Annotated in this window: 36 protein-coding genes and 2 pseudogenes; 21 read left to right on the top strand and 17 right to left on the bottom strand. The window is 64.4% G+C overall.

What is annotated here, in order from left to right:
- Nucleotides 1-86: 86 nt before the first annotated feature.
- Nucleotides 87-1,754 carry an energy-dependent translational throttle protein EttA gene (ettA, locus tag CF68_RS13935; RefSeq protein WP_035819701.1) on the bottom strand — a complete coding sequence of 556 codons (1,668 nt, stop codon included), beginning with the start codon at nt 1,752-1,754 and terminating at the stop codon, nt 87-89.
- A gap of 138 nt (nt 1,755-1,892) precedes the next feature.
- Here ettA and CF68_RS13930 point away from each other — a divergent pair, with 138 nt between their 5' ends.
- Together CF68_RS13930 and CF68_RS13925 are read left to right on the top strand one after the other, a co-directional pair.
- The gene (locus CF68_RS13930) at nt 1,893-2,117 is read left to right on the top strand and encodes a hypothetical protein (protein ID WP_010812270.1); all 225 of its coding nucleotides are present in this window, start codon (nt 1,893-1,895) and stop codon (nt 2,115-2,117) included.
- Nucleotides 2,118-2,166: 49 nt separating this feature from the next.
- A complete protein-coding gene (locus tag CF68_RS13925) occupies nt 2,167-2,691 on the top strand; it encodes a M48 family metallopeptidase (protein WP_035819699.1) in 525 nt (174 codons plus the stop codon).
- Here CF68_RS13925 and CF68_RS13920 read toward each other — a convergent pair.
- Nucleotides 2,673-3,572: an endo alpha-1,4 polygalactosaminidase gene (locus CF68_RS13920; protein ID WP_035819697.1), complete on the bottom strand. Its 900-nt coding sequence runs from the start codon at nt 3,570-3,572 to the stop codon at nt 2,673-2,675. The two genes, CF68_RS13925 and CF68_RS13920, sit on opposite strands and share 19 nt — an antisense overlap.
- A gap of 416 nt (nt 3,573-3,988) precedes the next feature.
- Between CF68_RS13920 and CF68_RS13915 the strand changes: the two genes are divergently transcribed.
- The 4 genes from CF68_RS13915 to CF68_RS13900 all read left to right on the top strand — a co-directional run bounded on the left by CF68_RS13915 (nt 3,989) and on the right by CF68_RS13900 (nt 9,023).
- Complete coding sequence (locus tag CF68_RS13915; protein ID WP_035819695.1) at nt 3,989-4,891, top strand: amidohydrolase family protein; 903 nt, start codon at nt 3,989-3,991, stop codon at nt 4,889-4,891.
- A 47-nt stretch (nt 4,892-4,938) separates the two neighbouring features.
- Entirely contained in the window at nt 4,939-5,853 is a 915-nt protein-coding gene (locus CF68_RS13910; RefSeq protein WP_010812274.1) for an amidohydrolase family protein, read from the top strand.
- Between the two features lie 109 nt (nt 5,854-5,962).
- Entirely contained in the window at nt 5,963-7,405 is a 1,443-nt protein-coding gene (locus CF68_RS13905; protein ID WP_035819693.1) for a UbiD family decarboxylase, read from the top strand.
- A 226-nt stretch (nt 7,406-7,631) separates the two neighbouring features.
- Entirely contained in the window at nt 7,632-9,023 is a 1,392-nt protein-coding gene (locus CF68_RS13900) for a nucleobase:cation symporter-2 family protein (RefSeq protein ID WP_035819691.1), read from the top strand.
- A 5-nt stretch (nt 9,024-9,028) separates the two neighbouring features.
- On the opposite strand, the gene CF68_RS13895 is transcribed toward CF68_RS13900, so the two are convergent.
- Nucleotides 9,029-9,934, bottom strand: a complete 906-nt coding sequence (locus tag CF68_RS13895) for a LysR family transcriptional regulator (protein ID WP_035819792.1) — start codon at nt 9,932-9,934, stop codon at nt 9,029-9,031.
- A gap of 210 nt (nt 9,935-10,144) precedes the next feature.
- Between CF68_RS13895 and CF68_RS13890 the strand changes: the two genes are divergently transcribed.
- From CF68_RS13890 to CF68_RS13870, 5 genes are all read left to right on the top strand, one after another.
- Nucleotides 10,145-11,017, top strand: coding sequence for a xanthine dehydrogenase family protein subunit M (locus CF68_RS13890; protein ID WP_035819689.1), 873 nt, complete (start codon nt 10,145-10,147; stop codon nt 11,015-11,017).
- Nucleotides 11,005-11,511, top strand: coding sequence for a (2Fe-2S)-binding protein (locus tag CF68_RS13885; protein WP_035819687.1), 507 nt, complete (start codon nt 11,005-11,007; stop codon nt 11,509-11,511). The genes CF68_RS13890 and CF68_RS13885 overlap by 13 nt, the downstream gene beginning before the upstream one ends.
- Complete coding sequence (locus tag CF68_RS13880) at nt 11,511-13,799, top strand: xanthine dehydrogenase family protein molybdopterin-binding subunit (RefSeq protein ID WP_084187229.1); 2,289 nt, start codon at nt 11,511-11,513, stop codon at nt 13,797-13,799. The genes CF68_RS13885 and CF68_RS13880 overlap by 1 nt, the downstream gene beginning before the upstream one ends.
- Nucleotides 13,796-14,392 (top strand): UbiX family flavin prenyltransferase, encoded by a 597-nt coding sequence (locus CF68_RS13875; protein WP_035819683.1) that lies wholly within the window; start codon nt 13,796-13,798, stop codon nt 14,390-14,392. The genes CF68_RS13880 and CF68_RS13875 overlap by 4 nt, the downstream gene beginning before the upstream one ends.
- A gap of 62 nt (nt 14,393-14,454) precedes the next feature.
- Entirely contained in the window at nt 14,455-15,543 is a 1,089-nt protein-coding gene (locus tag CF68_RS13870; RefSeq protein WP_035819682.1) for a GTP-binding protein, read from the top strand.
- 33 nt (nt 15,544-15,576) lie between these two features.
- Here CF68_RS13870 and CF68_RS13865 read toward each other — a convergent pair whose 3' ends face one another.
- Entirely contained in the window at nt 15,577-16,059 is a 483-nt protein-coding gene (locus CF68_RS13865; RefSeq protein ID WP_035819681.1) for a MaoC family dehydratase, read from the bottom strand.
- A gap of 54 nt (nt 16,060-16,113) precedes the next feature.
- Complete coding sequence (locus tag CF68_RS13860) at nt 16,114-17,097, bottom strand: tripartite tricarboxylate transporter substrate binding protein (RefSeq protein ID WP_051591530.1); 984 nt, start codon at nt 17,095-17,097, stop codon at nt 16,114-16,116.
- Nucleotides 17,098-17,254: 157 nt separating this feature from the next.
- Between CF68_RS13860 and CF68_RS13855 the strand changes: the two genes are divergently transcribed.
- Both CF68_RS13855 and CF68_RS13850 read left to right on the top strand, forming a co-directional pair.
- Nucleotides 17,255-18,157, top strand: coding sequence for a LysR family transcriptional regulator (locus tag CF68_RS13855; protein ID WP_035819680.1), 903 nt, complete (start codon nt 17,255-17,257; stop codon nt 18,155-18,157).
- 130 nt (nt 18,158-18,287) lie between these two features.
- Nucleotides 18,288-19,478 carry a CaiB/BaiF CoA-transferase family protein gene (locus CF68_RS13850; RefSeq protein ID WP_051591529.1) on the top strand — a complete coding sequence of 397 codons (1,191 nt, stop codon included), beginning with the start codon at nt 18,288-18,290 and terminating at the stop codon, nt 19,476-19,478.
- Between the two features lie 38 nt (nt 19,479-19,516).
- Here CF68_RS13850 and CF68_RS13845 read toward each other — a convergent pair whose 3' ends face one another.
- Nucleotides 19,517-20,524 carry an AraC family transcriptional regulator gene (locus CF68_RS13845; RefSeq protein WP_035819679.1) on the bottom strand — a complete coding sequence of 336 codons (1,008 nt, stop codon included), beginning with the start codon at nt 20,522-20,524 and terminating at the stop codon, nt 19,517-19,519.
- A gap of 345 nt (nt 20,525-20,869) precedes the next feature.
- On the opposite strand from CF68_RS13845, the gene CF68_RS13840 reads away from it, so the two are divergent.
- The 4 genes from CF68_RS13840 (at nt 20,870) to CF68_RS13825 (ending at nt 24,804) form a co-directional block, all read left to right on the top strand.
- Nucleotides 20,870-22,219, top strand: coding sequence for a nucleobase:cation symporter-2 family protein (locus tag CF68_RS13840; protein ID WP_035819677.1), 1,350 nt, complete (start codon nt 20,870-20,872; stop codon nt 22,217-22,219).
- A gap of 3 nt (nt 22,220-22,222) precedes the next feature.
- Nucleotides 22,223-23,638, top strand: coding sequence for an amidohydrolase family protein (locus tag CF68_RS13835; RefSeq protein WP_035819675.1), 1,416 nt, complete (start codon nt 22,223-22,225; stop codon nt 23,636-23,638).
- 353 nt (nt 23,639-23,991) lie between these two features.
- The gene (locus CF68_RS13830) at nt 23,992-24,180 is read left to right on the top strand and encodes a DUF1484 family protein (RefSeq protein WP_035819673.1); all 189 of its coding nucleotides are present in this window, start codon (nt 23,992-23,994) and stop codon (nt 24,178-24,180) included.
- 153 nt (nt 24,181-24,333) lie between these two features.
- Nucleotides 24,334-24,804: a hypothetical protein gene (locus CF68_RS13825; RefSeq protein ID WP_035819670.1), complete on the top strand. Its 471-nt coding sequence runs from the start codon at nt 24,334-24,336 to the stop codon at nt 24,802-24,804.
- 113 nt (nt 24,805-24,917) lie between these two features.
- Here CF68_RS13825 and CF68_RS13820 read toward each other — a convergent pair whose 3' ends face one another.
- From CF68_RS13820 to CF68_RS13800, 5 genes are all read right to left on the bottom strand, one after another.
- Nucleotides 24,918-25,376 carry a DUF2846 domain-containing protein gene (locus tag CF68_RS13820; RefSeq protein WP_035819668.1) on the bottom strand — a complete coding sequence of 153 codons (459 nt, stop codon included), beginning with the start codon at nt 25,374-25,376 and terminating at the stop codon, nt 24,918-24,920.
- On the bottom strand, nt 25,373-25,780 hold the full coding sequence (locus tag CF68_RS13815; RefSeq protein ID WP_035819666.1) for a serine protease: 408 nt from the start codon (nt 25,778-25,780) through the stop codon (nt 25,373-25,375). Before CF68_RS13815 ends, CF68_RS13820 begins: the two co-directional genes overlap by 4 nt.
- Nucleotides 25,781-26,043: 263 nt before the next feature.
- Complete coding sequence (locus CF68_RS13810) at nt 26,044-27,048, bottom strand: Bug family tripartite tricarboxylate transporter substrate binding protein (RefSeq protein WP_035819664.1); 1,005 nt, start codon at nt 27,046-27,048, stop codon at nt 26,044-26,046.
- A 15-nt stretch (nt 27,049-27,063) separates the two neighbouring features.
- The gene (locus tag CF68_RS13805; protein WP_035819661.1) at nt 27,064-28,485 is read right to left on the bottom strand and encodes an amidase family protein; all 1,422 of its coding nucleotides are present in this window, start codon (nt 28,483-28,485) and stop codon (nt 27,064-27,066) included.
- Nucleotides 28,486-28,591: 106 nt separating this feature from the next.
- Nucleotides 28,592-29,326 (bottom strand): FadR/GntR family transcriptional regulator, encoded by a 735-nt coding sequence (locus CF68_RS13800; RefSeq protein WP_235205767.1) that lies wholly within the window; start codon nt 29,324-29,326, stop codon nt 28,592-28,594.
- Nucleotides 29,327-29,629: 303 nt separating this feature from the next.
- Between CF68_RS13800 and CF68_RS13795 the strand changes: the two genes are divergently transcribed.
- Entirely contained in the window at nt 29,630-29,953 is a 324-nt protein-coding gene (locus tag CF68_RS13795) for a 2TM domain-containing protein (RefSeq protein WP_010812298.1), read from the top strand.
- A gap of 38 nt (nt 29,954-29,991) precedes the next feature.
- Here the strand turns inward: CF68_RS13795 and CF68_RS13790 are convergent, their stop codons facing one another.
- The 4 genes and pseudogenes from CF68_RS13790 to CF68_RS13775 form a co-directional block, all read right to left on the bottom strand.
- Nucleotides 29,992-30,753 (bottom strand): LytTR family DNA-binding domain-containing protein, encoded by a 762-nt coding sequence (locus CF68_RS13790; protein ID WP_035819657.1) that lies wholly within the window; start codon nt 30,751-30,753, stop codon nt 29,992-29,994.
- A 14-nt stretch (nt 30,754-30,767) separates the two neighbouring features.
- A complete protein-coding gene (locus CF68_RS13785; RefSeq protein ID WP_152548494.1) occupies nt 30,768-31,682 on the bottom strand; it encodes a sensor histidine kinase in 915 nt (304 codons plus the stop codon).
- Between the two features lie 138 nt (nt 31,683-31,820).
- A pseudogene (locus CF68_RS13780) lies at nt 31,821-33,684 on the bottom strand (TRAP transporter large permease subunit).
- A 40-nt stretch (nt 33,685-33,724) separates the two neighbouring features.
- Complete coding sequence (locus tag CF68_RS13775) at nt 33,725-34,675, bottom strand: TRAP transporter substrate-binding protein (protein ID WP_369798872.1); 951 nt, start codon at nt 34,673-34,675, stop codon at nt 33,725-33,727.
- 664 nt (nt 34,676-35,339) lie between these two features.
- Between CF68_RS13775 and CF68_RS38315 the strand changes: the two are divergent.
- The 3 genes and pseudogenes from CF68_RS38315 to CF68_RS36210 all read left to right on the top strand — a co-directional run.
- Nucleotides 35,340-36,182: pseudogene (locus CF68_RS38315) on the top strand (NERD domain-containing protein); the annotation flags it as partial.
- A gap of 2 nt (nt 36,183-36,184) precedes the next feature.
- Nucleotides 36,185-37,170 (top strand): IS66 family insertion sequence element accessory protein TnpB (tnpB, locus tag CF68_RS38310; RefSeq protein ID WP_235205766.1); only part of this gene is annotated, 986 nt, incomplete at its 5' end.
- Between the two features lie 70 nt (nt 37,171-37,240).
- Nucleotides 37,241-37,918 carry a hypothetical protein gene (locus CF68_RS36210; protein WP_161786865.1) on the top strand — a complete coding sequence of 226 codons (678 nt, stop codon included), beginning with the start codon at nt 37,241-37,243 and terminating at the stop codon, nt 37,916-37,918.
- Nucleotides 37,919-38,337: 419 nt separating this feature from the next.
- On the opposite strand, the gene CF68_RS13760 is transcribed toward CF68_RS36210, so the two are convergent.
- Complete coding sequence (locus tag CF68_RS13760; protein ID WP_035819649.1) at nt 38,338-38,925, bottom strand: sialidase family protein; 588 nt, start codon at nt 38,923-38,925, stop codon at nt 38,338-38,340.
- Between the two features lie 25 nt (nt 38,926-38,950).
- The gene (locus CF68_RS13755; RefSeq protein WP_035819648.1) at nt 38,951-40,129 is read right to left on the bottom strand and encodes an acyltransferase; all 1,179 of its coding nucleotides are present in this window, start codon (nt 40,127-40,129) and stop codon (nt 38,951-38,953) included.
- Nucleotides 40,130-40,818: the final 689 nt, after the last annotated feature.

Raw genomic sequence — 40,818 nt, 5'->3', positions numbered from 1 at the left:
GGGAGAGGGGAGCAAACCCGCTGCGTGTGAAGGTTGTCAGCAACGTGCAGGCGCGCAGGCCGGCACTCTATCGCAAACAGAGCCCATCACCGCACAATCGGCTTATACCGAATCCGCTTGGGCTTAGCCCCTTCCTCACCCAGCCGCCGCTTCTTGTCCGCCTCATATTCCTGGTAGTTCCCCGGGAAGAACTCCACATGCGAGTCCCCCTCAAACGCCAGGATGTGCGTAGCAATCCGGTCCAGGAACCAGCGATCGTGCGAGATCACCATCACGCAGCCCGCGAATTCCAGCAACGCATCTTCCAGCGCCCGCAGCGTTTCCACGTCAAGATCGTTTGACGGCTCGTCCAGCAGCAGCACATTGCCGCCGGCGATCAGGGTCTTGGCCATGTGCAGGCGGCCGCGCTCGCCGCCCGACAGCGTGCCGACCTGCTTCTGCTGGTCGCCGCCCTTGAAGTTGAAGCGGCCGATATAGGCGCGCGACGGCGTTTCGTACCTGCCCACCGTCAGGATGTCGGAGCCGCCCGAGATCTCTTCGAACACGGTCTTGGTGCCATCGAGCGCGTCGCGGCTCTGGTCGACAAAGGCCATCTTCACGGTCGGCCCGATCTTGATCTCGCCGCTGTCGGGCTGTTCCTTGCCGGTCAGCATGCGGAAGAAGGTCGACTTGCCGGCGCCGTTCGGGCCGATGATGCCGACGATGGCGCCCGGCGGCACCTTGAAGCTGAGGTTGTCGATCAGCAGGCGGTCGCCGTAGCCCTTGCTCACGCCGTCGAACTCGATCACCTCGTTGCCCAGGCGCTCACCCACCGGGATGAAGATTTCCTGGGTTTCGTTGCGCTTCTGGTAGTCCTGGCTGTTGAGTTCGTCAAAGCGCGCCAGACGCGCCTTGGACTTGGCCTGGCGGCCCTTGGGGTTCTGGCGCACCCACTCCAGTTCCTTGTGCAGCGCCTTCTGGCGGGCCGATTCGCTGGCCTCTTCCTGCTTCAGGCGCGCTTCCTTCTGGTCCAGCCACGAGCTGTAGTTGCCCTTCCAGGGAATGCCCTGGCCGCGGTCCAGTTCCAGGATCCATTCGGCGGCGTTGTCGAGGAAGTAGCGGTCGTGGGTCACGGCCACCACGGTGCCCGGGAAGCGCGTCAGGAATTGTTCCAGCCATTCCACCGATTCCGCATCCAGGTGGTTGGTCGGCTCGTCCAGCAGCAGCATGTCGGGACGCGACAGCAGCAGGCGGCACAGCGCCACGCGGCGCTTTTCACCGCCGGAGAGATGCTCGATCTTCGCGTCCCACGGCGGCAGGCGCAGCGCGTCGGCGGCGATTTCCAGCTGCAGTTCGACGTTGTTGCCGTCGCTGGCGGCCAGGATGGCTTCGTACTTGGCCTGGTCGGCGGCCAGCGCGTCGAAGTCGGCGTCCGGCTCGGCATAGGCCGCGTAGATCTCGTCGAGCTTCTTGCGCGCCTCGAACACGCCGCCCAGCGCCTCTTCCACCGACTCGCGCACGGTCTGCTCGGGATTGAGCTGCGGTTCCTGCGGCAGGTAGCCGATGTTCAGGTTGGGCATCGGCGTGGCTTCGCCCTCGATTTCCTTGTCGAGGCCGGCCATGATCTTGAGTACCGTGGACTTGCCCGAGCCGTTCAGGCCCAGCACGCCGATCTTGGCGCCGGGGAAGAACGACAGCGAGATGTCCTTCAGGATGTGACGCTTGGGCGGGACGATCTTGCCCACGCGATTCATGGTGAAAACGTACTGTGCCATGGGTGCGTGTTGGAGGGTTGTTCGGGAATGGCGGGAGTGTATCAGGCAGGCGCGGCGCGCTGAGGCACCGCTGCTCGATTCCGCCCTGGCCGGTACAATGACAGGTTCGATTTTTCGCCGATTTCCCGAGCCATCGCCATGAGCAAACCCGCCCTGACCCTGAAGTTCAAGTGCAAGAAGTGCACCAAACCCGTCACGCTGTACCTGCAGAAGACGTCGGCCTGCTCGCACATCACCCCGTACCAGGGCTTCTGCAAGTGCGGCGAGATGATGCGCCACGCCACCGGCGACAAGGACGCGGTCGAGTCCTTCGTCAACTCGCTGGACAACAGCTGGATGCACCACCATCACCACCACCACTGAGCAGGCCACTACCGTGAGTGAAACCTGGCGCCCCGCCGGCAAGGACCCGATGCGCTTCCTGGGCGGCTACCCGCCCGGCGTGCTGGACCAGGTGCGCGAGCTGATCGCCGCCGGCCGGCTCGGTGACCATATTGCCCGCCGCTACCCCGGGCGCCATACCGTGCAGACCGACCGCGCGCTGTACGAATACACCACGGACATCAAGCAGGAATACCTGCGCAGCGCGCCGCCGCTGCACAAGGTCGGCTTCGATGCGCGCCTCGATTCGGCCCAGCGTGCGCTGGGCCTGCACACCGCGATCTCGCGCGTGCAGGGCGGCAAGCTCAAGGCCAAGAAAGAAATCCGCGTGGCGTCGCTGTTCAAGGAGGCGCCGCCGGAATTCCTGCGCATGATCGTCGTGCACGAGCTCGCCCACCTGAAGCAGAGCGATCACGACAAGGCCTTCTACCGGCTCTGCGAATACATGGAGCCGCGCTACCACCAGCTGGAATTCGATACCCGGCTCTACCTGGCCTGGCGGGAGCTGGAACGCGCCGCCCCCGCCAGCGCAGGCACTCAGGCGTCGCAGGCGTAGCGGAACGAGCCGTTCAGTGTCTTGGGCAACACCAGCGTGCGCAGGTTGGCGGCCTGCGCCTTGGCGCATAGCCCGGCGCGCGTGGCGGCGTCCTTGTACTTGGTGGCGTACTCGATCTGGAATACCGGCTTGCCCTGCCCCGTGAACGCCGTATAGGCGCCGCACTCCCGGTACTGGAAGCACTGCTCGTTGATAGCGAAGTCGAAGCTCGCCGCCAGGTCGGCTACCTGCTCCACATCGTTCTTCAGCCCCACCGCCAGCCCGCGCGCATGCGCCTCGGCCGCCAGGAAGCGGTTGTAGTCGAGCTGGGTCTCGGCCGTCAGCGGCAGGCCGGTGCTGTTGGTATAGCCATCGACGTTGTCCGGATCGACCGCGTCGCAGCCCTTGCTGACCGCCAGGTCCATGCGCGCCTGCATGATGCGGCGCACGTTGGCCGAGCGCGTGTCCAGCCAGCGCTCGCCCGCCCAGCCTGACAGCGGCGCGCCCATGTCGGCGGCGGCAAACTGGTTGTAGTCGGGGCGCCAGTCCTCGGAGCTGCCCGCGGAGAAATAGCAGATCACGCGCCGGCCCTGGGCCTTGAGCGCGGCGATGGTGGCCTGCGGCGTATCGAACAGGTCGAAGTCATAGGCGGTCACCGCGTAACTGGTGTTGAGCTTGCCGGTCAGCTGGATCTGCCAGGTGTCGGTAAGCGCCGGTGCCCAGCGGGTGGTGGCGCTGGTGGTGGTTGCCGTGACCCCGTATTTTGTTGTCGTGTCCGCCGTGGTTGTCGCAGTCGGCGACACCATTTCCGTCTGGCCCCCATCCCCGCCGCAGCCGCCCAGCGCCATTGACAGCGCAACAGACAGCATGGCCCCCGCCATCACCGCAAAGTTGCCGTGCATGTTTTCACCCCTTCCCCGTGATAAACCCCGTTCAAAGCAATCGGCCCGAGTTCTCCCTGCCCCGCGCCGGCGGGCCTGCCACCACGGTTCTTGCAATGTAGCGGATTCGTACCATGGTTGGAATGCACGTGCACCCGCTGTTCGTGCGGCGCAACACATGATGCGCTTGACGCAACGCTCGGGCGCTATGTATAAAGAGCGCGTGGGTAGAAGCGGTCGATTGGACAGCAGCGGTGCAATGCCGCGAGGTTCAACTGGAGATTGCTCACTGACGGAGTGTTTCGTCGGTGGCGCAGTGGTCCAACAGCTCCCCTGACAAAGACTCCCGATAGCAGCATGCAAGGCCGGCCCCGCGGCGTTGTCCGCGCACGCCCGCAGCATGCGTGTCCAACCTAGTCATTGTTAGGGGATCTCCCATGATCATCGACACCAGCTGTTATCCGACCAACCTGGTGGACCTGGCCTGGCGCCACGACGGCGACCCGTTCACCGGCGAGCGCCTGATCAAGATGATGGACGGCCCGTTCACCATCAACGGCAAGCCGCGCCGCATCGACAAAGCCTTTATCCAGCCCCCGCAGGGCAACACCATCTACACCTACACCGACGGCGTGAAGTCAGGCAGCGAGTCCATCGACGCGTACATGGCCTACACCGCGGAGATGGTGAAGAAGTACCCGGAACGCTTTATCGGCTGCTTCGTCTACAACCCGCGCTGCGGCGTCGAGAACGGCGTCAACGCCATGGAGCACTACGTCAGGAAGCTGGGCTTCAAGATGGTCCAGTTCCAGGCCAACATGCATGCCTACCGCCCGGACCGCGCCCTCGACTGGCTGCGCCCGGCGCTGCAGAAGTGCGCCGAGCTGGGCGTGCTGGTCAAGCTGCATACCGGCGACGGCCCCTACAGCATCCCGACCGAATGGGTGCCGATGATGAAGGAGTTCCCGACGGTGAACTTCATCATGGCCCACTTCGGCGTGCAGACCGGCGGCGTGTATTGCTTCGAGCCGTTCCAGATGGCCATGGACATGCCCAACGTGTACTGCGAATCGGGCTGGTGCCTGCAGTCGCGCATCGTCGAGTTCGCCAAGGTGCTGCCCAGGCACAAGATCCTGTTCGGGTCCGACACCCCGCCCAACGAGCCCGGCATGTGGCTGCGCCTGCTGGAAGTGCTGTGCTTCGAGCCGCCCCAGGGCCTGAACCTGGATGAAGACACGCTGGAGGACTACCTCGGCAACAACGTCGCCCGGATGATCGGCCTGGAGCCGACGCCGGTCCCGCGCACGCTCGAAGAAGCGAAAGCGCGCCTGGCCGCGTAAGCGCACGCAAGCCCGCGCCACCGACAACGGACTCCGGAGCACACAACATGATTATCGATACCCATCTGCACCCGACCAATCTCGTCGACGAAGCCTGGCGCCACACCGGCGAGCCCTTCAACGGCGAGCGCATGCTCAAGATGATGGACGGCCCCTACATGATCAACGGCAAGCCGCGCCGCATCGACATGGGCTTTATCCAGCCGCCGCCGGGCAACACCGGCTACCGCGACGGCAACCGCCGCGGACGCGAAGGCATCCGCGACTACATGGCCTACATCGCGGAGCTCTGCCAGAAGTACCCCGACCGCTTCATTGGCAACTTCACCTTCAACCCGCGCTGGGGCCCGGAAGAAGGCGCGCAGGAGCTGGAATTCCACGTCAAGGAATACGGCTTCAAGATGCTCAAGCTGCATGCCAACATGCATGGCTACCGCCCCGATCGCGCGCTGGACTGGCTGCGCCCGGCGATGAAGGTCTGCGCCAAGTACAACGTGGTGGTGCTGATCCACACCGGCGACGGGCCGTACACGATCCCGACGATGTTCTACCCGATCATCCGCGAGTTCCCGATGGTCAATTTCATTATCGGCCACTTCGGCATCCAGACCGGCGGCAACTACTCGTTCGAGGCCTTCTGGATGGCGATGGACACGCCCAACGTGTATTGCGAATCGGGCTGGTGCTTCCAGTCGCGCATCGTCGAGTTCGCGCGCCAGCTGCCGCGCGACAAGATCGTGTTCGGCACCGACACCCCGCCCAACGAGCCCGGCATGTGGCTGCGCGAACTGGAGATGCTGTGCGGCCCCGCGCCGCAGGGCATGGACCTGGACGAGGACGGGCTGGAGGACTACATGGGCAACAACATCGCCCGGCTGGTCGGCATCGAGACCACGGCGCCGCCCAGGACGCAGCAAGAGGCACTGGCGCGGCTGAAGGATACGTACGCCAGTACCCGATAGTCGCTAGCCGCTAGCTGTTCGGCAGGCAGGCACGGCACGGCGGCCGGGAGCATTCCCGGCCGCCGGGGCAGCCTTCGCCCTGGCCAACCCTGACCACAGGAGCCGATCCATGAACTCACCCTCAGCGCCCTTCGCCTCAGCAGCATCGGCGCGCAAGCCCTTCCACGACACCTCGCAGGACTTCCACCAGTTCCTGGCCGCCTACCGCGAGGCCTTTCCCGAAGACGTGCTGCATATCCGCGAGCCGGTCGGCGCCGACCAGGACCCGACCGCGCTGGTGTGGGCGCTGGCCGCGCAGGGCCGCCATCCGGCCTTGCTGTTCGACCATGTCGAAGGGCTGGGCACGTCGCTGGCGACCAACCTCTTTGCCTCGCGCGAGCGCGTGGGGCGCATGCTGGGCGGGGTGGCGCCCGCCGGCATCCATGCCGAATACCAGGCCCGCAGCCGCCGCATGGTAGCGCCGCGCGTGCTGGACAGCGGCGCCGTCACCGGCCATGTCGAGACTAAACACATCGACCTGCGCACGATCCCGGCGATCAAGCACTTCGCCACCGACCGCGGCCCCTACATCACCAACGCGATCCTGATCGCGGAAGACCCCGACACCGGCATCGGCAACGCCAGCTACCACCGCTCGATGCTGCACTCGCCGACCGAGATCGCCACCAGCCTGCATTCGCGCGGGCACCTGTGGCGCATGCAGCAGCGCGCCACCGAACTGGGCCGGCCGCTGCCAGTGGCCATGGTGATCGGCGCGCATCCGCTGTTCATGCTGGCCGGCGCCGCGCGGCTACCCTACGGCGTGGACGAGCGCCACGTTGCCGGCGGCCTGTTCGGCGCGCCGCTGGAAGTGGTACGCACGCCGCGCCACGGCATCCTGGTGCCGGCGCATGCCGAGATCGTGCTTGAAGGCGTGATCGATCCCGACGCGCGCGTCGACGAAGGCCCCTTCGGTGAATTCACCGGCTACTCGTCGGACCGCTCGACCAACAACCTGCTGCGCGTGGAAAGCGTGATGCGCCGCGCGGATGCATGGCTGGTCGACGTGGTCGGCGGCAACTCGGCCGAACACCTGAACCTGGGCCGCATCCCGCGCGAATCGGAGATGGTCGAGAAGCTCAGGGAGCGCTTCCCCGGCGTCACCGCCGTGCACTACCCCAGTTCCGGTACGCACTTCCACGCCTACGTGGCGCTGCGCCAGAGCCGCCCAGGCGAGGCGCGCCAGGTGATGCTGGGCCTGCTCGGCTGGGATCCGTACCTGAAGACGGTGGTCGCGGTGGATGAGGAAGTCGACATCACCCGCGATGAAGAAGTGCTGTGGGCGATGGCCACGCACCTGCAACCGCATCTGGACGTGGTGGTGGTCGACGGCCTGCCTGGCAGCGCACTCGACCCCTCGGCATCGGGTGTGGGCACCACGTCACGCATGGGGCTGGACGCCACGCGCGGACCTGCCTTCGACGGTATCCGCGCGCGCATCGACCCTGCCGCGATGGAGCGTGCGGCAGCACTGCTGAAGCGGCTGGAACGCGCGGGCTCCCACATGCCGTAAGGGATAACCCGCTGAAACTGGCGGATTCATCGTTTCACCCGATCGATAAATCCGCCCCGAACGTTGTACCTTCCCGCCGCCGCTGTCATGCTGGACTTATAAGACAGGACAGGCGCGGGCTTCGCACGAGAGGATGGCACGACCATCCCACAGAGGAAACGCCGGCGACCTTGGCGACACGTTAGCGCAATGCGCAACCGGCGTGATACCGACCAAAGGAGACAGCATGAACCCCACCCTGCCTACGCAAGGGAATGCCCCCGTGCATCCCGTCGACGAGGTCCTGCCCCCGCCCCGCCTGCTGGCTCTTGGCCTGCAGCACGTGCTGGTGATGTATGCCGGCGCCATTGCCGTGCCGATGATCATCGGCGGCGCCCTCAAGCTGCCCAAGGACCAGGTGGCCTTCCTGATCGCCGCGGACCTGTTCTGCTGCGGCCTGGTGACCATGATCCAGAGCATCGGCATCTGGAAGGTCGGCATCCGCCTGCCGGTGATGATGGGCGTCACCTTCACCGCCATCGCGCCGATCATCGCCACCGGCTCCAATCCGTCGCTGGGCCTGCCGGCCGTGTTCGGCGCGGTGATGGTGGCGGGCATCTTCACCTACATTGCCGCGCCCTATGTCGGCAAGATGGTGCGCTGGTTCCCGCCGGTAGTGACCGGCACGGTGGTGCTGGTGATCGGCGTCTCGCTGATGCGCGTTGGCATCAACTGGGCGGCGGGCGGCAACCCGACCATCAACACAGCGGCCGGTCCCGTGCCCAACCCCAACTTCGGCCTGCCGGTGAACATCGCCATCGCCACCGCGGTGCTGTGCACGGTGCTGGCGCTGGTGGCCTTTGCCAGGGGTTTCCTGTGCAACGTGGCGGTGCTGATCGGCATTGCGGTGGGCTTCGGGATCGCGCTGTCGCTGGGCAAGGTCAACTTCGAAGGCCTGCACAACGCGCACTGGGTGGAGTTCATCACGCCCTTCCACTTCGGCTGGCCCACCTTCGATGCCATGACCGCGGTCACGCTGTGCGTGGTGATGATCGTGATCATGATCGAGGGCGTGGGCCAGTTCCTGGCGCTGGGCGAGATCGTGGGCCGCCCGGTGGGCTCCGACGACCTCGCGCGCGGCCTGCGTGCCGACGGCGTGGGAGCGCTGGTGGGAGCGGTGTTCAACACCTTCACCTACACCTCGTACGCGCAGAACGTGGGGCTGGTGCAGGTCACCGGCGTGCGCAGCCGCTGGGTCTGCGCCACCGCCGGCGGCATCCTGATCGTGCTGGGCTGCCTGCCCAAGCTGGCCTTCTTTGCCGCCTCGATCCCGCAATACGTGCTGGGCGGCGCCGCGCTGGTGATGTTCGGCATGGTGGCCGCCACCGGCGTGCGCATCCTCGGCCATGTGGACTTTGTCGAGAACAAGAAGAACGCCTATATCGTCGCCGTCAGCGTGGCGCTGGGCATGATCCCGCTGGTGTCGGACAAGTTCTTCGCGCAGATGCCAGAGCTGCTGGCCAAGTTCTGCCAGAACGGCATCCTGCTCGGCACGCTGACCGCGGTGCTGCTGAACCTGCTATTCAACGCCCGCTCGCCGGTCCCTCAGGCCCACGGGCTGGCGAAGGAACCGGCATGACGTAGTCAGGCTGCGTCGGCCAGCTTGGCGCGATAGCGCATCAGCAGATCGCGGAAAGCCTGGGCCGGCGGTGACAGCGACCGGTCCGCGTGCACCAGCAGCGAGATCTCGCGGTGGATCACCGGATCGGTCGGCATCACCGTGGCCAGCCCCAGCGCAGAAGTCAGCCGCGTGACCGCCGCGCTCATCACCGCGATGCCCAGCCCGGCATCCACCATGCCCACCATGGTCAGCGGCAGGAACACCTCGTGCACCCGCTGCAGCGAAATGCCGCGCGCGGCCAGCGCGGTATCCAGGCAATCGCGGATCGGGTTGCCCTTGTGCGGCCCGATCACGGGCAGGCCCGCCATGTCTTCCCAGCGCAGCGTCTTGCGCCGCCGCAGCGGATGATGCGCCGGCATCACGATCACGAAGGGATCGGACATCAGCCGGTGCGCGCTCAGGTCGGGCTGGCCCTCGGGGATGGTGCCGATGCCGAAATCCACCTCGCCCGAGCTGACCATCTTGGTCACCTCATGCTCGGACACGTCGTGCAGTTCCACCTTCACGCCGGGATGGCTCACGCAGAACTCGCGGATCACGCGCGGCAGCATCAGCGCCGCCTGGATCGACGACGCCGAGATCGACACGCGCCCGCGCCCCAGCGTGCGCAGCTCGCTGGAGTTCTCGATCACGCTGTCGATATCGGCCACCGCCTTCTTCACCAGCGGCAGCAGCTCGGCGCCCGCCTGCGTGATGTGCAGCTGGCGCGTGTGGCGGTCGAACAGCTTCAGGCCTAGGTTGCCTTCCAGCTCGTGGATCAGCGCGCTGACCGACGACTGCGACAAGTCCAGCTTCTCGGCCGCGCGGGTGAAGTGGCGCTCCTGCGCCACGGCGATGAACGCGCGCAGCTGGCGCAGCGACACGTTCATGTTGCTGATGTTGGGCACGTTGTCTACCTCCGGGATGTCGGGGTGCGCGCTTGTCTTGCCAGGTTGGCCGGCGCGTCTGATTCAGAGGGTAACACGATCAATTAATCCGTTTCCGGGTCTTTACCGATGAAGCTCATCCGCCCATGATGACTTCAACGGTGCGCGCCCCACACGACAGGCAGACGCCGATGGCACAGACCAGGAGGAGCAATGAGAGCGTTTGAATATTTCGAACCGGCAACGCTGGCGGAAGCCTCGGCCATGCTGCACCGGTGCGCCGGCAAGGCCAGCGTGCTGGCCGGCGGCACGGACCTGCTGGTCCAGATCAAGGAGTCCGTGCGCAAGCCCGAGCATGTGATCAACATCAAGAAGATCCCGGGCATGGACGTGCTGACGTTCGACCCCGTCAACGGCCTGCGCATCGGCGCGCTGGTGACCACGCGTGCGGTGGAGACCTCGGGCTTCGTGCAGCGCCACTACGCCAGCCTGGCAAAAGCCGTGACGGACTTCGCCTCGATCCAGGTGCGCCATCGCGCCACGGTGGTGGGCAACGTCTGCCGCGCGTCGCCGTCGGCCGATTCGTTCGCGCCGCTGGTGGCGGACGGTGCTTCGGTGCACCTGTATGGCCTGTCCGGCTCGCGCGAGCTGCGCGTGGAGGACTTCGTTACCGGCGTCGGCAAGACCGCCATCGCGCCGGACGAGATCGTCACCCGCATCACCGTGCCGGCGCCGCGCCCCCACACCGGCAAGGTCTACCTCAAGCATGGCCGCCGCGTGCAGATGGAACTGGCAACTGTCGGCGTGGCGGTATCGCTGACGGTCGAGAACGGCTACTGCGCCGACGTCGGCATCGTGCTCGCAGCGGTCGGCCCCACCCCGGTACGCGCCATGCGTGCCGAGCAGGTGCTGCGCGGCCAGCGCGTGACGGACGCCCTGATCCTGCAGGCCGCGCACGCCGCCATGGGCGAAGCGCGCCCCATCAGCGACGTGCGCGCCAGCGAAGCCTACCGGCGGCAGATGGTCAGCGTGCTGACCCGCCGCGCCCTGGAACAAGCCCTGGAGGCCGCAACATGCGAAAAATGATCGAACTCGTCATCAACGGCGAGCCGCGCGAACTGGCGGTGGAACCGCACGGCACGCTGCTCGACGCCCTGCGCAACGACGCCTGCCTGACCGGCACCAAGAAGGGCTGCGACGTGGGCGAATGCGGTTCGTGCACCGTCATCATCGACGGCCAGCCGATGAATTCCTGCCTGGTGCTGGCGCCCGAAGCGCACGGCTGCCACATCACCACCATCGAAGGCGTGCAGCCCGCGCCCGACACCGTGCACCCGATCCAGGAGCAGTTCATGCAGTGCGGCGCCGCGCAGTGCGGCTTCTGCACGCCGGGCTTCGTGGTGATGGCCAAGGCGCTGCTGGATGAGAACCCGCATCCCACGCGCGACGAAATCCGCTTTGCCATTGCCGGCAATATCTGCCGCTGCACCGGCTACACCAAGATCATCGAGGCCATCGAGAGGTCCGCCGAGGCCATGGACTTCGCGGGCTGCAAGGCCCGCGCCAGCGAGGAGGCATGATGACCCACGCCGTGATCGGACACAGCGTCAAGCGCACCGACCTGCTCGACAAGGTCACCGGCAACGCCAGATACGTTGCCGACATGCCCTTCCCCGGCCTGCTGTTCGGCAAGATGAAGCGCTGCAACCTCGCGCACGCGAAAATCCGCCGCATCGACACCTCGCGTGCGCTGGCATTGCCGGGCGTCAAGGCCGTGCTGACCCATGAGAACGTGCCGCGCGTGCTGCACGCCGGCTCGCCCCACCCGCGCTCCGCCTCGGTGACCTGCGACCAGTACATGCTGGACGACAAGGTGCGCTACTGGGGCGAAGGCGTCGCCGCGGTGGCCGCCATCAGCGAAGAGATCGCCGAGCGCGCGATCGAGCTGATCGAAGTCGAATACGAAACGCTGCCCGCCGTCTTCACCACCGAGGACGCCGAGCGCTCCGATGCCCCGCGCATCCACGACCGCGAACCCGGCGGCAACCTGGTGCTGCCGCCCGTGATCATCAAGCGCGGCGACGTGGAAGCGGGCTTTGCCGACGCGGACTTCATCCTGGAAGGGATCTACGAAGGCGGCCGCCCTACGCCGGCTTACATGGAGCCCAACGTCCTCACGTGCAGCTGGGACGGCAACGGCAACCTGACGGTGTGGATCTCCACCCAGACCGCCTTCATGGTGCGCGGCATCATGGCCGAGGTGCTGGGCCTGCCGTTGCACAAGGTGCGCGTGCTGGTCGACCACATGGGCGGCGGCTTCGGCGCCAAGCAGGACCTGTTCCAGCAGGAGTTCCTGTGCGCGCTGCTGGCGCGCGAGACGCGCCGCCCGGTGCGCATGGAATACACGCGCGAGGAAACCTTCCTCGGCGGGCGCACGCGCCATCCGGCCAGGATCTGGCTCAAGCAAGGCTTCCGCAACGACGGCACCATCACCGCGCGCCAGGCCAAGGTGGTGTTCAATTCCGGCGCCTATGGCTCGCATGGCCCGGGCGTGACCAATGTCGGCACCGCCGCCATGGTCTCGCTGTACCGCTGCGACAACGTGCTGCTGGAAGGCCGCTGCGTCTACACCAACAGCCCCATCGCCGGTGCCTTCCGCGGCTATGGCGTGGTGCAGACCTATTACGCGCTCGACGTGCAGATGGACGAGGCCGCCGAGCACCTGGGCCTGGACCCCGCCGGGCTGAAGCTGAAGAACGCCGTGCGCGAAGGCGACATTGCACCGTCCAACCATCCGCTGATCGGGCACGGCCTGGAGGCCTGCATCGAGAAGGGCATGGAACTGGTCGACTGGCCTGCGCTGCGCCGCCGCCCGCGCGACACCAGCGGCCCGATCCGCACCGGCTGGGGCCTGGGCTGCGAAATGCACGGCAGCAGCGCCTATCCCGGCATCAAGGAGCAGGGCAACGCCATCATCAAGATGAATGAGGATGGCACCGTGGTGCTGCTGACCGGCGCGGCCGGGCTGGGTACCGGTGCGCATACCGCGCTCGCGCAGATCGTTGCAGAAGAACTGACGCTGCCGTTCGAAGCGGTGGCGGTCGTGCACGGCGATACCGACGTGGTGCCCTGGGACATCGGCGCCTTTGCCAGCCACACCACCTATATGGTCGGCAAGGCCGCGCAGATGGCGGCGGGCGAGATCAAGCGCCAGCTGTTCGATCGCGCGGCCAAGCTGATGGAATGCGAGCCTGAGGCCCTGACGCTCACCGCCGGCGTGATCGCCGTGCGCGACCGCGACGGCCCGACCCTGACCGTGCGCGAGGCCGTGATGCCGCGCAAGGGCATCCCCGCCGCGCAGCTGGTGGGCACCGCCACCTATCACCCGACCAAGTCGTATTCATTCGCCGCGCATTTTGTCGAGGTGGCGGTCGATACCGAAACCGGCTTCATCACCGTGCAGCAGGTGGTGCCGGTGCATGACGTCGGCAAGGTGATCCACCCGGTCGCGGCCGCGGGTCAGATCGAGGGCGGCATCCAGCAAGGCATCGGCCATACGCTGTATGAGGACTACCAGATCGACATGCGTACCGGGCGCTCGCTCAACGCCAACTTCGTCGACTACAAGATGCCGCTGGCGATGGACATGCCGCCCATCCATACGGTGATCCTGGAAGCGGCCCCCGACCCCGGCGGCCCGTTCGGCGCCAAGGGCGTGGGCGAGGATCCGATCGTCGCGATCGGGCCGGCGATTGCCAATGCGGTGTTCGATGCCATCGGCGTGCGCTTCCGGCACTACCCGATCAAACCAGAGCAAGTGCTGCAGGCACTGGCGGAGAAGGCAGCGAAGGAAGGCGCCACCCCATGACCCGCAAGCAACGCCTGGTGGTCGCCATCACCGGCGCCAGCGGCGCGGTGTACGGCGTGCGCTTGCTGCAGGCACTGTCGGCGCTGGACGGCTGGGAGACCCACCTGGTCTGCTCCCCGTCCGGCCTGCTGACCGCGCACCATGAGCTGGGCCTGCAGCGCCCGCAGATCGAAGCCATGGCCGACGTGGTGCACAACGTGCGCGATATCGGCGCCACCATCGCCAGCGGCTCGTTCCGCTGCGACGGCATGGTGGTGGCGCCGTGCTCCATGCGCACGCTGGCCGCCATCGCCACCGGGCTTGCCGACAACCTCGTCACCCGCGCCGCCGACGTGATGCTCAAGGAGCGCCGCCGGCTGGTGCTGCTGGCGCGCGAGACGCCCTTCCACCTGGTGCACCTGCGCAACATGACCACGGTGACCGAGATGGGCGCCATCGTGCTGCCGCCGGTGCCGGCCTTCTACACCCATCCGCAGTCAGTGGACGACATCGTCAACCACACCGTGGGGCGCGTGCTGGACCTGTTCGACGTGCCGCACGACGGGCTGGTGGAACGCTGGGAAGGCTTGCGCCCCAACGTCGCCACCGCTTGAAGAGAACAAGAGAACTTTCGCCCCGCGATAGCGGGGAACGCAGTACCCAATCAGGAGACAACATGAATGCACCTGCCGTCGCACAACAGCCGCCCGTCCCGGTCACCATCCTTACCGGCTTCCTCGGCTCGGGCAAGACGACGCTGCTCAACCACATCCTGACGCAGAAGCACGGCCACCGCATCGCCGTGATCGAGAACGAGTTCGGCGAGGTCGATGTCGATTCCGACCTGGTGATGACCTCCGACGAAGAGATCTACCAGATGACCAACGGCTGCATCTGCTGCGTGGTCGATGTGCGCACTGACCTCGTGCGCATCCTGCAGAAGCTGCTGGAGCAGCCCGAGCGTTTCGACCATATCCTGGTCGAGACCAGCGGCCTGGCCGATCCCACGCCGGTCGCCGCCACCTTCTTCATGGACAACGAAGTCGCCAAGCAGGTCACGCTCGACGGCATCCTGACGCTGGTGGACGCGGTACATATCGAAGGCCACCTCGATGATCCCCAACTGACCGGCTTCGACAATCAGGCCGTCGACCAGATCGTGGCGGCCGACCGCGTGATCCTCAACAAGACCGACCTGGTGAACGCCGCGCAGCTCGACAGGCTGGAGGCACGCATCCACCGCCTGAACGAAGGCGCGCAGATCCTGCGCTCAAACTTTGCGCAGGTGGACCTGGGCAAGATCCTTGGCATTGGCGGCTTTACCACGGGCACGATCCAGGCGGACGCGCACGATGACCACCACGATCACGCGCACAACCATGACCATCACGACCACGTGTGCGACGAGCATTGCGACCACGTGCACGATGACGATGCGCATGGCCACCGCCACGATCCGTCGGTCACGTCCGTATCGCTGGTGTTCGACCAGCCGTTCGACCGCCAGCGCCTGGAGCACGGCCTGAAGGCCCTGCTCGCGGCGCAAGGCGACGATGTGTTCCGGATGAAGGGGATCGTGGCTGTGGAGGGCGATGACCGCCGCTACGTGCTGCAGGCGGTGCACCGGCTGATGGATTTCCATCCCGCCGATGCCTGGGGACCGGAAGCCGCGCAAAGCAAATTCGTGTTTATCGGCCGCCACCTCGACAAGCTGCGCTTGCAGACGCTGCTGAAGGTCTGCCTGCCCGTGGCCCAGGCAGCCTGACTGTCCTGACCAGCAGCGGAGGCTGACTTCCCGTCAGCCTCCGCTGCCGACCTGAGCTGGCACGCGCTTGCGCAGCAAGTACCTTTGCGTCCCCTCCATGACGCAGACGTCGTTCTGGTTGCGCACCTCCGATCGCATCGCCAGCACGCCGGTCGTACGACCGGGAACCAGCTCGGTGACGGTGAGGCGGCAGTACAACGTATCGCCGACATAGACAGGCGCGAGGAAGCGGCTGCTCTGCTCGATAAAGCCCTTCAGGGACTCCTCGACCATATGGGGGAACAGGCCCGCTCCCGCGGCAGTCTGTATCACGACCTGGAAGCCGTGTGCCAGCATGTGCGGCATGCCGTGAGCACGGCAGTACTCAACATCGTAGTGAACCGGATGATTGTCTCCGCTTGCCAGCTGGAACGCCGCGAACAGCGCGTCGGTCATGGTGCGGGACGGCAGATTGAAGTGCTCTCCGAGTTCGAAGTCCTCAAAGTAGCGTTGCGGGCAAAGTTGATAGGCATTCATGGCTTCTCCGTATTCCTGATGGTTGGTTCCGGCGCTGGCCTGCGCGGGTTTCGCTCAGTCGGCTTTCATATTCGTGGCGACGGCCACCCGCTTCCACTTCTCCAGTTCCGCGCGCAGGAACTTGTCGAGCCCCGCTGGTGTAGGCTGGGTCTCCAGCTGCAATCCGAGTTCGAAGGCTTTGCCTTGCAGGGCGGGATCGCTGAGTGCATCGCCAAGTGTCGAGACCAGCTTCTGGACAACTGCCGACGGTGTTCGGGCTGGCACGAATACCGCATTCCAGGTGTACGCCTCATAGCCTGACACGGCTTCCGCAATCGCCGGCGTCTCCCTGGTCTGCGGGAGGCGTTTTCCCATCGACGTTGCCAGCAATCGCACCGTTCCCGCCCGCACCTGCGCCAGCCCTGTCGGTGCGCTGTCGATCATGAACTCGACATGGCCACCGATCAGATCGGCCATGGCAGGTGCGCTCCCCCGATATGGGACATGGACCGCTTTCGTTCCTGCCGTGTAGTTCAGCAGTTCCCCGGCGAGATGCGGGGCACTGCCAACCCCCGCTGAACCATAGTTGACCTGACCGGGACGCGACTTCAGGTAAGCAATGAATTCCGGCAGTGTTTTCGCCGGAACGCCCTTGTTCACGACCAGTACCAGGGGCGCACGAGCCGCCAGCCCGACTGGCGCAAAGTCATCGATCGTGCGATATGGCAGGCTGGCGTGAATGCTTGGGTTCACGGCATGCGCTACAGTGGTCAGCAGCAGCGTATAACCATCCGGTGCGGCCTTCGCGGCGACCTCGGTGCCGACTATCGTGCCGGCCCCCGACTTGTTCTCGACGACCACCGAGGTATTCAGCTTGCGGCCCCAGCTTGCGGCCAGCGATCGGGCGAAGGTGTCCGTCGGGCCGCCAGCAGGGTACGGAACGATGAGTCGGACAGGCCGCACCGGGTAGTCTGTCTGCGCCACTGATGGGGACGCAAAGGCTAATAGTGTCGCGGCGCTGCCCAGCGCGCTGGCGATCCTGCGCAAGAGTATGGTCATGTTGGTCTCCGATTCTTTTTCGCGTAGCACAGCGGTAGCTGCGGCGACGAGCCGAAATATAGAATCGGACCCTACAAGGACACCAGTCGAAAGCTCCTGGGGTGTCGTTAGAATTCCTCTAAACATCCCCAGGAACTGTCGGGAAACGGAGACAAGCGTGCGTTTCGAACTCACCGATCTGCGAGTATTCCTCGCCATTGCGCAGGCCAAGAGCGTGACGGCAGGAGCGTCAGATATGCATTTGACGGCGCCTTCGGCCAGCTACCGCCTCAAGAACCTCGAACAGGCGATGGGCGTCCCGTTGTTCAACAGGACGCAGAAGGGCATGGCCCTGACGCCGGCGGGCGAGACGGTACAGCACTATGCCGAGGCGATCATGGAGAACGTCGAACGCTTGCAGTCGGACATGCGGCGCCACACCGACGGCATTGAAGGGCATATCCGTGTCTACGCGAACAGCAGCACCATGGCCAGCTTGCCCGCGGCGCTTAGCCGGTTCCTGGCGGCATACCCGAATGTCAATGTCGACCTGGAGGAGCACCTCAGCGAGGACAGCGTGCGGGCAGTGATCGAGGACCGTGCGGACGTCGGCTTGGTGGCCGGCGCGATCGACATGCGGGGCCTGGAGTTCATTCGATACGGCATCGATGAGCTGATGTTCGTGGTTCCGGCACGCCACCCGTCGGGGTTGCTCGACAAGATGTCCCTTGCACAGGCATTGGCGTACGACCTGGTATCCGTCGGCAGCAAGAGCAGCAATTTCCTCTTCCTCAATGACATGGCCGCGCGTGCCGGCATCAAGCCACGCGTTCGCGTGCATGCACCCGACTTTGCCGCGGCCATGCGTTGCGTACAGGAAGGCGCCGGCATCTCCCTCGTGCCACGTTCCGTAGCGGGTCCCCTGATTGAGCAAGGGGTGGTGGAAGGGGTGACCCTGGATGAGCCATGGGCCCGGCGCGAGCAGCGGATTGTCGTGCGGAGCCAGAAGGCGCTCCCGGCCTATACGCGGGACTTTATCCGGTATGTCGCCGAATGGGGCGCACCGGACGCTGCGCCGTAAGGGCAGGGATGCGGCCAGTTTCGAAGACTTCGAAGCCGCCTTAGGAATTCTCGACTGTTCGGGGGACGAGGACCGTTCCTATACTTCGTCGTCCGGCCCGTGTGCCGCCAGGTCCCTTCATTCTCCCTCCATGAAACCCAGCCTACGCCCCCTTGATGGCATCACCGTTCTGGCGCTTGAGCACGCTGTAGCGGCGCCCTTTGCCAGCCGCCAGCTCGCCGATCTCGGCGCCCGCGTCATCAAGGTGGAACGCCCGGTCGTTGGCGATTTCGCCCGCGACTATGATCATTCCGTGTACGGCCAGTCGTCGTTCTTTGTCTGGGCAAATCGAGGCAAGGAAAGCCTCACGCTGGATCTCAAGAAGCCCGAGGCCAAGGCGATCGTGCACAAGCTGCTCGCCGAAGCGGACGTGTTCATCCAGAACCTGGCGCCGGGCGCCGCCCAACGCATGGGACTGGACTTCGAGTCATTGCATGCCGACTATCCAGATCTGATCGTTTGCGATATCTCAGGATACGGCGACAGCGGGCCATACCGCGACAAAAAGGCCTATGACCTGTTGATCCAGGCCACTGCTGGCCTTATCTCGGTAACCGGTACGGACCCTGCGCCGTCGCGCACCGGCATTTCCATCGCGGACATTGCCGCCGGCATGTACGCCTATACCGGCATCCTCTCCGCCTTGCTGCAGCGCGCACGGACTGGCGCCGGCCTCAGGGTTGAAGTCACCATGCTCGAGGCGTTGAGCGAATGGATGTCATATCCGCTGAACTTCGCTCACTATGGCGGCACGCCGCCGGCACGCAACGGCGTTGCGCATCCGGGTATCGCCCCCTATGGCCAGTACCAGACCGGCGATGGGGCCAGCGTCATCTTCGGGCTGCAGAATGAACGGGAATGGGAGCGCTTCTGCACCGAGGTGCTGGAGGACCCGGCCCTGGCGGCGGATGCCCGCTTCAACTCCAATCTCCAACGCGTCGCCAATCGCGCGGCGCTGGACCAGGAGATCGCCAGTCATCTCCGCTCCATGACCCGGGAGCAGCTGGTCAAGCGTCTCGATCGCGGGGGCATTGCCAACTCGCCCCTGAACGACATGCATGATGTTTGGCAGCACGCGCAATTTGCCGCACGCAATCGCTGGCGGGAAGTCCAGACGCCGGGTGGTGCCATCCAGGCACTTCTGCCGCCGGCTACGCTGTCGGGCGTACCGGCTTCCATGGGGAATGTTCCGGCAGTCGGCGAACACTCTTCTTCTGTCCTGAAGTCGCTCGGCATGAGCGAGGCAGAGATCGAGGCCCTGGCGGCGGCGGGCACGATCTGAGTGCTGAAGGTCCTGCGCAACAGAGGGCCGGCTCGCCGTCAGCCCCCCTGCTGCGCTGCCGCCCGCAAGGTCTGCGACGGCAGCTCGCCAAACTCGCGCCGGTACTCGCGCGAGAACAGGCTCAGGTGGGTGAAGCCGTGCCGCAGCGCAATCGCGCTGACCATCCCCTTCTCTTGCCGCGCCCGCTGCAGATCAGCGCGTGCGCCATGCAGGCGCAGCAGACGCAGGTACTCCATCGGCGTGGTGTTCTTGCTCTTGCGAAAGCCCAGCTGCAAGGTGCGTGCCGATACGCCGCAATGTGCGGCGATCTGCTCCAGCGTCAGCGGCTGGTCAAGATTGGCGCGCAGGTAGGCGATGGCATTGCGCACATAGTCAGGCAGCACCGCCTCGAACCGGCGCGGCAGCATATTGCCATCCGCGGCAAAGCGGTCGAGCAGCAGTGTCGACAACACGATGCGCTCGATGCTGCCATCCACCGCCGGCACGCCGCGGCCTTCGCGCCGCACCCGCGTCTCCGCGCGCAGGTAGCTCACCAGCGCCTGCCAGCGCGCGGCACGGCCATCGTCCGCCACCGGCTGCATGTCGAACTCAATCGGCACCGGCGGCTCGAAGCTGAACTGCTGGCGGAACGCCTCGTCGATCAGCTGCCGGCGGATCACCACGCTGAAGCGCTCGCAGCCCGGATCCAGCGACAACGTAGCCGGCACGGTGGGCGAGAACACAAAGGTCGCACCCGGCGGCATCAGCATCGCACCGCGCAGGGTCTCCACGCGGCACGTACCCGCCAGCACGGTCTGGATCACGAACTCATCCTTGTTCGGCTGCGGCTCGATCTGCACTGCCTGGTTATAGGCAATGGTGACCAGCGTCAGCCGGCCGATGGTGCTGGTGTCGATACGGGCATCGAGCGCCGCATCGGCTTCGGTCGCGCGCAGCCGCGTAGGGCCGAACACGCGGCCGGAAAGTGACTGGATGCGATCGAGGTCACCGCCGCGGCTGACGGGCGAGCGGGAGGCTGCAGCAAACCATCCTGCGGTGGGTGACATGGCGTTGGGGAAATGGTGGAAAGCGCCGGAAATACGTCTTCGCTTCCAGCGCATTCGGATAGCAATGAAGAAGCGCATCCATCCTATGACCACCCCCGCCCTCACGCAACCCAAGGGAAACCCCTTATGCCCCGGGCCTGCATTTTGCAAGCGCGATTGCGGCCCGGTGCCAGGGCCTTCGCAATAACGCTATGACGGCCTGCCGTGCATCACTACTGTGCAAGGCATGCGTCGGCCATGCGCCGCGCATGGCACCGTGACGGACCGAGCCCGGCGACCAACAGACCGGGCCAGCCGCCGCCGGCATGGCGCACTTTCCCCCAGCACGCGGCAGGAGACAACATCATGCAAGCAGCGGTTCACCCCGTCGACCAGGTCCTGCCGGCACGCGCCATGGCGACGCTCGGCTTCCAGCACATGCTGGTCAGTTATCTCGGTGCCATCGCGGTGCCGATGATCGTTGCCGGCGCGCTCAAGATGACGCCGGCGCAGACCACCATGCTGATCAGCACCGCGCTGTTCACCTCCGGCATCGCCACCCTGCTGCAGACCGTCGGCTTCTGGAAGTTCGGCGTGCGCCTGCCGCTGATGCAGGGCGTGGCGTTCAGTTCCGTGGGCCCCGTCATCGCCATCGGCACCGATCCGTCACTCGGCTTCAACGGCGTCTGCGGCGCCATCATCGCCGCGGGCGTGATCGCGATGTTCCTTGCGCCCATCATCGGCAAGCTCAAGCGCTTCTTTCCGCCGGTGGTCAGTGGTTGCACCATCACCGCGGTGGGCCTGTCGCTGTTCCCGGTTTCGTTTCACTGGTTTGGAGGCGGAAGGGGGGCGTCGGATTTCGGCGCTCCCATCTTTTTCATCGTTGCCTTCGGCGTAGTGGCGCTGATCCTGTTCATCAACCGGCACGGCGGTGAACTGATCCGCAACCTGTCCGTGGTGATCGGCCTGCTGGTCGGCGGCGCGGTGGCGTGGATGCTGGGCATGGGCAGCTTCGATGAAGTCGCGCGCGCACCGTGGTTCACCATGGTGACGCCGTTCGCCTTCGGCATGCCCACCTTCAACGTCGGCGCCATCACCACCATGGTGATCGTGATGGTGGTGCAGATGGTGGAATCGATGGGCCTGTTCATCGCCGTCGGCGATATCGTCAAGCGCCCCCTGACCGAGCGCGATGCCACCCGCGGCCTGCGCGCCAACGGCCTGGCCAGCGCCATCGGCGGTATGTTCGCGGCGTTCCCGTATATCGCCTTCATGGAGAACGTGGGACTGGTCATCGTCACCGGCGTGCGCAGCCGCTGGGTGGTCGCCACCTGCGGCGTGATGCTGTGCGCCGTGGCGCTGGTGCCCAAGATCGGCGCGCTGTTTGCCTCGATTCCGGCCGCGGCGCTGGGCGGTGCAACCATGGTCATGTTCGGCGTAGTCGTCGCCGCAGGCATCAAGACGCTGGGAGAAGTCGAATACGACCGCAATCCCAACAACCTCTCCATCGTCTCCATCACGCTCGGCTGCGCGATGATGCCCGTGATGCTGCCCGGCATGCTGGAGAAGCTACCCGGCTTCCTGCAGCCCTTTGTCCACAGCAGCGTGATCATCGCCTGCGTGGTCTCCGTGCTGCTCAACCTGATTCTCAATGGCGTGCCCGCCCGTGAAGCCGACGAGCTGCACGCCAGCGCCGACAACGTCCAAGGGATCTGAAACATGGTGCAGAACACCAACGCCACCAACGCCACCAGCGCCGCGCCCGCCGGCGACCTGCTGATCCGCAACGCCGCCGCCGTGATGACCGGCCGCACCGGCAATGCCGCGCGAGCGGGCGCCGCCGACATCCGCATCCGCGACGGCCGCATCGCCGAGATCGGTGCAGCCCTGCCGCGCCACGACGGCGAGGCTGTGCTGGACGCCACCGGTTGCGTGGTCTACCCGGGCTGGGTCAACACCCACCACCACCTGTTCCAGAACCTGCTGAAAGCCGTGCCCAGCGGCATGAACGTGGGGTTGGAACAATGGCTGGCCTCCGTCGCCTACCCGCGCCTGGCACGCTTCACGCCGGAGATCTTCCGCACCGCTGTGCGGCTGGGCATGGCCGAGTTGCTGTTGTCCGGCACCACCACCTGCGCCGATCACCACTACCTGTATCACCACGGCCATGGGGCCGAGACCGGCGACGTGCTGTTCGAAGTAGCGGAAGAGCTTGGCATGCGCCTGGTGCTCTGCCGCGGCGGCGCCATCCAGTCAGCCTCCGATCATCCGGGTATGCGCGCCACCGCGCTGGTGCCCGAGACGCTGGACGAGATGCTGGCCGATATCGAGCGACTGAAGGCGCGCTATCACGACGCTTCGGCCGATAGCCTGCGCCGCGTAGTGGTCGCACCAACGACGCCAACCTTTTCGCTGCCCCCCGCACTGCTGTGCGAGCTGGCCGCCTTCGGGCGCGGCATGGACCTGCGGCTGCATTCGCACCTGTCGGAGACCGACAACTACGTGAAGTTCTGCCGCGAGAAGTACCAGTGCACGCCGGTGCAGTTCGTGGCCGACCACGACTGGCTGGGGCCGGACGTCTGGTTCGCGCACCTGGTCACCGTGAATCCCGAAGAGATCCGAATGCTCGCCGTAACCAACACCGGCATGGCGCACTGCCCCGTCAGCAATGCGCGGCTCGGCAGCGGCATTGCGCCAGTGCGCGCGATGGCCGATGCGGGCGTGCCGATTTCACTGGGCGTGGATGGAGTGGCGTCCAATGAATCGGGCAGCATGGTGCATGAGGCCAATTTCGCGTGGCTGGTGCACCGGGCGCTGGGCGGGGCCGCGCAAACCCGCGTGGAGGAAGTCATCCACTGGGGTACCGCAGGCGGTGCGCAGGTGCTGGGGCTGCCGGGTATCGGCACGCTCGCGCCAGGGCAGTCTGCCGACCTGGCGATCTATGACGTCAGCGGGCTGCGGTTCCATGGCTTCCATGACATCGGCACTGCGCCTGTGGCGGCTGGCGAGCCTACGCCGGTGCGGGATGTGCTGGTGCGTGGGCGGCACGTGGTGCGTGATGGCGCGATCGTGGGGCTGGATCTGGAGAAGCTGCGCCGGGAGGCGCGGGAGGCATTGGCGACGCTGGTGGATTGAGGGTGGTTTAGGCGTTTGGCTATTTGCCGGCGGGCGGAGGTCGGGCAGGATGTGGCGTCCGGATGGGAATGCGAAGTGTCTTATCGAGTTGTTGGCTCCGACGCGGGAGACTGACACGGTCATCGCACACAACGGTGACCGGGCGTGGAAGCCCGCATGCGCATGGCAGGACGGTCGTCGCTGACGACCGTCCTTACCCATTCGGGATAGACCTCCTCAATGGCGGGCCGGGCGAGGCAGCCGCAAGGCTGACCGGCGATAGCTGTGCGCATCGGGCTTCCACCCTCGTCGTCAGGCCCGCCGCCCTACCCTAACGTCGTGCGGCGGACCTTCACTCAACGATAGGAGGTCCTATGTCGGAAAACGATCTGTCAACGGCGCGCTACAGCCTTCAGTCAGTCTCGGCTGGTATGGATGGTGTGCTTACCCTGCTGGAACAGCAAAGTGTGCAATTTGAGGGCTGCTTTAGTGCATTTTGCTTGTTGGGGTTGGTGAAGGCGCAGCTGGAGAGTGTGTTGGCGGATGAGCTGCCTGCGCCTTAACGGGATGGCTTCCCGGCAAAGGCGTTGACAGTGAAGTCGGGAAGCCTCTCCAACCCCTGGTGTGGGCTCGCAGCGAATGCACCTCTCGCAGAGCGTGGGAGCGCGCCAACTCAGTACACTTCAACCCATGAAAATCGTAGGTGGGTAAGGACGATGTACCACTACACAGACGGCGGCCTTAAAAACGTTTGGCTGGCCAATGGATACAAGATCCAGAGCACGCCCCACGGCAAAGCCATGTCGATCGAAGATCTGGATGGTCTTTGCATCGCCATCTGCCTGGCCCTGGCCAAGAAGCCATCCCCTCTCACCGGTACCGAATTCCGCTACATCCGCAGCGCAGGCTTGATGCAATCGCAAGCCGGTCTGGCAAAGCTGCTTGGCAACAATGAGCAGGCCGTCGCTCGTTGGGAGAAGACCGGCAAGTTGCCAAGTTGGGCCGACAAACTGGTGCGCCTGCTTTACCTGGCGCGCGCAGAAGGCAGTGCCCCTATTGCGTCAGTCATCGAACGCATCAACGCAGTCGAGCGCGCGGAAAAACAGAAGATCGTGCTACGCGCTGCGAAGTCCGGGTGGGCATCCAAGGTCGAGTCACAAGACAGTGACGAAGGCATTGCAGCATAGGAGACGATGCGTGCGAAAAGCGCCATGGCTGCCTGCCATTCACATTACGACGGTTGGCGACGTATCTGCGTCGCCAACCAGATCCAGCTCGCAACGCGGCTGAGTCAATCCGCTTACTTCGCCGCAGTCTTCACCTGGTCCCCCGTGTAGCTCAGCGACGCCAGCTCTTCCTTCGCCTTCTCCGGCGTTTCCAGCTCCAGCACCACGCGGCCCACCATCAGCCCCAGCGACGGGGAGCTGCGCACGTACTTCGTCTCGCCGGCATCCAGCATGAAGCTGAGCGTCTTCTCGGTTTCGGTCGAGGCCGCCGCGACATACTTGCCAGCCGTGCGGTCCACGAAGAAGAAGCCGCCGGGCTTGGATTCGCCCACGACCTGGCTATTCAGGCGAATATCCGGCTGGATAGCCGCCCCGAACATCGACGCCGAACGCAGGAAATAGATCCGGCCTTCGCCCGGCTTCAGCGTGGGCATCGATGCCGCCATCTCGGCGTGCTTCACGCCAGAAGCGCATCCCGCCAGCAGCGACGACACCGCCAGTCCGGCGATCAGCATGCGCGCAATCCGTTTCATTCCGATTCTCCCAAGTTCAAAGGTACTGCTGTCGTTAGCGGGGAGTAGTTCTGCTCCCCGGGCAGATAGAAGCCCACCAGTGTCTTGTTGCGAACGACCAGGTAGGCCTCATGAACGTGGCGGCCCTCGATTGTGAGAATGGTGCCGACGGGGCGGTAGACATCGCCTTGCGGAAGGCGCCCAACTTGCGACCAGGTCGACCTGGCAGCGAGGTCTCGGGAATAGCCGGTGTCGAGCTTGACCTGGGCTGGCGCCAGAAGCTGAACGCGATTGGCCGTGGCGGCCGGCTGCATCGGCTCCACCGTTGCCGGGGTGGTCGCGATCATTGGGGCGCAGGCGGAGAGTGCCAGGCTAAATCCTGTGGCGAGCCACAGGCGGCGGGCGCGGAAAGAGAAGGAGGTCATGGCTGGATACGCTCAGGTTTATGGCTCGCAGCCTGAGTGGCTGCGCCCCACAGCAATTGCGCCAGTCGGCACGATGCGGCGCCATTGGCACTTTCCCTTGGCGCCGGCCGGGTTGTCTTCTGAGGCTAATTACGACACTGGGGCGGACATGCTTAATACAAGGCGGCACCCTACAGGAGGAGGGTGCCGCGGGAATTCTCCAGCAAGCTGACACAAATAGAAATCGTCTCCAGCCGAGTCTGGCTGCGGCTACGAAATTCCTCTCAATCCCCCTTGAAACCCGACGCCTTGATGACCGGCGTCCACCGTGCCGAAAGCGCGCTTGCATACCTGGCAACCTCATCAGCAGTGCCGCCCGGCAAGATGTCATACCCGGCGCGCGCCAGCTTCTCGCGCACGTCCGGCATAGCCAGCACCTTGCGCACGGCCTGATACCACTGCGTGGTCACGTCGGGCGGCGTGTTGGCGCGGACGTAAAGCAGATAGCGCGACGACGTCACCAGGTTGGGAAAGCCAGACTCCGCAAAGGTAGGCACATCCGGCAAGGCATCGGCGCGCTTCTCCCCGGCCACGGCCAGCACGCGAAGCTTGCCACCACGATGCAGCTCGGTGAAGGTCGTGATGGCGTCCATGCCCGCCGCAATCTGGTTGCCCATCATTTCCGTCGCCATCGCCGCGCCACCGCGATACGGCACCAGCGTGCTGCCGGTGCGGGACTGGCTGACGAACTCCACGGCGAGGAAATGCAGCAGCGTGCCAACCGTGCTGATGCCGATCGAATAGTCAGCCGGCTTGGCCCTGGCAGCCTTGACGAAGTCGGCCAGTGTCTTGATGGGTGAGCTGGCGCTGACCGCGATGCCGAACTGGACGCCTGTCACATCGGTGATCGCCGTGAAATCGGTGGCGGGGTTGAAGCGCATATTGCTGTAGATCAGCGGCCCGATGAACATCGGATCGACAGGCGCCAGCAGCACGGTGGTGCCGTCGGCCGGCGCGTTCTTCAGGACTTCGGCCGCCACGCGCGTCCCGGCACCGGGCCGGTTGTCGACGATGACGGTACGGCCCATGGCGTCTTTCAGCTTCTCGGACAGCAGGCGGCCCATGTAGTCGGCCGGCCCTCCCGGCGGAAACGGCACGATGATGCGCGATACGGTCTGCCCCCATGCGGCGCGGGAGAGCAGGCCACTGGTACACAGGGCGGCAGCGGTGCCGGCCAGCATGGCGCGGCGCGATAGCCGTGGGGCGTAAGCAGGTTTGCGTTCGTTCATGGGAAGCTCCTGGGTCTAGATGCCGGTTTGCACGTCGGTGTAAGGGGTAAAACGCGCCGCGTCTTCAATGGCCTGGCCGGCGCGCAGCAGCAGGTCTTCCCGGAAACGCCATGCCATCAGCTGCACGCCGACTGGCACGCCGCCGGCCATGCCCGTCGGCACGGACAGCCCCGGCATGCCGAGCATCGCCGTTGCCAGCATGGGGCTCTGTGCGTCCAGCAAGGCCCGGTTCTCTTCTGGCGTGCGGATATCCGCGTCTTGCACGCTCGGGCGCTGCCACGACACCGGCATCAGCACCAGCGGATAGGTTTGCATGAACAGCGACCAGCTTCGTGCAATCGCCTGGCGCCGTGCCAGGGCATCCAGAAAGCCATCGCGATCGGTTTCCTGCATCCCGTCCAGCATGTTGCGCTGGCTTTGCCGCATGGCCTCGTCGCCATGCTGGTCCACGCCTGCGATGATGTTGCGGCGGCTGTCGTCGACCGTCAGCGTGCGCCAGAGCGCTGCCGCTTCCAGGAAGTCAGGCAGGCTGGCTTCCTCGACGGCGTAGCCCGCTTGCTCCAGCCATTGCGCGGCACTGTCCAGCGCTGCGCTGACCGCGGGATCGACGGGAATGCCCGGACAACGCCGGAACAGCGCCACACGCATCGGCCCTGGCGGCAGCGGCAGTTCCAGCGGCACCGGCACCCAGGCCGGGTCGCGCCCGTCATAACGGGCCATGGCGTGGTAGCCGAGCCGCAGGTCGGCAATGCTGCGCGCAAGCGGCCCCTGGACGGACATGAGTTGTGGCGTGATGCTGCGCTCGGCAGTGGCCGACGGGTTGTACGCGGGCACCCGCCCCGTCGTCGGCCGCAAGCCGGCGACACCACAGGCATAGGCCGGATAGCGAATGGAGCCGCCGATGTCATTGCCATGCGCCAGCGCACCCATGCCGGAAGCGACCGCGGACGCGGCACCGCCGCTGGAGCCGCCGGGAGTGATGTCCGCATCCCACGGGTTCAGCGTGCGCCCGTGCAGGCCGTTGTCGGTAAACCAGCGCGAGGAATAGGTAGCCGTATTGCTGCGCCCGACGATGATGGCCCCGGCACTGCGCAAGTTCGCGACCACGGGCGCATCTTCGCGCGCGATGTTGTGCTTCAGCGGGATCACGCCGTTGGTGGTGGCATGGCCCGCCTGGTCGACATTGATCTTGATCGTGACCGGCACGCCATGGAGCGGCCCCAGCTCTGCGCCCTCGGCTACCTGGCGGTCCGCGGCATCCGCGCTGGCCAGCGCCTCTTTTGCCAGCACTTCCGGCAGCGCATTGAGTCGTGGGTTAAGGGCATCGATGCGGGCCAGCACGCTGGCCGTGACCTCCCGGCAGGAAATCTCGCGCCGCCGCACGGCATCGGCAATATCGACAGCGCTCCAGCGCCAAAGCAATTCAGCAGGTTTCACGTCAAGGCTCCCAGGATTCAGGCAATAGGAATCCCACCCGCCGTGTCGGATGCGACGATGGCGGTTGGGTGTGCAGAAATAAAGGGGACGCTAGCGCGTCAGGGGATCAGTCGACCGGGCTCATCAGCAAGCTCCCGCGGTCCACCCGGGATTCGGCCTCCAGGGCCAGGGATTCGGCATGCTCCATGTGCTCCTGCATCAGGGCACGCGCACGCTCCGGGTCGCGCGACCGGAAGGCTTCGATCAGCGCGTTGTGGCTGTGGAAGATCTCTTCATCAAAGTCGTCGAAATCATCCTGCGCATTACGCACCACGATGACGCGGCGGATGATGTCGTTGAGCAGGCGGCAGAACAACGCCAGCATCGGGCTGCTGCAGGCATCGGCCAGGCGGTCGTGGAACAGCAGGTCGGCTTCGCGCCGCTCGTTCCAGTCCGTGCTGCCGCCATGTTCCGGGTGGCTCAGCCCGACCAGGGCTTCGAGGTCGGCGATGTCGGCATCGGTCAGGCGCAAGGCGGCGTTGGCTGCCAGCTCCGGCTCAACCGCGCGGCGCAGGGCGTACAGCGTGATGATGTCGACCGACTGGAAGTACAGGAAGTTGGACACTGCCTCCAGGCATCGCTCATAAGGCGGCTGCGTCAGCGTGGCACCGCCGTTCGGCCCCGTGCTGACCTTGACCAGCCCCTGCGCCTGCAGCGAGGCAAGCGCCTCACGCACCGTCCCGCGTGCGACGCCCATCTGTTCGATCAACGCTGCTTCCTGCGGCAGCTTGTCTCCGACCTTCTGGTGCGTTTGCACGATCCAGCGCTTGATATCGTTGACCACCTGGTCCGAACGCTTCACGCGTTTGCTGCCCTCTATCTGAGGGGTGGGCTTGGAGTTCATCGCCTCGTATTTATGATCATAATTACTATGATTATGGCGAAGGACTGGGCTTTTCCTATGCGGGTATTCCCGGCGGCAGTGGCCAAAAGCTGATCAAGTGGCAACAAATCGGGGCATGGAGGGGTCGGACCCGCCGATATTCGCGCTATTTGCGCGCGCACCGGCGAACGAAATCCGTCGATTCGGCCCATGAGTCTGGAGCGGCGCTTTGCGATGGCCTATACCTGACGCAAGCCAACCATCTTGATCACGAGGTATCCCATGCACCACGCCTTCCCGCCCAACGACGACCCCAACGCCATGGCCTACTGGCGCGCGCGCCGCATGGTGCACGCCCTGCGCGGCTGGTACATCCACCTGCTGGTCTACGCTGTCGTCAACGGCTGGCTGTGGTTCCGCTTCTTCTACTTTCCGTCGCCGCGGTGGTCGCATTACGCTGCCACCGGCTGGCCATGGCCGCTGACCACCACCCTGGCCTGGGGCCTGGCGCTGACCGTGCATGGGTTGCTGGTATGGATGCGGCTGTCACGCCGCGGGCGTGACTGGGAACAGCGCAAGATCCAGGAATTCATGGATCGCAAGTGAATCCCTCAGCCGGCGGCGCAGTGGCGCCGCCGACCGCCTTACATCTGCCGGAAGCGGTGCATGTAGGCGCGCGATACCGGCAGTTCGGCTTCGCTGTCACGCATCCGGACAAAGAGCCGCCCTGCCTCATCGCGGCGCGTTCCGGCCACGTATTCCATGTTGACGATGGACGAGCGGTGGATCTGCCAGAACACCTCGGGATCGAGACCGGCGATCAACTCCGCCAGCGGCGTGCGGATCAGGTGTTCGCCATCGCGGGTATGCACGACCACGTACTTGTCGTCGCTCTGGAAGTACATCACTTCCTGGATCGGCACGTGGCTGGTGGTATTGCCGCGGCTGGCGCGTACCCAGCGCAACTGGCCGCCGCTTTCCGCGCGCGGCTGGGCGCGTGTGAGCTGGCTCAGTAGCTGGGCCAGTTCCGGCAAGGGTGCCGCTTCCTGCAACGCCTTGCGCAGCCGCTCGATGGTGCGGCCGAGCCGTTCCTCGCTGACCGGCTTGACCAGGTAATCGACGGCCGCGCGCTCGAACGCATCGAGCGCGAATTCGTCATAGGCCGTGACGAACACCAGCCGCGTATCGGTTTCAATCCCTTGCGCCACCTCCAGGCCGGACAGGCCGGGCATCTTGATGTCGAGGAAGGCTACGCTCGGCGACAACCGTGCGATGGCGTCAGCGGCTTCGATGCCGTTGGTCGCCTCGGCAACGATCTGCAGCTCCGGCCAAAGGCGTTGGAGCTTGCCGCGCAAGTATGCGCGCAGGTGCTCTTCGTCGTCGGCAATCAGGGCGGTGGTCGTCATGGGGCGTCTCCGTTTCAGGATTCACGCGGCAGCGGGATTTCGATCAGCACGGCAGTGCCGGGCGAGCGTTCTTCAATCCGAACGTGGGCGTCACCGTCATACAGCACGGCCAGCCGTTCACGCAGGTTCGAAAGCCCGACGCCGGCGCCGGCCGAGGGACGAAAACCCATGCCATCGTCCTCGATGGTTGCCAGCATGCGCGGGCCGCGCGGCTCCAGCCGGACCAGCAGCCGCCCGCCTTCGATCTTCGGCTCAAGCCCATGCTTGATCGCATTCTCGACCACGGGCTGCAGCAGCATCGGCGCCAGTGGCATCGATTCGAGTTCGGGGTCGACATCGACCGAGTAGTGCAGCCGGTCGCCCATGCGGATGCGGATCAGCGCCAGATAGTCACGCAGCAACTTGGCCTCCTGCGCCACCGTGCCTTGCGTGGCGCGGCTGGCCGCAAGCGATGCGCGCAGGTAGGCGATGAAATGCTCGAGCATCAGCGTGGCCTTCTGCGGCGCGGGCTCGATCAGGCTGACCACGTTGGCCAGCGTGTTGAACAGGAAGTGCGGTTCGATCTGCGCCTGCAGCAAGCGCATGCGGGCTTCGACCAGCTGCTTCTCCGTCGACAGCGTGCGCACCTGTTCCTGCGCCATGTATTGCGCGATCTTGCGTTCTTCCCACTGCCGCCCAAGCAGGCCGACGCGACTCCACGTCATAACGCCGTGTATCGCCAGGCCGATACCCCAGCCCATGAGCGGCCCACCAGACCACGGCCGATGCGGCGATCCCACCAGATGGAAGCCGATCAGCAATGCATTGACCGCCACGTAGACCATGGCGTGCATGTAGAAGAAGCGCAGCGCGCGCACGCGGCGGCGGGCGTCTTCAAAGGCGCGCTGCTCGGGGGCGGATCGCCAGATGCGGGAGTCTGGGGTATGCACGGGCCGGTGGATGCGGGCGGAGATGCCGCGAGATTACCACCGCGTTGCCGGATGCTGATACTGCATTGGGGGGATCCGGCAGATCGGCGGCGCGAATCGCCGGAAATCCGGCGCCAGCGCCAGGAGCCCGCAAATGCCTCACAGAAAGCCAATCGAAAACCACGGCACCAACGTCAACAGCAACAGCGCGATGAACAATGCCGCCATATGTGGCCAGACACGCGGCATGGCCACATCCGGCGATACCCGCCCGATCGCGCACGCCGCATAGAACCCCCACCCCGAATGGCGGCGCAAACAAGCCCAGTCCCATCGCAAAGATCACGACCATCGCGTAGTGCACCTCATGCACGCCGACCAGCCTGGCGATGGGGAACAGCAGCGGCCCGAACAGCACGATCGCCGGAATCCCTTCCAGCTGGCTGCCGAGCAGGATAAAGGCCAGCGCCGATACCAGCAGGAAGCCTGACTTCCCTCCCGGCACCGCGGACATGATGCGGACCAGGTCCTGCGCGAAGCCCGACTGCGTCAGCGACCATGCCATGGCGGTTGCGCAGCCGACGATCAGCAGGATCGCGCCGGACAATGCCGCGGTATTGAGCAGGATCGGATAGATCCGGCGGTAGTCGAACTGCCGGTACACCAGCACTCCGGCCAGCGCCGCGTAGAAGATGCCGATGGTCGACACCTCGGTAGCCGTGGCCACGCCTTCAACCACCGCCGTGCGGATGATGACCGGCAACGCAAGCGCCGGCAGTGCCACCACCAGCAACCTCATCAGCGCCCGCCGCGATGGCCGCGCGATGCCGCGCATGTATTCCTTGCGCGTCTGCCACCAGACCACGAGCGCCATCATCACCAGCCCGACGAGCGCCGGCATCAGCCCGCCGATGAACAGCGAGGTAATCGATACGCCCGTCACCGAACCCACCGTGATCAGCACGATGCTGGGCGGAATCGTCTCCGACATCGCCCCCGATGCCGACAGCAGCCCGATCAGGTCGCAGTCCTTCGCACCCCGCTGCTTCATCTCCGGGAACAGTGCGGGCGCCACCGCGGCCATGTCGGCCGTCTTTGATCCGGAGATGCCTGAAACGATGTACATCGCCCCCAGCAGCACATACTGCATCCCGCCGCGCCGGTGGCCGATCAGCCCGGCCAGGAACTGGATCATCGCCCGCGCCAGGCCCGTCATTTCAATCAGCCCGCCCAGGAAGATGAACAACGGCACCGCCAGCAGGATCATGTGCGACATGCCCTCCTGCATCCGGTTCGGGATGATGGACAGCGGCGTAGCCGTGGACAGCACCAGGTAGCACAGCGTGGCAAGCCCGAAGGCAAAGGCGATCGGCACGCCGATAGCAACGCAGCCGCCGAGCATCAACAGGAAGAAGATCACCAGGTTGGCGTTGCCCAGATCCGTCAGGGCCGGCGAGAGCAGCCACAACGCGCCAGCACCAAGCGCAGCCGCCAGGCCGCTTACCGCCGTCTGCCTGAGGCTGGCGCACGACAGCAGGCGGATGACGGCGGTCACCAGCATCAGCACGGTCCCGGCAAGGATTGCGCCGGCGCGCCAGGCCTCGCTGATCTCCAGGGTAGGCATCTGCACGTACTGGTGTTCGGCCACGTGCTCCGACGCCGGCTGCAACAGCAGCAACAGGAACGCCACCACCATCCACATGCCAAACGCATCCAGCCATGCGCGCTGGCGTGGCGGCCGGTTTTTGATAAAGGTGGTGAGCTGCATATGTGCCCCGCGCTGCAGCGCGATGACGGCGCCAAGCATTGCCAGCCAGACGAAAAGCAGGCTGGCCACCTCGTCGGTCCATGGAAGCGGCGCGTGCAGCGCATAGCGCGCAAATGCCCCGCCCCCGAGAATCAGGGCTTCGGCCACGACAATCAGCGCGGCCGGCACCTCGACCACGCAGGCCAGCACCTGGCCCCAGCGTGCGCTGGCGGCAGCGGGCAGTCGGGCAGCCTGGGGCCAGGCGGTGTCATCCATCGCTGTTCTCCTCGTTGTCCTGCAAATGGATGGTGTCTGGCTAGACCAGTGGCCCGGTGTACTTTTCCAGCATCAGCCAGGCCTCCTCGCCGTACTTCCTGCGCCACTCCGCATAGAAGCCCCCTTGTTGCAGCAGTTTGCGAAACGGCGCGGGGTCGGGCTGGTTGAACGTGATGCCAAGCCGCGTCATCTCCGCGCGCGCCTCCACATCGACGCGCGCGATGTCCTCGCGCTGCTTCAGCGCCGCGGCCGTGAAGCGGGTGGTCAGGGACGCCTGCACCTCGCGCGGCAGCGTCTGGAATTTTTTGGCGTTGCCGAAGATGAAGTGCCCGTCCCAGGTATGCGCGGTCATCGAGCAGAATTTCTGCACTTCATAGAGCTTGCCGCTGCGGATCAGCGACAGCGGCGTCTCCTGGCCATCCACGACGCGGGTCTGCAGCGCGGAGTAGAGGTCCGCGAACGGGATTACCGTCGACGAGGCACCCAGCGTCCTGAACATCGACACCCAGAGCGGAATCGCCGGGACACGGATCTTGAACCCTTTCAGGTCGGCCGGCGTGTTCACCGGCCGGATAGCCGACGTGATATTGCGATAGCCGTTGTCCAGGCATTTGTCGAAGACATGCAGGTTCACTTTGCTGAGCAAGCCGCGCACGTAGGCACCCAGCCCGCCATCCATGGCCGCCCAGACCGTGGCGTAGTCCTTGAAGGCGAAGGCCACACCATTGATGCTGGCGGCCGGCACCCGCGTCTGCAGGTTGGTGCTGGCGGTCGACATGAAATCGATCGCGCCGGCCAGCGTCTGCGAGATCATGTCCGGCTCGCTGCCAAACTGGCTGTTGGGATAGACCTGCAGGTCCACCTTGCCGCCGGTGTCCTGGCGGATTCCCTCGGCAGCCTCGCGGATGCGAAGCGTGCCCGGATGGTCTGCCGGGAATGCCGTGCCGTATTTGAGCTTGATGGTGGCGTTCTGGGCGAGGCCCCTGCGCACCGGCAATGCCAGCGCCAGGCCTGTGGCGGCGAGCGCGCTGAACTCTCGGCGGGTAAACAGCTTGGCCATGATGTGGTTGTCTCCTTTTTGTCAGGGGTGTGGCTCAGAAGGACAGCAGTGCGTCCGCACCGCGCGACACGCGGCTGCGGTCATTAGCCAGGCAGGTGTATGCCCGCGCCGGGGCTGCTTAAGCTGCGCTGCGCCAGCCTTATGACGTGCCCTTCGATCGTTTGCGCCGTTGCATCGGAATGGGAATGCGGCGTCTTGTGGTCTATGGCTGAACGTATCACGGTGAAATGCAGCGCAAATGCAGCCGTTTCGGCAGATCCGTGCAGCGCATTCGCTTTCCCTCTGCAAACGCCGCGCGCATGCAGCGCTCTGGTCGCGGTGTCACCTGCCTCGTATTCCTTCCGATTCATGGACGAGGGGGAAGTCATCGAACGGGCGCGCGGATATCTCGGCTTCGGCGCCATAGCGCTGCGCATAGCCGGCTCGCCGGTGTCGCCGTCCCGCGAATCGACAAAACTACCGAAATAGCCACCGTTACCGTTTTGTGCCTACAACTGCCGCATAACAAACCTGCCTGACCGCCGTCGCACCGGGTCCGCGACACCTACCGTGGTCAGCGCAGTTCCTGAACGGGCAATAAGAAGAGCAACAACGCATGGCCACGCTGATTCCCGCGCTGGGTTCGGTCACTTCGCGCATGACCAGTGGAGAGAGACGCTTCGCCGAGCGTCTGGAGACAAAGCTGGAGGACGACTACCTGTGCTGGTATGACGTCGCCATCGGAGAGAAAACCAGGCATCCGGAATTCATCGTCTTCCATCCCAGCCGGGGTCTGCTGGTGTTGGAGGTGAAAGACTGGAGGCTGGATACCATCCGGGAAATCGACCAGCGCGATGTCACGCTGCTGACGGATCGCGGGCTGGTGCGGGAGATGAATCCCCTCGAGCAAGCCCGCCAGTACATGTTCTATGTCACCAACCTGCTGCAGCGCGATCCGCAGTTGGTCTGGCCTAGCGGCTCGTTGAAAGGCAAACCCTTCTTTCCCTACGGCTGCGGCGTCGTCCTGTCCAACATCACGCGTGCCCAGTTCGACAAGACCAACCTCGGTGACGTCCTGCCGCCGCACCTGGTGATCTGCCAGGACGAGATGTATGAGGCGGTCGACGCGGAACACTTCCAGCAGCGCCTGTGGGAGATGTTCCCGGTCAAGTTCACCTTCAAGCTTTCCCTGCCGCAAATCGAGCGGATTCGCTGGCACCTGTTCCCGCAGATCCGCATGCCGGAGCAACGCGCGCTCTTTCCGGAGGATGCCGCGGAGCCGCTGAATATGCCTGACATCCTTCGCGTCATGGATCTCCAGCAGGAGCAGTTGGCACGCAGCCTCGGCGAAGGCCACCGGGTCATTCATGGCGTCGCCGGCTCTGGCAAGACGATGATCCTCGGCTACCGGGCTGAGCATCTTGCAAAGATCGTCACACGGCCAGTCCTCGTGCTTTGCNNTGCTTTGCTACAACAAGCCCCTCGCCGCCAAGCTGGCGGCGACGATGATCGAGAAAGGCATCGAAGAGAAGGTCCACGTCTACAACTTCCATGCGTGGTGCTCGCGGCAACTAGAGACTTACAGCATTGACAGGCCGAAGGGGCGCCCCAGCGATGCGCTCTTTGAGGAAATGGTAAATCGCGTCATCCAGGGCGTGGACCGGAAAGCGATCCCGGCCGGCCAGTACGACGCCGTGCTGATCGATGAGGGGCATGACTTCCGGCCGGAGTGGTTCAAGCTGGTCGTGCAGATGGTGAATCCGGAGAGCAATTCCCTGTTGGTGCTCTACGACGATGCGCAGTCCATTTATGGCGGCGCCAGGAAGCGCGGGATGACCTTTGCCAGCGTGGGCATCCAGGCCCGGGGCCGTACGACCATCCTCAAGCTTAACTACCGCAATACGCAGGAGATACTGGCCGTCGCGTGGAGCTTTGCGGATGAGTTGCTGCGGCCGACCGAGGCAGCCGAAGACGAAGCGCCTACCGTGCAACCTGTCGGTGCCGGGCGCCCCGGCAACAAACCGCTGCTGATCGAATTGCCAAACGTAGAGGCGGAAGCTGAGCGCATTGCGCAGATCCTGACTGACGAGAACCGGGCTGGTACGCCCTGGTCAGAAATGGCGGTGCTCTATCGCCATTGGGACACGGTCGGACACGTCACCAGCGCGCTGACGCGCAAGGCGCGCGTGGTGCAGGTCTTCGGCGCAGCCCAGTCTCATCACGCCTGCCTGTTCTCGAACGCCCGCCATACGCGCATGAAGCTATTGGTGCATGACGGCTTTGGCGTATGGTGTGCCGCGCGCCGCCTCAACCAGGGGCGCTTTACCTGGCCTGCCATACAGGCCGGCGCCACCGGCGCACAACTGACGCAGGCGCAGTTCGACGCCCTGGTGCTCGGTCTGCCCTGGCAGCGCCTGGAGGACCTCCGCGCCATTACGCGGATATGACGATGATCACGGCGCGTTGACTGCATAAATCCGGATGGTAGTAGTGCCCGGTGGCTGGCACGATGGTTCCATGCTGAACCTGCGCCAACTACAAGACCAAGGCCTTCAGGACCTCGCGCCCGAGGACGTCCTGGCACTGGCGCAGCAGATGCTCGCACACATCCAGCAGCAGGAACGCGAGATCAAGCTCAAGGACGTCAAGATCGAGAAGATCACCTTCGAACTGGCGCGACTCAAGGCATGGAAGTTCGGAGCCAAGACCGAGGCGATGAGCGCCGAGCAGCGCCGCCTGTTTGAGGAGACCCTGGCCGAAGACGAGGCCAGTCTGCAAGTGCAGTTGCAGCAGGCCAAGGGCGAGCCCTCTGTTGAAGACAACACCAAGTCCAAACGCACGCCCCGTCGCCAGCCACTTCCCGCGCACCTGCGCCGAGTCGAGCATCACCACGAGCCCGAGGATACTCACTGCCCAACACCGGGCTGTGGACGGACCATGGTACGCGTGGGTGAGGACGTCACCGGATCCCGCCGGTATTGCTCGGCGTGGTGCCGAGCAATACCGGCGGCTTCGAGGAATGCCGTTCTAGTTTACGGAACAGGTGGGCGCCCAATCATAGCGCCGTACGATGGTCTGCTGCCCTGGGTAACCGTCGGTGTAGTACTGGAAGTAGCCTCGACAACCGATCGTGAAGCCAGGGTCGATATTGTAGGGACTCCCCCATGTAGACGTCGACATCAATGTCGGGGTTGACCACGATATTCCCTGATTGGCAGAAGAAAGCCTGTAGACGCCAAATTTTCCAAGATTGTCCGGCATGGTAAAGAGAATCGCCCAGCCACATCCGGCACACGGCGTTTGTCGATATCCAGTTTCAGCTGCAATATATGGATGCAATGCTGAGCCGGCCGACGTGTGGAACAACGTAGACTCGCCTGTCCAAGTCAATCCGTCGTCGCTAGACCAGATTTGATGCAGATCGCTATAGGGGTATCCGTTTGGCTGGACGCCGTCGGCGCACGTTGCATTCTTATTCGGTGCGGAATCGTAACGGGAGAAGACGAGCATGATCGCGCCGTAACTATTCTGGATGGCCCGCGGATACTCTGCGTCGCAAGTGTTTGTGATTTGCATCGGCGAACTCCAGGTCCCACCGCCATCGAATGACCTAGCTAGCTTGATTCGGCCGCTGCCAACCCCCCCCCGACGCCCTCCGGGCCATTCATCGTGAAGAACGCGAGCATGGTTCCATTCTGCAAGGTAAGCAGGCTAGGAATCCAGTAGTCGTTCACACCATCCCCCGCGACCAGGGTCGGCGCCGACCATGAGCCACTCGCTGAGGCCTTGGTCCGTAGCATGATGTTGTCCTTTTGCGTTCCGGACGGGTCACGCCATTTCGCGTAGACCAGATTCAGACGATTGCGTGACGAGTCGTACTCCATGTGTGGATCGTACTCATCACCAACATCATTCGTGATCATTACAGGCGCCGCCCACGTGACGCCTCCATCTGTCGAAGTCCTCTCGTAGATGTTCTGGCGAGTCGACGTCCCGCTCCAGTCGAGATACACACACGAAATGACTTTCGAGGTCGCGAAGTTCGCGCACGCCGCCTTTGGTGAAGTCAATGCTGTACTGTATAGATTGCTCGTGGCGATGACACCTTCGGTGCTCCACTGTGCGATAGCGGGTGCGACCACGATAGCAAGGCCAGCTGCGCAGAAGAAACTCGAAATCGCCCTTCTTGCTTTATTTAACATATCGACTCCTTGGTTGATCGATTGTCTAAACAGTCGCCGATTGCCGTAGCGCCCGCACGACGACGTCAGTGCGATCAGCCAGATACTTCCCGAGGCGTTGCGTGGGTTGCTCCACCAAGTGAAATAGTGCATATGCGGCAACTACGGAGAAGGCGCTTAGGGTGACGAACTTACCAATTCCTCCTTCCAGCCGGTAAAGCTCCGAGAGGACCGGGATGCTGGCAACGAACTGATGGAGCGGCTCGTGGACAATGTAGAGGCTGAATGAAATGCGGCCGAGGAATATGAATGCTCCGCCAGGCCCCCGGATAAAGGCCTTCGTCTTGCCGAGTAGCCCGTCGAAATCACTGCACAGGTACACACTGAAAAGCGCTACCGCAGCGAGTCCCTTTCGGGTCAGGCCATGACCCATGGCGTATCCCGAAAAGAAATGGGACAGAAAATATGCGGTTAGAAATAGGTATGCACCGATCCGAATTTTCTCGTTCATTGCAAGCCACGACGCGCGAAAGTTTGCGTAAAGATAAGCGAGTGCGACTCCCAGGATGAACTCAAAGAACAAGGGGTTGCTCAGTTCGCTGACCAGCTGCGCGGGGATCGGCAGGTTAGCGGAGAATGTTGCCGCCGGATAAGCGTCAATGTAGAGCGGGGTGTGGCACAGCGCTTGGAGCCCGAATACGCAGGCGCAGAGCACAGTTGCGGCTGCGAGCCCGCGGTGGGACTTCGAAACAAGCATGCCGATGGCGAACATCACGTAAAACCAAAGCTCGTAGCTGAGCGTCCAGCCGGGCGACAGCAGGTTGTAGCCAAAGAATGGCGCATCGGTATTGGACAGCGGAATGAAGAGCAGGCTGAGAAGAAAGGCGTGTCGATCTTCACCGCCGGTCCCGATGAAAACAATAGTAATGAACAGCCACGCGAGTGGGATCACCCGCAAGGCGCGCTTGATCAGGAAGGGCAGAACGAGCTGATTGCTCTTACTCTGCGTCGTCGCGTACATCACGAAGCCAGACAGGATAAAAAAAGCGTCCACCCCTATACGGCCATTTTCAAACAGCGTATTTCCGATATTCGGAATGACGTCGTTCAGAAGCTCGCGGTAGTGGTAACACATGACTAGCAACGCGCTGATGCCGCGTAGGCAGTCCAGTGACTCGATATGTCCCATCTTCGTTTCGGTCCTCGACGACTGAATGGCGAGCATGCTTCTCCCGTGCCTATCTTGAGGCGAAATGACCCTGCGCAAATTTAATGCGCGCTTCGCCGCGACGTTGTGACGGTTGTCACACGGGCATGGGGCTCGGGGGTGGCTCGCAGGTTGACCGCTGTACGTTGTGATCCTTGTCAGGAGCCGCATGCGGGCTGCACAACTGCCGGCGGTCCAGCGCACCCTGCTCGCGATCGGTACTGCAAGCTGACGGCCGCTCGGTTTACGGAGGATCCCCACCTACCGGAAAAAAGCGGTACTCCGGCAGGCATCTTGGTCGACCTGCTACCACGCGCGGCGGCGCTCGGCCTGCGCAATGCCAACTGCAGGCGGCACGCGCGGGCTGTTGGAAGGCTGTTGGAAGATACGTCGGGTCTGTTGGAAAGCCGTTGGAAACCGGTCGGAAGCCCACGACCGAAGTGCGTACGCGCTTCGCTAAACTACGCTCCTTTTGTATTCAGATCCGAATACGATTCTCCTAGAATGCCGATCGGCGTTACACGAGAAATTGGATATAAAACAATAACATACACCCAAATTGCAACAAACATGTGCCACACCCTTTATGTTCCATTCCTGTGAATTTTCGCGGCGACGAGCCGGTGGCCTGAGACCGTCTTCAGCTAGCAGGTGTTAGCTTTGTGTTAGCTGTGTGTTAGGGCGTGTTCACACTAATTGGATTTAGT

It is taken from the genome of Cupriavidus sp. SK-4 (genome assembly GCF_000611125.1).
In the GTDB taxonomy this organism is placed as follows: domain Bacteria; phylum Pseudomonadota; class Gammaproteobacteria; order Burkholderiales; family Burkholderiaceae; genus Cupriavidus; species Cupriavidus necator.
The sequence above is the reverse complement of the archived record's forward strand: the minus strand, read 5'-3'. Positions and strand labels throughout refer to the sequence as shown.

What these genes read in the sequence shown, in the direction of transcription:
- ettA (WP_035819701.1), bottom strand. Translation starts at nt 1,754, where the DNA reads ATGGCACAGTACGTTTTCACCATGAATCGCGTGGGCAAGATCGTCCCG.
- CF68_RS13930 (WP_010812270.1), top strand. Translation starts at nt 1,893, where the DNA reads ATGAGCAAACCCGCCCTGACCCTGAAGTTCAAGTGCAAGAAGTGCACC.
- CF68_RS13925 (WP_035819699.1), top strand. Translation starts at nt 2,167, where the DNA reads ATGCGCTTCCTGGGCGGCTACCCGCCCGGCGTGCTGGACCAGGTGCGC.
- CF68_RS13920 (WP_035819697.1), bottom strand. Translation starts at nt 3,572, where the DNA reads ATGCACGGCAACTTTGCGGTGATGGCGGGGGCCATGCTGTCTGTTGCG.
- CF68_RS13915 (WP_035819695.1), top strand. Translation starts at nt 3,989, where the DNA reads ATGATCATCGACACCAGCTGTTATCCGACCAACCTGGTGGACCTGGCC.
- CF68_RS13910 (WP_010812274.1), top strand. Translation starts at nt 4,939, where the DNA reads ATGATTATCGATACCCATCTGCACCCGACCAATCTCGTCGACGAAGCC.
- CF68_RS13905 (WP_035819693.1), top strand. Translation starts at nt 5,963, where the DNA reads ATGAACTCACCCTCAGCGCCCTTCGCCTCAGCAGCATCGGCGCGCAAG.
- CF68_RS13900 (WP_035819691.1), top strand. Translation starts at nt 7,632, where the DNA reads ATGAACCCCACCCTGCCTACGCAAGGGAATGCCCCCGTGCATCCCGTC.
- CF68_RS13895 (WP_035819792.1), bottom strand. Translation starts at nt 9,934, where the DNA reads ATGAACGTGTCGCTGCGCCAGCTGCGCGCGTTCATCGCCGTGGCGCAG.
- CF68_RS13890 (WP_035819689.1), top strand. Translation starts at nt 10,145, where the DNA reads ATGAGAGCGTTTGAATATTTCGAACCGGCAACGCTGGCGGAAGCCTCG.
- CF68_RS13885 (WP_035819687.1), top strand. Translation starts at nt 11,005, where the DNA reads ATGCGAAAAATGATCGAACTCGTCATCAACGGCGAGCCGCGCGAACTG.
- CF68_RS13880 (WP_084187229.1), top strand. Translation starts at nt 11,511, where the DNA reads ATGACCCACGCCGTGATCGGACACAGCGTCAAGCGCACCGACCTGCTC.
- CF68_RS13875 (WP_035819683.1), top strand. Translation starts at nt 13,796, where the DNA reads ATGACCCGCAAGCAACGCCTGGTGGTCGCCATCACCGGCGCCAGCGGC.
- CF68_RS13870 (WP_035819682.1), top strand. Translation starts at nt 14,455, where the DNA reads ATGAATGCACCTGCCGTCGCACAACAGCCGCCCGTCCCGGTCACCATC.
- CF68_RS13865 (WP_035819681.1), bottom strand. Translation starts at nt 16,059, where the DNA reads ATGAATGCCTATCAACTTTGCCCGCAACGCTACTTTGAGGACTTCGAA.
- CF68_RS13860 (WP_051591530.1), bottom strand. Translation starts at nt 17,097, where the DNA reads ATGACCATACTCTTGCGCAGGATCGCCAGCGCGCTGGGCAGCGCCGCG.
- CF68_RS13850 (WP_051591529.1), top strand. Translation starts at nt 18,288, where the DNA reads ATGAAACCCAGCCTACGCCCCCTTGATGGCATCACCGTTCTGGCGCTT.
- CF68_RS13845 (WP_035819679.1), bottom strand. Translation starts at nt 20,524, where the DNA reads ATGTCACCCACCGCAGGATGGTTTGCTGCAGCCTCCCGCTCGCCCGTC.
- CF68_RS13840 (WP_035819677.1), top strand. Translation starts at nt 20,870, where the DNA reads ATGCAAGCAGCGGTTCACCCCGTCGACCAGGTCCTGCCGGCACGCGCC.
- CF68_RS13835 (WP_035819675.1), top strand. Translation starts at nt 22,223, where the DNA reads ATGGTGCAGAACACCAACGCCACCAACGCCACCAGCGCCGCGCCCGCC.
- CF68_RS13830 (WP_035819673.1), top strand. Translation starts at nt 23,992, where the DNA reads ATGTCGGAAAACGATCTGTCAACGGCGCGCTACAGCCTTCAGTCAGTC.
- CF68_RS13825 (WP_035819670.1), top strand. Translation starts at nt 24,334, where the DNA reads ATGTACCACTACACAGACGGCGGCCTTAAAAACGTTTGGCTGGCCAAT.
- CF68_RS13820 (WP_035819668.1), bottom strand. Translation starts at nt 25,376, where the DNA reads ATGAAACGGATTGCGCGCATGCTGATCGCCGGACTGGCGGTGTCGTCG.
- CF68_RS13815 (WP_035819666.1), bottom strand. Translation starts at nt 25,780, where the DNA reads ATGACCTCCTTCTCTTTCCGCGCCCGCCGCCTGTGGCTCGCCACAGGA.
- CF68_RS13810 (WP_035819664.1), bottom strand. Translation starts at nt 27,048, where the DNA reads ATGAACGAACGCAAACCTGCTTACGCCCCACGGCTATCGCGCCGCGCC.
- CF68_RS13795 (WP_010812298.1), top strand. Translation starts at nt 29,630, where the DNA reads ATGCACCACGCCTTCCCGCCCAACGACGACCCCAACGCCATGGCCTAC.
- CF68_RS13790 (WP_035819657.1), bottom strand. Translation starts at nt 30,753, where the DNA reads ATGACGACCACCGCCCTGATTGCCGACGACGAAGAGCACCTGCGCGCA.
- CF68_RS36210 (WP_161786865.1), top strand. Translation starts at nt 37,241, where the DNA reads ATGCTGAACCTGCGCCAACTACAAGACCAAGGCCTTCAGGACCTCGCG.
- CF68_RS13760 (WP_035819649.1), bottom strand. Translation starts at nt 38,925, where the DNA reads ATGTTAAATAAAGCAAGAAGGGCGATTTCGAGTTTCTTCTGCGCAGCT.
- CF68_RS13755 (WP_035819648.1), bottom strand. Translation starts at nt 40,129, where the DNA reads ATGCTCGCCATTCAGTCGTCGAGGACCGAAACGAAGATGGGACATATC.